At 60.6% G+C, this 55,357-nt stretch carries 55 protein-coding genes and 1 pseudogene; 37 read left to right on the top strand and 19 right to left on the bottom strand.

The features are described 5' to 3' along the window. Positions 1-29 precede the first annotated feature (29 nt). Positions 30-704, top strand: a complete 675-nt coding sequence (locus Q2M23_RS22375; RefSeq protein WP_316397078.1) for a thioesterase domain-containing protein — start codon at positions 30-32, stop codon at positions 702-704. 223 nt (positions 705-927) lie between these two features. After that, positions 928-1,569, top strand: a complete 642-nt coding sequence (locus Q2M23_RS22370) for a 4'-phosphopantetheinyl transferase (protein WP_316397077.1) — start codon at positions 928-930, stop codon at positions 1,567-1,569. Between the two features lie 1,448 nt (positions 1,570-3,017). On the opposite strand, the gene Q2M23_RS22365 is transcribed toward Q2M23_RS22370, so the two are convergent. From Q2M23_RS22365 to Q2M23_RS22325, 9 genes are all read right to left on the bottom strand, one after another. Further along, entirely contained in the window at positions 3,018-3,545 is a 528-nt protein-coding gene (locus Q2M23_RS22365) for a GNAT family N-acetyltransferase (protein ID WP_316397076.1), read from the bottom strand. 1,203 nt (positions 3,546-4,748) lie between these two features. Then, positions 4,749-5,204 carry a Fic family protein gene (locus tag Q2M23_RS22360; protein ID WP_316397075.1) on the bottom strand — a complete coding sequence of 152 codons (456 nt, stop codon included), beginning with the start codon at positions 5,202-5,204 and terminating at the stop codon, positions 4,749-4,751. A 727-nt stretch (positions 5,205-5,931) separates the two neighbouring features. Then, on the bottom strand, positions 5,932-6,174 hold the full coding sequence (locus Q2M23_RS22355) for a DUF6471 domain-containing protein (RefSeq protein WP_316397074.1): 243 nt from the start codon (positions 6,172-6,174) through the stop codon (positions 5,932-5,934). Positions 6,175-6,488: 314 nt separating this feature from the next. Then, positions 6,489-6,803 (bottom strand): transposase, encoded by a 315-nt coding sequence (locus Q2M23_RS22350; protein WP_316397073.1) that lies wholly within the window; start codon positions 6,801-6,803, stop codon positions 6,489-6,491. Between the two features lie 105 nt (positions 6,804-6,908). Then, on the bottom strand, positions 6,909-8,546 hold the full coding sequence (groL, locus tag Q2M23_RS22345) for a chaperonin GroEL (RefSeq protein ID WP_316397072.1): 1,638 nt from the start codon (positions 8,544-8,546) through the stop codon (positions 6,909-6,911). 244 nt (positions 8,547-8,790) lie between these two features. Further along, entirely contained in the window at positions 8,791-9,189 is a 399-nt protein-coding gene (locus tag Q2M23_RS22340; protein ID WP_316397071.1) for an Hsp20/alpha crystallin family protein, read from the bottom strand. A 53-nt stretch (positions 9,190-9,242) separates the two neighbouring features. After that, positions 9,243-9,668 carry an Hsp20/alpha crystallin family protein gene (locus Q2M23_RS22335; RefSeq protein ID WP_316397070.1) on the bottom strand — a complete coding sequence of 142 codons (426 nt, stop codon included), beginning with the start codon at positions 9,666-9,668 and terminating at the stop codon, positions 9,243-9,245. Positions 9,669-9,912: 244 nt separating this feature from the next. Next, entirely contained in the window at positions 9,913-10,551 is a 639-nt protein-coding gene (locus tag Q2M23_RS22330; protein WP_316397069.1) for a MarC family protein, read from the bottom strand. A gap of 726 nt (positions 10,552-11,277) precedes the next feature. Next, complete coding sequence (locus Q2M23_RS22325; protein WP_092090666.1) at positions 11,278-11,499, bottom strand: hypothetical protein; 222 nt, start codon at positions 11,497-11,499, stop codon at positions 11,278-11,280. 918 nt (positions 11,500-12,417) lie between these two features. On the opposite strand from Q2M23_RS22325, the gene Q2M23_RS22320 reads away from it, so the two are divergent. After that, the gene (locus Q2M23_RS22320) at positions 12,418-12,867 is read left to right on the top strand and encodes an Hsp20 family protein (RefSeq protein ID WP_316397068.1); all 450 of its coding nucleotides are present in this window, start codon (positions 12,418-12,420) and stop codon (positions 12,865-12,867) included. Between the two features lie 87 nt (positions 12,868-12,954). Continuing rightward, positions 12,955-13,419, top strand: a complete 465-nt coding sequence (locus tag Q2M23_RS22315; RefSeq protein ID WP_316397067.1) for a hypothetical protein — start codon at positions 12,955-12,957, stop codon at positions 13,417-13,419. A gap of 44 nt (positions 13,420-13,463) precedes the next feature. Here the strand turns inward: Q2M23_RS22315 and Q2M23_RS22310 are convergent, their stop codons facing one another. Further along, the gene (locus tag Q2M23_RS22310; RefSeq protein WP_316397066.1) at positions 13,464-13,625 is read right to left on the bottom strand and encodes a hypothetical protein; all 162 of its coding nucleotides are present in this window, start codon (positions 13,623-13,625) and stop codon (positions 13,464-13,466) included. A 556-nt stretch (positions 13,626-14,181) separates the two neighbouring features. Between Q2M23_RS22310 and Q2M23_RS22305 the strand changes: the two genes are divergently transcribed. Genes Q2M23_RS22305 through Q2M23_RS22295 form a run of 3 tightly spaced genes read left to right on the top strand, consistent with a single transcriptional unit; the run spans position 14,182 to position 17,271 of the window. Beyond that, positions 14,182-14,634, top strand: coding sequence for a (2Fe-2S)-binding protein (locus tag Q2M23_RS22305; RefSeq protein ID WP_316397065.1), 453 nt, complete (start codon positions 14,182-14,184; stop codon positions 14,632-14,634). A gap of 1 nt (position 14,635) precedes the next feature. Next, positions 14,636-16,954, top strand: coding sequence for a xanthine dehydrogenase family protein molybdopterin-binding subunit (locus tag Q2M23_RS22300; RefSeq protein ID WP_316397064.1), 2,319 nt, complete (start codon positions 14,636-14,638; stop codon positions 16,952-16,954). A gap of 56 nt (positions 16,955-17,010) precedes the next feature. After that, entirely contained in the window at positions 17,011-17,271 is a 261-nt protein-coding gene (locus tag Q2M23_RS22295; RefSeq protein WP_316397063.1) for a hypothetical protein, read from the top strand. 58 nt (positions 17,272-17,329) lie between these two features. On the opposite strand, the gene Q2M23_RS22290 is transcribed toward Q2M23_RS22295, so the two are convergent. From Q2M23_RS22290 to Q2M23_RS22275, 4 genes and pseudogenes are all read right to left on the bottom strand, one after another. After that, positions 17,330-19,057, bottom strand: a complete 1,728-nt coding sequence (locus tag Q2M23_RS22290) for a methanol/ethanol family PQQ-dependent dehydrogenase (RefSeq protein ID WP_316397062.1) — start codon at positions 19,055-19,057, stop codon at positions 17,330-17,332. A gap of 65 nt (positions 19,058-19,122) precedes the next feature. Beyond that, complete coding sequence (locus Q2M23_RS22285) at positions 19,123-19,713, bottom strand: ubiquinol-cytochrome c reductase iron-sulfur subunit (RefSeq protein WP_316397061.1); 591 nt, start codon at positions 19,711-19,713, stop codon at positions 19,123-19,125. A gap of 121 nt (positions 19,714-19,834) precedes the next feature. Next, positions 19,835-20,122, bottom strand: coding sequence for a hypothetical protein (locus Q2M23_RS22280; protein ID WP_316397060.1), 288 nt, complete (start codon positions 20,120-20,122; stop codon positions 19,835-19,837). A gap of 1,007 nt (positions 20,123-21,129) precedes the next feature. Continuing rightward, positions 21,130-21,302: pseudogene (locus Q2M23_RS22275) on the bottom strand (Ku protein); the annotation flags it as partial. 88 nt (positions 21,303-21,390) lie between these two features. Here Q2M23_RS22275 and Q2M23_RS22270 point away from each other — a divergent pair. The 10 genes from Q2M23_RS22270 to Q2M23_RS22225 all read left to right on the top strand — a co-directional run bounded on the left by Q2M23_RS22270 (position 21,391) and on the right by Q2M23_RS22225 (position 28,464). Then, positions 21,391-21,897, top strand: a complete 507-nt coding sequence (locus Q2M23_RS22270) for a hypothetical protein (protein ID WP_316397059.1) — start codon at positions 21,391-21,393, stop codon at positions 21,895-21,897. Positions 21,898-22,000: 103 nt separating this feature from the next. After that, positions 22,001-22,213: a hypothetical protein gene (locus Q2M23_RS22265; protein ID WP_316397058.1), complete on the top strand. Its 213-nt coding sequence runs from the start codon at positions 22,001-22,003 to the stop codon at positions 22,211-22,213. Between the two features lie 8 nt (positions 22,214-22,221). Then, a complete protein-coding gene (locus Q2M23_RS22260) occupies positions 22,222-22,416 on the top strand; it encodes a hypothetical protein (RefSeq protein ID WP_316397057.1) in 195 nt (64 codons plus the stop codon). 22 nt (positions 22,417-22,438) lie between these two features. Further along, a complete protein-coding gene (locus tag Q2M23_RS22255; protein ID WP_316397056.1) occupies positions 22,439-22,972 on the top strand; it encodes a hypothetical protein in 534 nt (177 codons plus the stop codon). Further along, positions 22,858-23,439 carry a Na+/H+ antiporter NhaA gene (locus Q2M23_RS22250; protein ID WP_316397055.1) on the top strand — a complete coding sequence of 194 codons (582 nt, stop codon included), beginning with the start codon at positions 22,858-22,860 and terminating at the stop codon, positions 23,437-23,439. The genes Q2M23_RS22255 and Q2M23_RS22250 overlap by 115 nt, the downstream gene beginning before the upstream one ends. Positions 23,440-23,755: 316 nt before the next feature. Continuing rightward, complete coding sequence (locus Q2M23_RS22245; protein WP_316397083.1) at positions 23,756-24,685, top strand: NADP-dependent oxidoreductase; 930 nt, start codon at positions 23,756-23,758, stop codon at positions 24,683-24,685. Between the two features lie 77 nt (positions 24,686-24,762). Further along, complete coding sequence (locus tag Q2M23_RS22240) at positions 24,763-25,440, top strand: HD domain-containing protein (protein ID WP_316397054.1); 678 nt, start codon at positions 24,763-24,765, stop codon at positions 25,438-25,440. Positions 25,441-25,443: 3 nt separating this feature from the next. Continuing rightward, the gene (locus Q2M23_RS22235; protein ID WP_316397053.1) at positions 25,444-26,655 is read left to right on the top strand and encodes an MFS transporter; all 1,212 of its coding nucleotides are present in this window, start codon (positions 25,444-25,446) and stop codon (positions 26,653-26,655) included. Between the two features lie 189 nt (positions 26,656-26,844). Then, positions 26,845-27,267 (top strand): cupin domain-containing protein, encoded by a 423-nt coding sequence (locus Q2M23_RS22230; protein ID WP_316397082.1) that lies wholly within the window; start codon positions 26,845-26,847, stop codon positions 27,265-27,267. Between the two features lie 222 nt (positions 27,268-27,489). Further along, complete coding sequence (locus Q2M23_RS22225) at positions 27,490-28,464, top strand: GlxA family transcriptional regulator (RefSeq protein ID WP_316397052.1); 975 nt, start codon at positions 27,490-27,492, stop codon at positions 28,462-28,464. Between the two features lie 533 nt (positions 28,465-28,997). On the opposite strand, the gene Q2M23_RS22220 is transcribed toward Q2M23_RS22225, so the two are convergent. Both Q2M23_RS22220 and Q2M23_RS22215 read right to left on the bottom strand, forming a co-directional pair. Next, positions 28,998-29,594, bottom strand: a complete 597-nt coding sequence (locus Q2M23_RS22220; RefSeq protein ID WP_092083485.1) for a redoxin domain-containing protein — start codon at positions 29,592-29,594, stop codon at positions 28,998-29,000. A gap of 39 nt (positions 29,595-29,633) precedes the next feature. Then, a complete protein-coding gene (locus Q2M23_RS22215; protein ID WP_316397051.1) occupies positions 29,634-31,394 on the bottom strand; it encodes an MOSC and FAD-binding oxidoreductase domain-containing protein in 1,761 nt (586 codons plus the stop codon). Positions 31,395-32,772: 1,378 nt separating this feature from the next. Between Q2M23_RS22215 and Q2M23_RS22205 the strand changes: the two genes are divergently transcribed. From Q2M23_RS22205 to Q2M23_RS22195, 3 genes are all read left to right on the top strand, one after another. Then, the gene (locus Q2M23_RS22205; RefSeq protein WP_316397050.1) at positions 32,773-33,891 is read left to right on the top strand and encodes an IS630 family transposase; all 1,119 of its coding nucleotides are present in this window, start codon (positions 32,773-32,775) and stop codon (positions 33,889-33,891) included. Positions 33,892-33,974: 83 nt separating this feature from the next. Then, positions 33,975-34,106 carry a hypothetical protein gene (locus Q2M23_RS22200; RefSeq protein ID WP_316397049.1) on the top strand — a complete coding sequence of 44 codons (132 nt, stop codon included), beginning with the start codon at positions 33,975-33,977 and terminating at the stop codon, positions 34,104-34,106. Positions 34,107-34,548: 442 nt separating this feature from the next. Beyond that, complete coding sequence (locus tag Q2M23_RS22195; RefSeq protein WP_316397048.1) at positions 34,549-34,761, top strand: hypothetical protein; 213 nt, start codon at positions 34,549-34,551, stop codon at positions 34,759-34,761. A gap of 168 nt (positions 34,762-34,929) precedes the next feature. Here Q2M23_RS22195 and Q2M23_RS22190 read toward each other — a convergent pair whose 3' ends face one another. Further along, a complete protein-coding gene (locus tag Q2M23_RS22190) occupies positions 34,930-35,517 on the bottom strand; it encodes a TetR/AcrR family transcriptional regulator (RefSeq protein ID WP_316397047.1) in 588 nt (195 codons plus the stop codon). A 64-nt stretch (positions 35,518-35,581) separates the two neighbouring features. After that, complete coding sequence (locus Q2M23_RS22185) at positions 35,582-37,033, bottom strand: amidase family protein (RefSeq protein WP_316397046.1); 1,452 nt, start codon at positions 37,031-37,033, stop codon at positions 35,582-35,584. Between the two features lie 376 nt (positions 37,034-37,409). Between Q2M23_RS22185 and Q2M23_RS22180 the strand changes: the two genes are divergently transcribed. From Q2M23_RS22180 to Q2M23_RS22170, 3 genes are all read left to right on the top strand, one after another. Beyond that, positions 37,410-37,865 (top strand): Hsp20 family protein, encoded by a 456-nt coding sequence (locus Q2M23_RS22180; protein ID WP_316397045.1) that lies wholly within the window; start codon positions 37,410-37,412, stop codon positions 37,863-37,865. 83 nt (positions 37,866-37,948) lie between these two features. After that, positions 37,949-38,263 (top strand): hypothetical protein, encoded by a 315-nt coding sequence (locus Q2M23_RS22175; RefSeq protein ID WP_316397081.1) that lies wholly within the window; start codon positions 37,949-37,951, stop codon positions 38,261-38,263. Positions 38,264-38,312: 49 nt separating this feature from the next. Beyond that, on the top strand, positions 38,313-38,534 hold the full coding sequence (locus tag Q2M23_RS22170; RefSeq protein WP_316397044.1) for a hypothetical protein: 222 nt from the start codon (positions 38,313-38,315) through the stop codon (positions 38,532-38,534). Between the two features lie 1,247 nt (positions 38,535-39,781). Here the strand turns inward: Q2M23_RS22170 and Q2M23_RS22165 are convergent. Further along, positions 39,782-40,960, bottom strand: coding sequence for a redoxin domain-containing protein (locus Q2M23_RS22165; protein ID WP_316397043.1), 1,179 nt, complete (start codon positions 40,958-40,960; stop codon positions 39,782-39,784). Between the two features lie 802 nt (positions 40,961-41,762). On the opposite strand from Q2M23_RS22165, the gene Q2M23_RS22160 reads away from it, so the two are divergent. From Q2M23_RS22160 to Q2M23_RS22095, 14 genes are all read left to right on the top strand, one after another. Then, on the top strand, positions 41,763-41,909 hold the full coding sequence (locus tag Q2M23_RS22160) for a hypothetical protein (protein ID WP_316397042.1): 147 nt from the start codon (positions 41,763-41,765) through the stop codon (positions 41,907-41,909). Further along, positions 41,906-42,283 (top strand): hypothetical protein, encoded by a 378-nt coding sequence (locus tag Q2M23_RS22155; RefSeq protein WP_316397041.1) that lies wholly within the window; start codon positions 41,906-41,908, stop codon positions 42,281-42,283. Before Q2M23_RS22160 ends, Q2M23_RS22155 begins: the two co-directional genes overlap by 4 nt. 5 nt (positions 42,284-42,288) lie before the next feature. After that, on the top strand, positions 42,289-42,468 hold the full coding sequence (locus tag Q2M23_RS22150; protein WP_316397040.1) for a hypothetical protein: 180 nt from the start codon (positions 42,289-42,291) through the stop codon (positions 42,466-42,468). A gap of 9 nt (positions 42,469-42,477) precedes the next feature. Further along, on the top strand, positions 42,478-42,771 hold the full coding sequence (locus tag Q2M23_RS22145; RefSeq protein WP_316397039.1) for a hypothetical protein: 294 nt from the start codon (positions 42,478-42,480) through the stop codon (positions 42,769-42,771). 1,414 nt (positions 42,772-44,185) lie between these two features. Beyond that, entirely contained in the window at positions 44,186-45,388 is a 1,203-nt protein-coding gene (locus tag Q2M23_RS22140) for a cytochrome P450 (RefSeq protein WP_316397038.1), read from the top strand. A 91-nt stretch (positions 45,389-45,479) separates the two neighbouring features. Then, complete coding sequence (locus Q2M23_RS22135; RefSeq protein WP_316397037.1) at positions 45,480-46,769, top strand: cytochrome P450; 1,290 nt, start codon at positions 45,480-45,482, stop codon at positions 46,767-46,769. A gap of 1 nt (position 46,770) precedes the next feature. Beyond that, positions 46,771-47,079: a ferredoxin gene (locus Q2M23_RS22130; protein ID WP_316397036.1), complete on the top strand. Its 309-nt coding sequence runs from the start codon at positions 46,771-46,773 to the stop codon at positions 47,077-47,079. Beyond that, the gene (locus tag Q2M23_RS22125; RefSeq protein ID WP_316397035.1) at positions 47,066-47,911 is read left to right on the top strand and encodes an SDR family oxidoreductase; all 846 of its coding nucleotides are present in this window, start codon (positions 47,066-47,068) and stop codon (positions 47,909-47,911) included. Before Q2M23_RS22130 ends, Q2M23_RS22125 begins: the two co-directional genes overlap by 14 nt. Continuing rightward, positions 47,911-49,254: a cytochrome P450 gene (locus Q2M23_RS22120; RefSeq protein WP_316397034.1), complete on the top strand. Its 1,344-nt coding sequence runs from the start codon at positions 47,911-47,913 to the stop codon at positions 49,252-49,254. The genes Q2M23_RS22125 and Q2M23_RS22120 overlap by 1 nt, the downstream gene beginning before the upstream one ends. Positions 49,255-49,376: 122 nt before the next feature. After that, positions 49,377-50,384 (top strand): polyprenyl synthetase family protein, encoded by a 1,008-nt coding sequence (locus tag Q2M23_RS22115; RefSeq protein ID WP_316397033.1) that lies wholly within the window; start codon positions 49,377-49,379, stop codon positions 50,382-50,384. A gap of 218 nt (positions 50,385-50,602) precedes the next feature. Then, on the top strand, positions 50,603-52,153 hold the full coding sequence (locus Q2M23_RS22110; protein WP_316397032.1) for a hypothetical protein: 1,551 nt from the start codon (positions 50,603-50,605) through the stop codon (positions 52,151-52,153). Continuing rightward, on the top strand, positions 52,150-53,052 hold the full coding sequence (locus tag Q2M23_RS22105) for a terpene synthase family protein (protein ID WP_316397031.1): 903 nt from the start codon (positions 52,150-52,152) through the stop codon (positions 53,050-53,052). The genes Q2M23_RS22110 and Q2M23_RS22105 overlap by 4 nt, the downstream gene beginning before the upstream one ends. A 374-nt stretch (positions 53,053-53,426) precedes the next feature. Further along, positions 53,427-53,720 (top strand): helix-turn-helix transcriptional regulator, encoded by a 294-nt coding sequence (locus Q2M23_RS22100; RefSeq protein WP_316397030.1) that lies wholly within the window; start codon positions 53,427-53,429, stop codon positions 53,718-53,720. Positions 53,721-53,740: 20 nt separating this feature from the next. Then, positions 53,741-55,027 carry a type II toxin-antitoxin system HipA family toxin gene (locus Q2M23_RS22095; RefSeq protein ID WP_316397029.1) on the top strand — a complete coding sequence of 429 codons (1,287 nt, stop codon included), beginning with the start codon at positions 53,741-53,743 and terminating at the stop codon, positions 55,025-55,027. Positions 55,028-55,357 lie beyond the last annotated feature (330 nt).

Here is a 55,357-nt window from a genome sequence, read left to right as displayed (position 1 = left end):
GTAGCCATGTCGTTCTGTGAGCCAAGGAGTTGAGTGTTATAGTTGTCTTCCTAAGACCGCTTGGCCTCCGACTTATTAAAGAGATCCAGCCACGGGGCCCATACCGCTTTGCTGGATACTCATCAGGTGCAGTCCTGGCTTATGCAATTGCCGAGCAATTACTGCGCATCGACGAAGTTGTATCATTCATGGCGTTCATCGACGTTAGTTCACCTGCAGATACTTCAAACGCATCACATATCAATTTGGCTCGAGAGTTTGTTTTGGAGCGTTGTGGAATCTCGCGCGATCAATACGGCGAGGTTATCGAACGATGGGAGCAATGTTCCATTTCTGAGTTGCTCGAAAAGGCGCAGCAAATAGGAGCGTTACCTCCAGATCACGATCTCCACAGCGACGTTTCGATGTATCAAAGGGCCGCGAGATTTCACCAGGCGCTACAATCGTACAGAGTTCCGTCGCTCCCGATTGAGATACATCAGTTTTATGCCAGTGAGCTTCTTGTCAGCCCTGGGCTATCACCTGATGAACAACTGCATCGCAAGGCAAACTCGCCAAACAAGGGTTGGGACTTGGTTTTGGATGCCGGGGCCATTCATGCGGTACCGATGCCGGGCAACCACACGACAATGGTCAGCAATCCAGAAAACCGGCAAATTCTGGCTCGGGCCATTTCAAGGGCGCTAAGCGGGACTGTTAAATAGGCAAGAACTTTGTCTCGAAAAACTTGGGTTCGAAGCTCAGTCTCGAGCCCCAAATACTCCACAAGTCGGAAAGCGGCTCGGTGCCAGACTTCGGTCTCTGCAAAACTCCCGAGACTCTAACTGCCCCCGGATCAAAGGCGCAGGTCAGAAGCGGTCGACGTGTGGGCGACCGTCGTCCCTCTGATCGACACTAAAATGTTCGAAAGGCTAGCGGGACCAAATAATGGAGATTGTTACAATTGATCAACAGAACATCATGGTCGGCATCCGTCCGATAGAACGCTGCGACGAATCCACCCTGTACGCTTCCGAAGTTATGTCTATGGGACGCGCCGTTCCCAAAGTCCGCCGCGAAAGCGCTGCCGCAAGAGTAGCTGCCCGAACACTTCTTGGGCAATTGGGATTCCCACCGAGAGCAATCTTGAAGACGCGCTCTGGTGTTCCGATCTGGCCAGCCGGCGTGGTCGGATCTTTGGCGCACCACGATACGGTAGCCGCCGCCGCTATTGCAGGAACGAAAAGCATTGCAGCTCTCGGCGTCGACATTGAGCCTAATGAACCTCTGCCGGAGAACCTGATCGAATTGATTGCCACTCCTCATGAGCAGCGAATGTACGATCTACACACGCTCAAGCGGCGGGATCTCTTCGTTTTGAAGGAGGCAGTGTATAAGGCGTGTTTTCCAATGGATCGCCAGTTTCTTGACTTCCAGGACGTGGAAATTGATATCTTTACGCGATCGGGACACGTGTCCAAGGCAAATCGCACGTTTTTGCTCGAGTTACTTATTTCTAAGAATGTAATCGGGGTGGCATATTCGCGGCCGAATGAAGTGGACGGGCCTCTCCTCAGCAGTCACCCCTAGCTCGTTCGCGCGTTCCTTGATCCGGTCGGAGAGAAAACCGTGCGGCTGATGGAGTGGAAGATAAGGCAGGCGACTAACCCTGGCTCCGCTGTGTAGCCCTTCGCGCCGGCTTATCTTGGAGGTGTTGCTGGCCGTTGGGCAAAGCGCGTCGCGCCCACGAGGTCCGTATAACAAAAGCCGCCCGTTCAGCACTCGAGCCGCCGCTTTCTTTCCCTTAACGGGCGTTTTTCTGCTCGCTCGTGCACTGCTGATAACCTGCGACCTGGCGAGAAGCGCGTTGAAGCTTAAATACCGAGCGTCGCTTTGAATTTGGTCATAACTCTGTTGCGACGCGCATATAGATTTGCGCAGCCTCATCAGTCAGGCCCAAGTTCTGATCAAGTCAGGGCAAGAAATTGCCGGCGCAAGCACTGTCTTCTCGATGAATTTGCAGTTCACAAGGTGTTCTTGCGGAACGCAACGACGATTGCCTCTTCCGCAATCGAGCGGACGGTCTTGCAGCCCATCGGTGCATCGTGCACGAGGCCGCCTTTACGCTGCTTGGTGATCGTCTTCTGATCGGGACCGTATTGGCTAGTCTTTAATTCTTTTGAACGAGCTTTCGATCGCTGTATCGCCGCTCGTGGCGTGCATGGCTTGCGCCGCCATAGAGTGGTTGGCCCATAGGTCCTCCCGCATGACGGATTAGAACAGCTGAATCTCCACGCTCCGGGATCAGACGTCGTCCACCCCGTTCTCCCTCTCTTCGAGGCATCTGACAGCCCATTGGTATTCGAACTCGCACCACGCCAGCTCAAATGGTTCCATCAGTATCTCCATCCACGTCTCGGCGAAGGCTGCCATTCCGACGAAAAATAGAATTCGCGACCTCCTGATTAGCTATCAGTTGACGAGGCCGGCGAAGACGAATGAGATGTCGCTGTGGCCAGCCGCACATGCAGCTAAGAGGATCGTGATCCGCGGCTCAATCGAACCTTGGTAAGGATTGGGCACATCAAGGGGGGCACGTAGCGATACGAAAGTTTATTGCGATCGTTCGCCTGGCTCGCACACTTCATGCAACGGCTGCTCGAGCAGCAAAATAGTCCGATGGCTTCTGAAGCTCGTTCCATGGTTGGCTTATCGCCTTCGCCTCCCATATTGAGGTTGCGGCGACATAACACCACCTTGAAACCTCAAGACGAGGTCGTTAGGAGCTGGTCAGTATGTCAAGCGCATTGGTAGGGATTGCTTCAACCTCCGCGGCCGCTGCGCTATGGAAGTAGAATGAGAACCAGAGCTGAAAATCGACGCTACTGTCCCGATCGTCGAGCCCAAGTCGTTGTTGTTCACAAAACCATAAAACAAAGCTGCAATGTCAGCGATGCTGCCCGACGATGATGATTTAACAGGACGATGCCCGACAGATCTTGTCTGTGAATAGCGAGCGCGAACCCAGCTACGCAGTGTCACAGATGCTTGTAGAAGAAGGTCGCCGAGCGATATGTTCCGTCAGGGGCGAGCACACACCCGGGTATGATACCCACCCGCTGCCATCCCTCGCTGGCGTAAAGACGCTCGGCAGCAGAACCTGTGGTAGTGCTGAGCGTCAACAACGTCTTTCCCTCCTTTCGTGCTAACTCGCTGACAGCCGAGAGCAGCCGGCGACCGATGCCGCGACGGCGTGCACTTCTTTCAACCAGGACTTTGACGACCCGAGCGCTATGCAATTGGTTCTCAGACGCTGCAGGTACCATCTGGATTGTGCCAACAATCTCACCTACGCCATCTTCCGCAGCTAATAACGCGCATCCATTGCAAACGACCGCGTCCGCGACGCTACGCCAATACACCAGCGCACGTCGTCGAGTTAGCGGTGGCAGAAAGCTGACCGAGTCGCCGTTGGCGACGCAGTCAATGAGGATGTCGGCGAAACGCTCCAAACGCTTATCCACTTCGTCGGCGCCGATGCGCCGTACCTGAATATCGTCCGTCATCTGATTTCGGACAGAGCGAGCCGATCGCCGCCGGCTAGGTCGGACGGTAGGTTAATTGCCAACGCCACGGCAATAGCGAGTTTCGATCAGAGCGACATGCTCTTGAATGCAATAGGTGGTCACGTGCTGTGCCGCCCAGCCCGAGCGAAGTCGTGCAAATGACTATAGAAGTCAACTCCGCCAAGGCTGCAATGCTCAGCTGCCCGCCCGAAGCGCCTGGACCGAAAGGCGCGCTCCGCATCACGAACCAAATTTAGCGCAGAGCTCTGCAGCACGAAACGAATTTAACGCGGAGATGAGATTCTTGTCGCGCGGGAACAGCCTCCTCGCGGACCTGACCCGCGAGTCGTGGTCCAGTCCAGATATCGTCTGGCCCTCTAGAATAAGCGCCTCGGAGAATCTGCGAAGAGCAGGGCAATGCTGGTCAAGGGCGGTCTCGCTGCGCCTATTGGCACGAGTCATCATTTCAATGAAACTCTCGTCGTCCTCTAAGGGGCCCTGGGCGGAATCGACGCGAGCAGCCGGCTCGCAGCAAACGCGAAGATTAATCAACGGCGCCTTCGTCATTCGGTTATTAGAATCGTTGACGTGAGCGATAGGATTGATGATTGCGCAGATCGAACGCTTGACGTCGAAAGCGGAGAACATGCCCGCGATCGGTGAAGTTCGGTGGTATACGGCTTTAATGTGCCCCTTTTAATGATTCCGAGCCGCAGCATTATAGTCGCGTCATCAATTCGGTGCCGATCTTCTTAAGACTGAGGACAGGTACCGGTGCTGGCTGGGAGGCCGTCGCCAAGAACGGCTCAAACGCCTTTTGCCTCGCCGACCCCTCTTGCTGCTCTTCCGAGGTGGCATGCTGCGCCTGCGACCAAACTGTTACATTTGATGGGTCACAATTGTGCGGGTCCACGTAGCCTCGCGTCCTAGCTCACCTGAACAGACGTCCTACCAAAGCAAGCTTTCGAAAAGCTGACGAAGACGCAGCGTAGCTGCTGGCGCTCGGACGGGACGACATTGCCTCCGGGCCTACGTCATCGACCTCCCGTCGGGCATGCTGTCGAGCCGAGAGCGCCGAAGTGACTTTGGATCACCGACATTCTGAAGGTGAGCCGCACGACGTCCTATCGGATGGTCAGCAGTGGCAGCCTTGCGGCCGGTAGCCTATGCGGCGGGGCGCCTTAGCTTATCCTGCTCGCAGACCTACGGCGAGGCGCTGCGTGGCGCGAAGCCGATGCCAGACGATCGCGTAGTCCGACTCGATATCCGCCGCGAGCGGTCGGCACGGGTTTCTTCTTCGGCCCAGATCAGGATGCGGTTGCGGAGCTGATCGGGTTGCGCGAGTCCTTGCATGATCGCGACCTGATCGATGCAGGTCTGCAGAAAGAAGATTGCAAATTCCGCCAATGCTTCTTCACTTAGCGTACCGCGACCGTTGGGATCGTTGCGGCGCTGCATGTCACAGGCAGTAAGGTGTTGCTTGTAGGCGGTCTCTCTGCGGGCAAGGGCGCGCGGGAAGGACCAAAGGCCGCCGGTGTCGAGCGTTTCCCCATACATAACATAGGGCATGAGCCGCGCAACGCGGCCATTTCCATCCACAAACGGGTGAATCGAAAGCAGGCGACTGAAAGCGGCCGACTTTGCCGCCGGTTCGGCCAAGAGTCGGCGAGCTGGGTTCGGCGTCCCGAGCTTTCGGAGACGAGCATCGGTTCCATCAGGCCGGTGCTTTCGCCTCGGTCTGGGACCGCTGATTTTGCCGGTTCCTTGTCCGGTTTGTGAGCGCTCATTTTTGTAGCGAGAGCAGCGATTTAGCTCTCGTTTCGTCCTCTTTCTGGTCGGATAACTGCAGTTGCTCTCCAACGCTGCGGCTTCGGCGATTCAGCTCTGCATCCGTCGCCTTCATGAAGATGCGGCATCGGCAGGAAACGCTCGGCGCGTTACCATTGCACGTGGCATAAATTCGCTAATCATCGATGGAATGCGCTCGGAGACCCGACTTCAGATCCAGAGTCACCAAAGTGCCGCCCATCAGAGAAGTCGAGTCCGGGTGAAGCAAACTCGTACTTCTCCGGTATTATGGCGTAAACGCCACGAGGGTAATGAGGACGAGCATGGCAGTACTGAAAGCCGCAATGCCAAGGCAAATGCGTGCCGGGACCGAATGGGATTCGAAACGTGGCAGTTCAGGCATTGCGCACTCCACTTGCTTTACTTGGGCGAGGCGGGAGCGCGGTGACTGACAGCGATCTCGTCACTGATAGATGCCGAAAGGCCGTCCGGGAGGCAAACCTGCGCTCTATTCCGTGCGAGCACCAGCAATATGTTTCGTCTCGATCGCGGAACGATCTGAAAACGCCTCAAGGCGCTAAGGTGCCGGTTTTTGCGGTCAAATCTCCTCTAGCACCACTTGCTCAAGCTCTAGCGCTGCAACGCACGCAAGGAAGAAGATGGCAGTAAACGATCCCCGTTTGAGTTTCATGGTGATCCCGGCCTCGGTCTCATCCTTCAGACCATACTTTTTCAGCCGCTTGGCCAAGTCCGCATAGGTCACGTCGGCCTTCTTCATTTCCGCTTTGAGGAAGGCACTGGCTCGTTGCCCCCATTCCTCTTCCGCCTTGGGCAGGACCATGGCACCTCCTATCGATTCCGTGAGCTAACAAATATGATAGGCCGGCCTTGACTTCGGGTCATATCCGTTAGCTATCCTATTCGATAGGATGCGGCAATGCGCGGCAGACCGACGAAAGACCCTCACACCCGACCGGCCATCAATACCCTTGAACGGCTCCATATCGAGCTAGGCGGGCAGATATCGGAACAGGTACGCGCCAGCAATATAATGGTGGATACCCAATCTCAGCACGACGCGGACCGCTGAAATACTCCTCAGCCCGATTGGCGCATGCGCCGTCCAAGGAGTAGGCTCTTGGTGGTTGATTCGTTTCATTTCAAAACGTTCGTGTAATCATCCCAAGAAGCGGCTTCGTCGGCATGAACGACAGTCCCCTTCGCAATGCGGGCCCGCATGAAAGCGGCGGCTTGGCTTTCAGAGCCAAACACTGCTGGCACAGAATTGCCGCCGCGCTCACGGACGACGACGACAACCTTCCGTTTCCCATTCTGATTGCGGGCATATCGGCGGTCGCGGCGATATTCTTTCTGGTTTGCTGGTTTTACATAACCTCCAAAATAGCCGCCATCTACTTGAGCCGTTTTGCCCTCGTCACCGATGACGCCCCCCTTCAATTCCTCAGCCATTGCTTCGCACAGCTTGTGTAGGAGGTCGAATGCGGACTTGTATGACCCTCGCCTTTCTCGGTGAGATTGCGGTGTTCGCCCTTCTCGGAATCTTCTGATGTGCCCTCAGAAGTCCATTGCGCCGGGACCCGCAGGGATGGTTTGGCCGCCTCCATTCTTCTTCTGGGGCGTTTCGGCGACCATGGCCTCTGTCGTGATTAAGAGCCCGGCGATTGAAGCTGCGTCCTGCAGCGCCGACCTTACGACCTTGGTCGGGTCGATGATGCCTTTCGCGAACAGATTGCCGTATTCTGACGTCTGCGCATCGAAACCCCAGGCATAGTCCTTGGTCTCGAGCACCTTTCCGACCACGATTGATCCATCTTCTCCCGCATTTTCCGCGATCTGCCGCGCTGGCCAGGTGAGCGCCCGCTTGACGCTTTCCAGGCCGTGTCGCTGATCGTCGTTTGCGGGCTTGAGTTTCGCAAGCGCCGCTGTGGCCCGCAGCAGCGCCACTCCGCCGCCAGGAAGGATACCTTCTTCGACGGCGGCGCGCGTCGCATGCATGGCGTCGTCGACACGGTCTTTCCGCTCCTTGACCTCGACTTCGGTCGCACCCCCGACCCGGATGACGGCAACGCCGCCGGAAAGCTTCGCCAGCCGTTCCTGCAGCTTTTCCCGATCATAGTCCGAAGTGGTCTCTTCGATTTCGGTTCTGATCTGTTTAATGCGCGCCTCGATCTCCGACTTCTTGCCAGCGCCGCTGACGATGGTCGTGCTGTCCTTGTCGATGGTGACCTTCTTGGCGCGTCCCAGCATGGGGAGCGTGACATTTTCCAGCTTCATGCCAAGTTCCTCGGATATGAAATTGCCGCCAGTGAGGATCGCGATGTCCTGCAACATGGCTTTGCGCCGGTCACCGAATCCTGGTGCCTTGACAGCCGCGACCTTCAATCCGGCCCGCAGCCTGTTCACGACAAGCGTGGCAAGCGCCTCACCTTCCACGTCTTCGGCGATCATAAGCAAGGGCTTGCCGCTCTGCACGACCGCTTCCAGCAACGGCAGCATCGGTTGCAACGCCGAGAGCTTCTTTTCATGGATGAAGATGTATGGATCGTCCAGTTCAACCCGCATCTTCTCCGCATTGGTGACAAAATAGGGCGAGATGTAGCCGCGGTCGAACTGCATGCCTTCGACGACTTCGAGCTCGGTGTTGAGGCTCTTGGCTTCCTCGATCGTGATCACCCCCTCGTTGCCAACCTTCTTCATTGCATCGGCGAGGAAGCGTCCGATCTCCTTGTCACCATTGGCAGAGATCGTAGCGATCTGCGCAATTTCGTCATTTGAAGTTAGCTTCTTTGTATTCTTCTTGAGTTCATCGACGACCGCATCGACCGCCAGATCAATACCCCGCTTAAGATCCATAGGATTCATGCCCGCTGCGACCGCCTTGGCGCCTTCACGGACAATTGCATGTGCAAGAACGGTAGCCGTAGTCGTGCCATCGCCTGCCTGATCGGAGGTCTTCGAGGCGACCTCGCGGACCATTTGCGCTCCCATGTTCTCGAACTTGTCCTCGAGTTCGATTTCCTTCGCTACCGTTACGCCGTCCTTGGTAATGCGAGGCGCACCAAAGCTCTTTTCAAGCACGACATTGCGACCTTTCGGTCCCAGAGTTACTTTGACGGCGTTGGCTAGAATGTCGACGCCACGGAGCATTTTGTCTCGGGCATCAGTCGAAAATCGTACCTCCTTTGCACTCATGATCATTCCTCCCGAAAACCCTGCGCGACCTCAGAGGGCACGCCCGTGACCAGTCACCTCTTTGTTTCGACCGAACCTTAGGTCAGCACGGGTCACCACGCCGACGACCTCTGCCTCCTTCATGACCCGGTATCGGACGCCATCGAATTCGATCTCGGTTTCCGAGCCTTCGCCGGAACCACGCACGATCGCCGAACGTCGACGGGTCGTGAGCCGTCCGAGCTTAGCCCGCTCACCCGCCGCTTCAGCTGACCTGAATGGCTCGCGGCTTCGCTTTCTCTGCCAACGGGAGCATGAGCGACAGCACGCCGTCCTTGAGCTCGGCTGCGATCTTGCTCTGATCGATCTTGCCGAAAAGCCGGAAACTTCGCGAAAAGTGGCCGACATTGTACTCAGTGTACAGCGGCTGTAGGCCCCGGTACTTGGAGAAATCAAGCTTTCCGTCGACCTTGAGCACGTCGTCCTCCACTCGGACGTCGACGCTATTCTTGTCGACACCCGGCATCTCGAGAAGCACGTTGAGCCCATCCTTGGTCTCATAGATGTCCGCGTTCGGCACGAATATCCGCGCCGGTACGGTGGTCTCCTCCTTGTTCTCCAACTCCCGCTTTTGGGTGACCTGCAGTTCCTTCTTAGAAGCCATGATTGTGTCTCCTCAAAGCTGCTGCACTGCCGACCAGTGGCGACAGATTGCCGTCAGGTTATCTTGATGGTGCGTGGCTTGTCGCTTTCCGCGCGCGGCAGGAATAGCGCCAGGATGCCGTCCCGATATTCCGCCTTGATGCCATCCGGCTCGATCTGCACGGGCACGGACAGCGTTCGATCGAACTCGCCCGAGACGCGCTCGCGTCGATGCAGGCTCGCCTCCTCGGGATAGTCGACTTTCTTCTTGCCGAGGATACGGATGGCGTTTTCCTTAGCCTCGATCTGTAAATTGTTCTTGCTGACACCCGGCAGCTCAACGATGGCCAGGATGTCGTCGCCTTGCTGGAAAACGTTGATCGGCGGGAACGGTCCGCGGCTGGTGGTGAGATCTTGCAGCCAGTCGCTGGCCAACGTCGCCTCAAGAGAACGTTGCAGGTCGAGCAGTGTGTCGAACGGATCAGCAAATCCCATGATCATGTTTGCAACCCCATGTATTTGTGGACGGGGCGAGAAAGGCATCATGGTCGCCCCTCGAAGCTTTGATTTGGGACGACGAGTGGCACTGTCAAGAGGCGAGTGCTAATCAACTTAAGCGCTTACTGAATGCTACATAAGATATTGATTTTGCAATAAAATTTAATTTGGCGTGCGGCCGCCGGCAAGCCCGCTTAGGGCCCGACGTCGTCAGACTTCTGAGTGCGGATTTGCTCGAGGGCTCTCTTTAATAGCCCGCCAATCCCGGGAAATCACTCTTGATGCCTGTCATGATGAAATTCACGCCGATCGCGGCGACGATAAGCGCCATCAGGCGGGTCACAACGTTGATGCCGGTTCTACCTAGGAAGCGCTCGATTGCTGTGGCCATCCAAAGCGTCAGTCCAATCAGGAAGGCTGCGAGCACCGAGGCAAATGAAAGCAGTGCTTTGGGAAGCCATCCGGGATTGTCGTTGGAAAGAGTGATCATGATGCTCAGCTCGGCCGGCCCCACGAGCAGCGGAAAAGCAAAGGGCGTGATCGCCAGCCCATGGATATCCACTTCGTCGCGAGCCGTCTCATCAGCCACCTGTATGAATCTTCCATACTGGGCCTGAAACATCTCGAACGCGATCATCAGCGCCAGCAGGCCGCCTGCGATGCGGAAGTCATCGAGGCCGACATTGAAGAAATTTAAGATCTGCTTGCCGAGCAGCGCCGAGCCCACGAAGAAAACTGCGACGGCGACGGAGGCCAGAATGATGATGCGATGTATCTTTAGGCGTTCCACTTTGCGCGTCATCGCCAGAAAAATCGGGATCGCTCCGACCGGGTTCGTCAGCGCATAGAGCAGCATAGTAATGCCGACAAACTGATTCCAAGCCATGTTCTAACTGCTGAGACGTTTCGAACAGATGCGCTCTCCGCCAGCTGGGCAAGATCAGGTATGTGAGAGAGCGACCTCGCCGTAAACGTTCAAGCAAGCAATTTGCTCCAAGTGGAACGTGAACGCCGCCAAAGAGCTCTCTCCTTCAAAGTCCAGTTTTCCCTTCTCCGGCGCTGACCATCGTTCTAACTGCGAGTTGACAGACGGGGGAATTCCTACCGAAAGGCTTCCGCCGATCGGACGGAGCCAAACCCGCGTGCGACCGTGCGTGCCCGCTTAACTGGTTCCGAAATGGGGCACGTGCCGGAGCAACAGAGGTCATACTCGTGGTTGATCACGGTACCAGCGTGCTGGAGACCACGCGTGGCTCGCTTGATGACCTCGGATGTAGGCCCATTATGGCTTGAGGACGCTCAGAGCGCTCACGGCAATCGCTAGGAGCGGATCTGGCAATCGTTGACGGGGCGATGCCGGCCGCATCCGGGCCCCACATTGGATTGCAACTGCAGCAACGCCGGCCTGGATTGCAATTCTCTTTTGCAGTAGTTATCTAGACTTCATAGACACGGCCAGCAAGCGTGGGAGCAGCGAACTCCTGTTTAGTAAGGCGTACTCGTCCAGAGAACTTTCGGCCGAGATCGACTGGATGCTTCGCGCAAAACGGATGCCTTCTCCTGTAATGATTGCAGCGACTGGAAAAGCGGCGGGAAGCAAAGATAGTCCATCTTAATTTTTCTCGATGGTAACCTGCGATTCTGCTGCAAGGCCGGCAAGGGATTCCGCAAGCGAGCGCCGCAGCTCTTCATCTGTAGCGTCGGTCCCTTTCCAGACAATGATGCGCGGCGCCTCGCTCCGGCCACTCCAGACGAGACTATACTTGCGGATAAGACCGCCTTCCTTCACGCAATCTAGAGCCTCCGTCAGTGCATCGTGGACTTTCGCGGTCATCATTGCCTCATCGTGAGTTGCCGCATATTGGTCTGTCACTCACCTCCGGTCCGTAACATGGCTCGCGCGACTTCGAGCTCGCTGATCGCTCGACGGAGCGCTGATTGCGCAGCGGCCTTGTCACCATTCGCGCAAGCTGAACACAGGTCTTTGAGATGGTGGGTCGCCACCTCAGCATGCGCGATAAGGTCTGCCGCACCCGCAAAGCTAGATCGGCGCTTCGTGTCATTCATTCAAAGCTCTCCCGAACTTCGCCCGCATCTTCGACGCCTGGACAAACGGGGCCCTCGCAACCGTAAGCAGAGCTCTCCGTCTCGCCGTACCAGACTGTTTTACTCCTTCGGTCCGCAGAACAAGCTTGCAGTGTGTGACGGCTTTTCCGCACCTCCACGCAATCAACAGTAAGAATCATAGGAGGGCGTCACGACTTTTCAAGGACGGCCCTGACGAGCACCACACCGCAGCAAATCCGATGAGATTGCAGGCCGGCTCCGATCAGCGGCCGGTGCAGATGTCTGGGATCAGTTGTTCAACGGTGCGCGGCCCCTTCCTTTCGATGGGGGCGGCACGTTAAGGATCGATCAGCCGAAACGATGAAACTGCCGGTGCGGCCGTACGGAGCTGGTAGATTTGACCGCACGCTGCGCCGGCTGATGCTCCTGCTTGGCGACGCGGAAGCCAAGCTGCAGGATCTCGCTGCAGGGCCTCGCTGCATGGGCTGCAACCGAGAATTGGCCGTGGGAAAATCGAGCTAAAAATTTTTGGACATGCTCTTGAAATCCAATCCGGCTCTTCTAATTCGACCTTTGCCGCCTGCGGCGGTGCCGGGCGCCAGCTTCGGGTCCGGCGGACTGAACAGGGCGCCAGACAGGTGTCTTGCGCTCCTTCGTACCCATCTTGCTCTTACGGAGGACCTGGATGAGGACTTATGATTTCGCTCCCCTGTGGCGCTCGACCATCGGCTTCGACCGTCTTTTCGATCTCCTCGACGAAACCCAGCACCGGACCGAGGACAACTACCCGCCCTACAATATCGAGCGACTTGGTGAAGATCGGTATCAGATCTCGCTGGCGCTGGCTGGCTTCAACCCGGATGAGATCGCGGTGACTGCCGAGCAGAATGTGCTGACCGTGGAGAGCCGCAAGGGCGATAAGGACCAACACCAATATCTCTACCAAGGCATCTCGGCTCGGCCCTTCAAGCGGCAGTTTAATCTTGCCGACTACGTCCAGGTGAAGACTGCGACCTTCGACAACGGTTTGCTTCGGATCGAGCTTGTTCGCGAAATCCCCGAGACCATGAAGCCCCGGCGCATCGCAATCGGCGCTGGCGCTTCTAGCTCGCAAATCATGCAGAAGGCGGCCTAAGCCTCGAAGGCGGCTACGTCATTGTCGCCGCCTTTGTCCCCAGACTCAACCCGTCTCTCCAAGAGAGGAGCAACAAGGAGACAAGAGATGAGCCAGGTCGATCGCACCATCAAGGATGTTGAGCCCGTCTTCCATTCGGTATCGCACTACGCGTCACCGCACGATGTGTTGAGCGATGCCAAACTCTCGACAGATGAGAAGCGAGCAATCCTCCCGTCGTGGGCGTCGGATATGTATGTTGTCGAATCCCATCCGGCCTTGCGCGAAGTCCCGGGTATTCCACACAGGTTTCATCTGGACGATATTCTGGGGGCGCTGAAGCAGCCGGACGACGAGAATGACCCGCCGCCACGTGGGGGATTGGCGATGCGGCTGCCTCGTTTCAGCAGGCTCGATTGCATTACGCTCGACGAGTCGCAGCGTTTGATCGGCAGGCAAGCGACGACGAGACGGCATAGGTCGATGCAAGCCTCACGCGCGCAGAGTCATTCGCGATGGACTCGCGAGGCAAATGTGAGGCGATATCGCAAGTTCCTCAATAAGCATCCGTAATGTGTGATTGCGTCTTCCTGAGCTGATGTCGGTCAGATGACAAGTTAATCATAGCCCGCGGCCAAGGCGCCGCGGCGCTCTGTGTGGCGCGCAAACCAGGCCAGGCTATACAGCACCGATGTGCCGGGAAAAAAGCGATCGGCATAACGTTGATGGATCGTCAGGAAGCCGATCTCATCACGCACGCCCATGGTTTCTTCGTCCATCTGCGCCTTGCCGCGGGCGAGCGCCTCTCCGCGACAGATAGGTTCATCCCAAAGCAGGCTCGATCGGCGAGCCGCTTCTCGTGCGGGATGATCTTGTGAGGTTATCGTTGCAGGCATATCCGAAGCGTCGCTCGAACGGGCAATGGTAGACGCCCAATGCGCCTATCGCAGAGTTACACCTATTGCCAACTCCTCCAGCAGCGAAGCCAACTCTTTGAAAAAATCTCGGCTCGTGTGGGCTACTGCGTAAGGGATCTTGACCAAAAGCGCGCCGTTCGAAGAAGCCAGCCTCGCTAAATACAAGAGCAAACAAGGCGTTGTGAACTCTATTGGCCCCGATTTGTGGTATCTTCTCACGCGTCCATACCTTGAACAAAACGAAAGCAAAACAGGAGGATGGGCCCACACAGAAATCAATCAGATCCTACGGTGCAGTCTGCAGTTTCTCAGCGAGGTCAGCTTTGCCTGAGACCGTACAAGGGGGTGCCCCAGGATAGATGTTCTCGCTCACCTCGAAGAGACGCGCATGACGGCTCTGTCTGAGGGAGAGGCGATCATGATCAAGGTGAAGGTTAATGGCCAGGAATTGAGCTGGGATGGCGATCCTGATCTTCCGTTACTGTGGTTTATCCGTGATGAGGTAGGCCTGACGGGCACCAAGTTCGGCTGCGGCCAGGCCCTCTGCGGCTCATGCACCGTCATCGTCGACAAACAGGCCGTCCTCGCCTGCATCACCTCGGTTTCCGACGTGGTCGGCCGGGAGGTCACGACGATCGAAGGCCTTCATCCGACAGGAGATCACCCGGTGCAAAAGGCCTGGCGGCAGCTCAACGTGCCGCAATGCGGCTTTTGCCAGGCCGGCCAGATCATGCAGGCGGCGGCGCTGTTGATGGATAATCCAAAACCGTCTCACGACCAGATCCGCGAATCCCTGTCCGGGAACATCTGCCGCTGCGGCTGCTACCAGCGCATCGAAAACGCGGTCCATCTCGCATCGACGGGGGTCTGATATGAACATCCTCACCAATCCCAAGAAGCTCCGTGGCTTTGAGCGATACATCAAAGTCGACAACGTTTCACGCCGCAGTATCCTGAAGGGCCTCGGGCTAGCGGGCGGCTTCGTTCTGGCCGCCCCCGTGATGTCGCGCCCCGCCTTTGCCGCGTACCAGACCGGCGCCGGCAAGATGCCGCACGGCACCGTGGTCGACCCGCGCGTGTTCGTCGCGATCGCACCCGATGGCATTGTCACGATCGTCGCGCACCGCGCCGAAATGGGAACCGGCGTCCGCACCAGCCTGCCGATGATCGTTGCCGAAGAGATGGAAGCTGACTGGTCGCGCGTTCACGTCCAGCAGGCGGATGGCGACGAGGTCAAATTCGGCAACCAGGATACCGATGGATCGCGCAGCACGCGTCACTACCTGATGCCGATGCGTCAGATCGGCGCTTCAGCCCGCACGATGCTTGAAGCCGCCGCCGCAAAACGCTGGGATGTGCCGGCAACCGAAGTGAAGGCGGTCAATCACGAGGTCGTCCACAGTGCGAGTGGACGCCGCATTGGCTTTGGCGACCTGGCCGCCGATGCCGCCAAGCAGCCGGTTCCGAGTATCGAGGGGCTGAAGCTGAAGGACCCGAAGGACTTCCGCTATCTGGGCAAAGGCCAGATCGGGATCGTGGACCTCCACGACATCACGACGGGCGCGGCTCGTTACGGCGCCGACGTGCGCCTACCTGGCATGAAATACGCCGTCATTGCTCGCCCGCCGGTGACCGGGGGCAAGGTCGCCTCGTTCGACGGGGCAGGGGCGATGAAGGTTTCCGGCGTCGAGAAGGTCATGGAAGTCAAGGGCTGGCCGTGGCCCTCAAAATTCCAGCCGCTCGGCGGGGTCGCGGTAATCGCGCGCAACACCGGCGCGGCGATCAAGGGCCGCGACGCCCTGAAGATCGTCTGGGACGACGGCGCCAACGGCAAATACGAGTCGGTCAGCTACCGCGCCGAACTTGAGGAAGCCGCCCGAAAGCCTGGCCTCGTGGTGCGCAAGGAGGGGGACGTCGAAGCCGCCCTGAAGGGCGCCGACAAGGTGATCGTAGGTGAATACTATCTGCCGCATCTCGCCCATGTCGCCATGGAGCCGCCGGTTGCGGTCGCCGACGTCAAGGGCGACAAAGCCGAGATCTGGGGACCGATGCAGAGCGCGGGCGGAACGCGCGAGGACGTCGCCAAGACGCTCGGCATTCCCCAGGAGAACGTCACCGTCAACGTCACGCTGCTGGGTGGTGGTTTCGGACGGAAGTCGAAGTGCGATTACGCCATCGAAGCGGCGCTGCTTTCGAAGGAGCTCGGCACGCCTGTCATGGTGCAATGGACGCGCGAAGACGACGTTCGCAACGGCTTCCTGCACACCGTCTCGGTTGAACGCATCGAGGCCGGCCTCGACAAGAATGGCAAGGTCACGGCCTGGCGGCATCGCAGCGTCGCGCCGAGCATCGCCTCGACCTTTGCTCCCGATACAGTGCACCAGGCGCCGTTCGAACTTGGCATGGGGCTCGTCGACATGCCCTTCGAGATCGCCAACGTCCAATGCGAGAATCCGGAGGCGGTCGCCCATACACGCATCGGCTGGTTCCGCTCGGTATCGAACATTCCGCGCGCCTTCGCGGTGCAGTCCATGGTCGCCGAAATCGCCCATGCCACCAACCGCGATCCAAAGGACACGTTGCTCGACCTGATCGGCTCTCCGCGGATTCTCAAACTCGATTCTGTGAAAGACCTCTGGAACTATGGCGAGCCCTATGAGAGCTACCCGATCGATACCGCGCGTCTGCGCAAGGTCGTCGAACTGGTCGCAGACAAGGGCGGTTGGGAACGACCCGTCCCCAAGGGACACGGGCTCGGCATTGCCGCGCATCGCAGCTTCGTCAGCTATATCGCGACGATCGTCGAGGTGGCCGTCGACGACAAGGGCGGGCTCACCGTGCCGCGGGTCGATACCGCGATCGATTGCGGAACCTACGTCAACCCCGAGCGGATCCAGTCGCAGATCGAGGGTGCCGCGATCATGGGCCTGAGCCTCGCCAAACATGGCGCGATCACCTTCAAGGACGGCAAGGTGCAGCAGGGTAATTATGACGACTTCCCGGTCATCCGGATCGACGAGTCCCCGGCGGTCACGAACGTCTACATCGTACCTCCCGGCGCCGACACGCCGCCCAGCGGCGTCGGCGAGCCGGGCGTGCCACCCTTTGCGCCAGCGCTGATCAACGCGATCTTCGCAGCGACCGGCAAGCGCATCCGCGCGTTGCCGATCGGCAAGCAGCTTGAGACGTGAGGCGGAACGGGGGATCGTCAAGATCGTTTCATTGATCTGGAACAGGAGACGGATCAATGAAACCCAACGCGACGGCGCTCGCGGTATCGCTATTGGCGGGCGCCCTTCTTTTGAATGCACAGGCGGCGAGCGCGCAGACAAACCCGCCGCCTGCCACCGCCACACGGCCGGCCAAGAATCCGCCTGAGCAAAGCTCTATGCCCAGTAACGCTCCGTCGGCCACGACGACCCAGACCACGGGTGAAGCTAGCCGCGATCCGACGGTGAAGAAGATGAACGAGGACGAAAAAGCGAAGGTCGAGACCAAGGGCAAATAGAGACACAAGCGGCGGACCTTTCAGTCCGCCGCTTCTCGCCTCGAGGCTCCACCCGCGGCTATTTCTTGACGGCGAACACCCAAATCACGCCGCCCTGCGGCACGTTGTTTTCCACCCCAACGTTCTGGGTGGCAAGCGCATCCTGGATGCGTTGCGCGTCGACGCCCCAGCCGGACTGGATCGCAACGTATTGCGTGCCGTCGACCTCATAGGAAACCGGCATGCCCATGATGCCGGAGTTGGTCTTTTGCTCCCATAATAGTTCGCCGCTCTTCGCGTCGAAGGCGCGGAAGTAGCGATCATTGGTCCCACCGGCAAAGACAAGATCGCCCGCGGTTGCCAGTACCGAACCGAACAATTGTGATTTCGGGAAGCTGTACGACCAGACTTTCTTCCCGGTTGCGGGATCCCAGGCCTGCAATTCGCCGATGTGTTTGGTGTCGGGACGGAGCGTCAGACCGATATCCTCAGGCTTGGTGCCAAGCCAGAGCTGGCCTGGAACCAGCGCCACCTTCTCGCCAGAGAAGCCGCCGCAGGTGTTTTCGTTGGCCGGAACGTAGACATATTGCGTCTTCTGGCTGTAGGCCGCCGACGGCCAGTCCTTGCCGCCCCACAGCGACGGGCAAAACTCGACTCGCTTGCCAACCACCGGCTTATGCGCCGGGTCGACAATCGGCTTGCCAGTCTCAGGCTCAATGCCTTTCCAGACATCGGTGTAAACGTAGGGCCAGCCGGCGACATAGCTGATCTTGTCCGGCTTGCGTTCCAGCACCCAGAAGATCGCGTTGCGTCCCGGATGGATCAGGCTCTTGATGGACCGACCATCCCTTTGCAGGTCGACCAGCATCGGCGCCTCCACCTCGTCCCAATCCCAGGAGTCGTTCGGATGGTATTGGAAATGCGTCTTGATCTTGCCGCTCTCGGGATCGAGGCCGACTACGGACGTTGTAAAGAGATTGTCCCCGGGGTGAGCGTCCCCGGGCCACGGCGCAGCATTACCAACACCCCAATAAATGGTCTTGGTGTCCTTGTCGTAGTTGCCGGTCATCCAGGCCGACCCGCCGCCGGTCTTCCAGTCGTCGCCCGTCCAGGTCTCGCTGCCGGGTTCACCTGGCGCTGGGATGGTGAAGGTGCGCCACAATTCCTTGCCGCTGTTGGCGTCATAGGCCACCACGTAGCCACGGACACCGAACTCGCCGCCGGAGCCGCCGACGATGACCTTACCGTCGACGACCAGGGGCATCAGAGTGAGATACTGACCCTTCTTGTAGTCCTGGACTTTGGTATCCCAGACCACCTTGCCCGTCTTCGCGTCGAGCGCAACCAGATGATCATCGGTCGTGGCCAGATAGAGCTTGTCCTGCCACAGGCCGACGCCGCGGTTGGTCGGATGCAGCTGGAACAAATCGTCCGGTAGCTGCCGCTTGTAGCGCCAATATTCTTCGCCGGTCTTGGCATTGAGCGCGATCACCTGGCCCATCGGTGTGGTGATGAACATCGCACCGTTATTGACGATCGGCGGCGCCTCATGGCCCTCGATCACGCCGGTGGAGAAGGTCCACACGGGGGTGAGATTCTTGACGTTGGAGGTGTTGATCTGCTCGAGCGGACTGTAGCCCTGCCCGTCATAGGTCCGCCGATACAGCATCCAGTTGCCGGGTTCGGGATTTTCCAGACGGGTTTGCGTCACCGGGCTGTAATTTTCGATCGGACCGGCGACAGCAGCGGTCGAGATAAGGGTTGTGAACGCAACACAACCCGATAATAGCCATTGCTTTCTGGTCATGGACGTCATCTCCCTAGCTTTCTCTCTCTCTGCCCTCCTTGCCAATCCGATGCGACCGCGCCCGATTACCCTGGTTGTTGAGCACCTACTTTTCCAACGAATGTTGCAGCTATGGTGAGCGCGCCGTCGGCTATTGCCAGCGGGAGTGCCGGCAGACGCCGGGGCGCCGGCCCAAACACGACTTGCGCGCCTTCCCGCGGATTGAATTCGGAATTGTGACAAAAGCACTTGAGGACGTCTTCGTTGCCCGTCTCGGACTTCAGCCAGCCGGTGACAGAACATCCGGCGTGAGTACAGATGGCCGAATAGGCTGCGATGCCATCAGCAGAGCGTGAGCGGGTCTCCTCATCCATTTCGCCGGGATTAAGCCTTACGACCAGGATCTCGTTCAACCGCGAGCCGTTGCGGACAACCGACGTCTTGGGGTCCTTTGGCCAGGCGTGCAGCGGCGGTTCGCCGAGCTTCACGTCATCGGGCGCGATGACGGCGCCAACAAGTTCGCCTTCCGAGACAACAAGAAGATCGCCTTTCTTTGGCCGGTCACTGCTGCCGGGCTGATCTTCCTGTGCCGCAGCGAACCTTCCCCCCGTCAGAAACGCTCCAGCGGCGAGCGTCGTCAAAAGAAGCGAGCGTCGCGTCTGCTTCGGACACCGCATTTGTCTTCTCCAGCTCCGCTATGAGCCTGGATCTCAGTCGCGTGTAACCTCGCCTGACGGCAAGGCTAATGAACTCCGCGTCAGGAAGAGTACACTCCGTCGTGCCACAGCTCCAGAAGGCTCAGCGCGGCTTTTCTTCGCTGCCTGTCGCCCCGGGCGAGGTACTCGTGGCTGAGCCCGTTGTCGGCGGAGCAGAGTCAGTCTTTCCAGGGGGGCGGGCGGCAGCACCGGGCTTTTCCTGCTCGCCCACATACCCCGACTCACCGGACTGGCGAGTCTTGGCGCCCTTGTCAGCCTCCTCCTGCATTTGTTGCATTTGTGGGTTCGGTGTCGGCTGCTGCTGCGCCAGCGCCGGCAGGGCGATCATGGTTCCGCTCGCGACAAGCATTGCAACCAGTGTGGTTCGCATGGAAGTCCTCCCCATCGTAGCGTCACTTATAAGATACCAATAAAATACCAACGCGCCGGCTCGTGATGGTTTCCTAGTTCACCCTCGTATTTTCAAGACAAGGGATGCGACAAGTCGCGCAGCTGCCCCGCTAGCGAGATACGCAATATAGAAGGCATCAGGCGCCCGTTCGCGTAAACACGATACCCACGCCGAATGGCCTTATGATCGCGCCTATGCCGCTGGCCACTACTGCGGTCTCTTGCCCGGGGCGTGCTCCGGTCATTAGATCAATATGGACGCGGTTTTCGGCATACAGGCGTCGGCCGCGCGCTCAAGGACACGAAATGAGCAACGGCTGCACATTTTCGCCGCCTGCCATTAGGGAATTCGACGGCTCGAAGCGCTCGCGCACTTCGCGCTTTTTGACGAGCGAGCGCGCAACAACAAAGGTGTCCTTCAGGCTTTTAGCTTGCCGGGGTGCTATTTTAAAAAAGGCGTTGCTGAAATAGGTCCATTTGGCTTTGTCCCGGCAGCCGAAAGATGCCAGACGAGGGATAAAGACCAGGAATAGCAGGCCAGAATGACCACTACCTTGTATCGCATGCCGGTCCGCGCCAGCATGTTGGCGAAATTAGACGGCGTGAGAAGTCGGAGGCCAAGCGGTCTTAGGAAGACAACTATAACACTCAACTCCTTGGCTCACAGAACGACATGGCTACGATCCGACTTGTGGGAGGGAGAAAGCTCTTCGGAAGGAATTCCAGCGCCAACTCGGCAAAACCGCTGATCGCTATTGTTCTCACTGCGCTCTCTTGGGTGATCCGGAGCTTTAGACTGTATCATGCCTCGTGCGAGTACCGACTAGACTGACCGCCAAGACCTCACGCAATCGCGGTAACGCCAGCGACGAAGCTGTCGGCCCAGACGCCGTTGTCAGGGGCGCCACGTGCGCATCATCAGGCAGTGGGGCCGCAACTTCTTCACGCTACGGCACTGCACTATTGATTTGTCCTGCGATCGCTCACCTTGCCGGCGCGGTTCTGGTTGATGAGGTCGATCAGCGCGGTTTCGTAGTATCTTCGAACCTTTCGGGCTCGAACTGCCCGGACTGCTGGTTGACGATGTGCTTCACGAGATCGAGCATGTCGTTGGTGACTTTGACGTCTTGGATCTCGTCGAAATACTCCTTCGGATCCCGTCGGGGCCCTGCTGTCCGGCGGAGGCCTCACCCGCCCTGCGGCACCGAGCCGGAAGAGTCGCTGTTCAGGGCAGGCATCAGACTGGTCATGCCGCCTCAAGCGAAGGTCGCCTTTTCCGCGCCGACCGCCAATTCCGTGCCTGCCGGCACATCCGTCAAGAGCAAATTGAGTAAGCCACTCAGAAAGCAAAGGCGACATGGCTTGAGCCTATTTTTAAAGCGGAAGCCGAGTATCGCGACATCACCTCCGAAGGCTTGCTGCGCGCGAGTTCGTTCAAGGGATTATCTCTCAAATAAACTTAGGTTGTCGCCGCAAATCTCGCCGCCAATTATGCTGCTCGAAAATGTGGAGAGCAACGACGCTCCCGCTTCAGACAAGGAGCGCGCCATGACGAAAAATCGAAATCGAGCGAAGCAAACAACATCACTGCAAGACCGCTTGGGTGCGTTTGCCAGTGAGCTGGCTCGAAGAGCGGCCACCATGCCGGCAGGTATTGAGCGGGACAGTCTGCTCAAGCGAGCCCGCACAGCGGAGATTGCCGCAGACATTGACGATTGGGTCTGCTCGGCGGGGCTTCAACCGCCGACCCCATAGGACTTGGAGCGTCTCCTCCTCCAAGTTCTCGAAGGGCCCCCGTATCCGGCGGGGGCCCTTCTACGTTCAGGAACGAAGGCATGTGGCACGGCATTTAGGAAGCATGAGTGAGAGTGTCCCTGTCCTTGTTGAAAACGCGGTCCAGATAGCCTGGGAATTCCTTGAGCGCAGTGGTGAGATCACCGACGGCTACGACACGAGCCAATTCCTCGTGAGGACAATAGGCAAAATGGCTCTAGCCGGCGAACGTCGCAAGCTCATGCTCGCCAACCGAGCGATTGACGCCTACCGGAAAAGCAGACCTGAGGTCGCATGATGAAGCCGATGAGCACGTTCGACCCCGAAGTACCCTGTCGCGTGCACGATGGTCTCAACGATGAGTTTATCGAGTGGGAGCCGCAATGGGCGCCGTTGTATCATGAGTATGGCGTCAAGCAGGAGGAGGGGGTCGTCGCCTGGGATGGGCTTCTCTTGGATGGGTGGATCCCGACCTCTCACCAGCATCAAAGCGGTCACTGAGTGGGCTCGAAATCTCAATGTGATGGATACGGCCGTCAAGGCCCTGCCAGACGGCCTGAACTTCTCTCGCGACGTGCCTGTTGGGGAACGGGGGTCACACTACCTGCCCGACAATCTGAGAGGGGCGGCAGCCTCCTGTCGGTTCGCGCATCATGAAAATCTGACGGTCAGCGGAAGGCTCTACCTGCGCGACGCGGCGATCGCCACGCTGCCTGGTAACCTCAAGCTCGGCGGAGACCTGTGGATTACTGACACCTCGATAACCGCAATCACCGCATCCGCGCAAATTGGCGGCAGGGTTTGCGGGCTTAAACCCGGTTTAGCGGATGCAAAGGATGCCTCCAGGCGTCCTTCGTCGTTCGGTCTTGCGCCATCGGTCAACAGCTTCATCGACGCCGCCTCTGGCCTTGGTTTAGGTTGCTCGGAATCGGGCTTGCTTTTGTGGTTGGAAAACCGCGCGGCATCGTCGGCGCGACCTGGGTTGCGGTCGGGTTTGGCTGGTGCCGCCTTGCCGAAGGCGTTTCTTGGGGAGGCGTTTGGCTTGTCGGTCTTTTAACCGGAATTGGTTTCACCATGTCCATCTTCATCGCCATGCTCGCACGCGGACGAAGATTTGTTGAAGGCGGCAAAGCTGAGCGTGCTGTTGGGCTCGTTTGTCGCCGCCACTGTCGGCCTTGCTTGGGGTACAATTTATGTCCGGCGTCAGTGAAGGTCAGTCCAATGCCGTGCAAAGCTTCAGATCCCGGATCAACTGCGGAGACGATTGACCGGCGCGGCTGCGGCGCGTCGGCGGGCGAGAATGTGCCCTCCCTGCCGCCGCATGGAGCGGGCTTCGTAACGGCTGTAGAAGCGGTAGCCCAGCCGCCAGGGTTTGGAAGCGGCAAAGACGCGGAGAGAATCCGGCAAGGAGCCGGTGAGGTGATCGTCCGCCGCAATAGCGAGCGGCGGCACTATTGTCCGCAGGCACGAACGCTCCCACGTGCCTTTTGTCAGGAAACGACGCACGTCTGTCCTGATCCGTAGGATCGTGTTTGTTGTCCGGGGCAGGCTCCATTGCGACATACAGACAAGCAAGTCTGATAAACTGCCTTTGGAGAACGATCCATGCCACGGCCACTGGCGCCTCTCGCTGAGACGAGCACCATCCGAAAAGCCCGCTTCTCAGAGGACGCCTCGAGCAGTCTGACATGGTCGTCGGCGAGCGCCGCATTGCCACGAGGGCAACTAAGGCGTCACGAGCAGTCCACGGTGGTCATGACAAGCTGAGCGCAAGGAGCATGAGATGACAACCCCCAGCAACATTGTTCCTCGGGTTAGTGAAGAGCGAACGCATTCAACAATGATGGCTTGGCGCGTACACGAGTTTGGGTCGCCAGAGATCATGAAATTCGAGCGCGTGCCACGGCCCGAGCCGGGTCCTGGCGAGGTCCTGGTCAAAGTTGCGGCCGCTGGAGTCGGCCCCTGGGATGGCTGGATCAGGGCTGGAAAGAGCGCTCTGCCGCAACCCCTCCCTCTCACTCTCGGCTCAGATCTTTCCGGTGAAATCGTCGCGATGGGGCCCGGGGTGTCCGGACTGCGTGTGGGAGATCAGGTTTATGGTGTTACGAATCCGCAGTTCGTCGGGGCCTATGCGGAGTACGCTCTAGCTTCCGCGGATATGGTCTCGGACAAACCAACCGCTCTAACCCACGTTGAAGCCGCTTCCGTTCCTGTTGTTGCCGTCACCGCATGGCAGGCGTTGTTTGATCAGGCCCAACTCAAAGCGGGTCAAACAGTGGTCATTCACGGAGCAGCCGGTAACGTCGGATCCTATGCGGTTCAACTGGCTCGTCAGGCGGGTGTGCAAACCATCGCAATCGCATCGATGGGGGACATTTCCGCCGTGCGCGACCTCGGCGCAAACACCGTGATCGATTACCGGACCCAGCACTTTGAGGAACAAGTACGGGGTGCGGATGCTGTCATCGATCTGGTTGGCGGCGAAACACAAACCCGCTCGTTCCAGGTCCTTCGTCGCGGCGGCAAGCTGATCTCGGCAGTGTCCCGTCCGGATCAGGATCTTGCAAAGCGCTACGGTGTTGAAGCCACCTTCTTTTTGGTCGACGTCACGAGCCAATATCTGACGAAGATCGCTCGCTTCATCGATGGCGGAAAGCTGCGAACAAACGTCGGGACAGTCTTACCCCTCGCGGATGCGCGCGAGGCTCATTTGATGCTTGAACGCGTGCGGCCTCAGCCGAAAGGAAAGATCGTGCTCGCCGTCGGCTGATGGATTGAGCTTCCTCATTTCGCTCGCGCGGCTAGACCCGCCGCCAAGCCCTACAATTACTCTTGAAGGATCCAACAATGACAACGCCAAATCTCGCACGAGCCCTCACCATTCCCGATTCCTTGCTCGCGAAAGAGGCGACCGACATCCTGCGTGACCATTCCACCGATCTGCTGTTTAATCACTCGATCCGCGTCTACCTGTTCGCTGCTGAGCAGGGTCGTCAGAGGAATCTGCGCTTCGACCGTGAGCTCCTTTATGTCGCCGCGGCATTTCACGATCTCGGCCTGATCAAGAAGTTCTCGAGCCCAGACGAGCGCTTCGAGGTCGATGGCGCAAATGCCGCCAGACAGTTTCTTAGCACCCACAACATCGCTGAAGACCAGGTGCAGACCGTCTGGGAAGCAATTGCGCTGCATACCACTCCCGGCATCCCGAAGCATATGGGGCCCGAAGTGGCGCTCCTGAACTCCGGTGTGCTTCTCGATGTCATCGGGGTGGGGTTCGATCAGTTCCCAGCGGAGCTGCGCGAGGAAATCGTCGCCAAGTACCCGCGCACAAATTTCAAAGAAGGCTTCATTCAGGAGTATTTCGCCGGTTTTGCGCACAAGCCAGCGACGACGTATGGCACTGTCAACGCCGCCGTCTGCGAACGTTTCATCCCGGGGTTCAAGAGTCCCAACGCCTGCGACCTGATCGCTGCTTCTCCCTTCCCGGATTGCCAGCACAAGGCTCACCATATGACTAGGACCTAGCCTGTGCTCCAGGAGCTCAATCCCGATCGCGCGCAAGCTACCAGCACCGACTCGCTGGCCTCCCTCATCTGGCTAACCCTCGGCGCTTTTGCCATCGGCACCGAGGGGTTCATGATCGCCGGGCTGCTCCCGGCCCTGGCGCGAGACCTGAACGTCGGTCTGCCAGCCGCCGGTCATCTGGTCACCGCCTTCTCCCTCGCTTATGCCATCGGCGCGCCGGTCATGGCCGTGTTGACGGCTGGGCTGGAGCGGCATCGCCTGCTGGTCGTCGCCATGGGCGGCTTCGCCCTGGGCAACCTGCTCGCCGCGCTGGCGCCAGGCTATGCCGGGCTGTTGGCCGCGCGGCTGCTGTTGGCCCTGTCCGCAGCAAGCTTCATGCCGGCGGCCAGCGGATACGCCGCCGCGCTGGGCGGTCCGGAGCGGCGTGGCCGCGCCCTGTCTACCATCACCACCGGGTTGACCCTGGCCATCATCGCCGGCGTGCCGCTGGGCGTACTGGTGGGGCAGGGCTTCGGCTGGCGCGCTACCTTCTTCGGTGTGGCGGGGCTGGCAGTGTTCTCGCTGTTAGGGATTCTCATCCGACTGCCGAGCCAACGGCCTGGCGTCACGGCCGGCCTGGCTGAGCGTCTGGCGCTGGCCAAGCGCCGCGATATCCTCGGGGTGCTGGTGACGAGCGTGCTGACCGTGGCCGGCACTTTTACAGTCTACACTTATCTCAGTGTGTTCATAGCCGGCATCGGCGGCCTTGGCCCGCAAGCGCTGGCACCAGTGCTGCTGGGCTTTGGCCTGGCCAGTGCGGTCGGCACCCAGCTCAGCGGCAGCGCGGCGGACCGTTGGGGCGCGCGCAGTGTCGTGATCGTTGGTGGGGGGCTCGCCCTGCTGGCCTATCTTGCCTTCTCGCTCAGCGCGGCCCTTGAGCCGGCGCGGGCAATGCCTGTCCTGCTGCCGGCCATCCTGATTTGGGGGTTCGCCAGTTGGGGGCTGATAACGGCGCAGCAAGCGCGGCTGGTGGCGTTGGCTCCGGCACTGGCGCCGATCAGTCTCTCGATGAATTCCTCCGCGATCTACCTCGGCAGCGCGATGGGTGCCGCGGCGGGCGCTGTGGTCGTTGCCATTGGCGCGATGGACCGGCTCGGCTGGGTAGCTGCGGGATTCGCTCTGGCCGCGCTGTTATCGGTGCTGCTAAGCGGCGGCAGCACATCAGGCCGAAGGTGATGGCGGCGGCGATGGCTTCTCATCGGAAGCTTCACCATGACCATCGGTTCGGCTCTGCGTCCAGGTTTCAAGCAGTTGTGTGAACTCGTTAGAACAGGAGGTGCGATGATGCCGATCAGTGGATTTGCCTGGCGGATTGGTGCTGTATCAAACCCTCAAGGTATGTCGGCAAAAGCAGCGAGAACAGCAATGCGAACGGCCGCCGTTCCGCTGATAGCAGCAGCGATAGCCCTGGGAGCCTCGCCGGCGATCGCGCTGGACCGGGAGCAGGTGAAAGTCGCCTTCGAGCACGCGCTGCCGAATGTCGAAGGAAAGAGGCTGGTTGCTGTGACGGTGACTTATCTTCCCGGAGCCAAATCGCTCGCTCATCACCACGCAGCGTCAGCTTTTATCTACGCCTATGTGCTGTCCGGGGCCATCCGCAGTCAAGTCGGCGACGAAACCGCGAAAATCTATCACGCAGGCGAAATCTTTTATGAAATGCCCGGTTCACATCACAGGGTCAGTGAGAACGCGAGTGACAACGAGCCCGCCAGCTTACTGGCGGTCTTCATTGTGAATTCCAAGGACGAACCCTTGACCGCGCCAGACAAGGCGCCGGGATCACAATAATGGCGCGACAAATTCGCCTGTTGCCGTGACGATCTTTTTTGGACCTGCATGGGCCGCTTGGTTGGCGGCTGGGAGAGCAAAATCGACCAATAGAAGTCCATAGCCCCTGGGTGATGCCAGATGCACGGATGTTCGTTCTGTTGCCTCCCGGATCACGCCAGGCCTTTTGCAGGGTCCGGACTACCTGCATAATAAGGCTCCAGAGTGGAGAGGCAGTGGCAGGTGCCGGTACAAGCTGTCGCGATCGTCGTCTGTGAGGGGGTCCAGGCCCTGGACGTGGCGGGGCCGATGGATGTGTTCAGCGAGGCGAACACGTTTCTCGGTAGCGCGGATCGCTACGAAACCGCTTTGGTTGCTGCTCACCGCAATCCGCTGCGCGCGTCGAACGGTATACGCATGGTCGCCGACCTGACCTTCGATGAGGCGGCGGGCGGCTTCGATATCGTTCTGGTGGCAGGCACTCCGACGCCGCCGGAAGCGGAGCCCGAACCCTGCCTGCTTCAGTGGGTCAAGGACCTGCCGTGGCGCTCGAGCGTTTATGGGTCGATCTGCACAGGGGCGTTCGTCCTTGGCTATGCCGGTCTCCTCGACGATCGGCGTGTCACGACCCATTGGCAGGATGCACAGGCGCTGGCGGCCCGATTTCCGAAAGCAAAAGTCGAGCCGGATCAGATCTATGTCCGCGATGGACGGTTGATCACCGCGGCCGGTGTGACTGCGGGGATAGATCTGGGCCTGGCGCTGGTCGGGCAGCGGCACGGCGCCGAAACGGCGCTCAAGGTCGCCAAGCGGCTGGTTGTAGTTGCCCAGCGCCAGGGCGGACAGTCGCAGTTCAGTCCGTATCTCACGGCACCTGCCGATCCGGAATCGCCAATCGCACGCATCCAGGACCATGTCATGGCCAAGATCGCGGATCGCCACACGCTGGAGTCGCTCGCCGCTGTCGCCGGCATGAGCCCCCGGAATCTCGCCCGCCACTTCGTGCAAGCGACCGGGATCACACCGCATGAGTTCATCGAGCGCGCCCGCGTCGATGCGGCGCGCATGATGTTGGAAGCAAGCGACCGGCCGCTGAAGACCATTGCCTTCGATTGCGGCTTTGGATCGGGGGACCGGATGAGGATCGTCTTCAGCACCCGTCTTGGCGTGACACCTGTCCAATATCGCGCCAGCTTCCGGCGGGCGGAATCGGAATAGATTGCGAGCGAAGCGACGACAAGACCGTCGTCTCTCCTACTGCCACGAGGCTTTGACAAGGCCTATTTTGTCAGGAGACGACATACGGCCGTCCTGATCCATAGCATCCTGTTGGGTGCTCGGAGCAGGGCTCTATTGCCTAGTACGGACGAGCAACCACCCCAACTTCGGGACGTGTTTACTGTCGCTGATCAGGCAAAACCGATCTTGTAAAGACCGACGGCGTTCTTTGTCTCGCGCCGAAATCTGCGGCTCGAAGCAAGACCATGGCTGGTCGGAGCATATGTCGAGAAATGGCGAATCAACGCGGCAAACCAGCACGGCCGGCAAGTACCGGATCTGTCTTGAGCGCTCTCGCTGGTCGAGCCGGACAAAATCCACATCGCAATCATGATCGTCCAAATGCCAAGAGGCAGGCGCGCAGATGTCGTGTCCCACTCTGCGAGGGCCCTTCCCGCCGATGGCTCTCGGGCCGCTTCGGTCTCCAGGCACGAGGTTGCTCCCACCCACAGCGGCTGTTTCGGCGTCTGCTACTAATCCTCATGTCCGAGAGTTTGGAGATAGCCTTTGCCGTACGGATAGAAGAGCTCCTTGCGTCCCTGCTGCCAGGCAGCTCTAAGTTCGGGTGCTGTAATATCCCAGTCCGGTCGGCATTTACTGCACACAGCGCGCAGATCCTGGCGAAGTTCCTCCATCGTGGGACGTCCAAAGAACCAGTAGCCGCTATAGATCTTGTGAACGATCAGACCCGGCTCCAGCACGATCACGTGCGGAATCATCGGGTTGTGGGCTGGGTCGGTATATTCCGCGATGTCGAGGTCCTTCTGAAGGATGCGTCGTGGATCGGAGAGAAAGGGCCAGTGCGCCCCCACAGCGCTCCGATATTCGTTGGTCTGGCTGAGATTGTCGGTCGTGATCGTGACCAGCCGGCAATAGCCAACCTCCATCTCTCGGTGCAATTCCAGCAAGCCTTCGGCCTGACGGCGATCCTTTGGACAATAGCCGCCGCGGCCAAGTACGACCACCATCGGGTCCTGTCCCTGCAGCTCGGACAATTTTCGATGTTTTCCGGTGTGATCGCTCAACTCGTAGTCCGGGAAAGCGGCTCCCTGCGTGATGTCGGGTCGCATCTGAATTCTCCATCATTGGACGCAGTTAGGCCACTGCCGTCATAAGTCGATCACGACGTCGCCCTCGGGCCGTGAGCAGCAAATCAGCAAATTACCGTCACCCGGTGCATCGATTGGTTCCGGGCGGTAGCTGACATTTCCTGCTACCAGGCCGGTCTCGCAGTTGTGGCACACTCCCGTTCGACACGACCACCGCACTGGAACGTCACAAGCTTCGGCCAACTCGAGCAGGCTCTGGAATGATGATGCCCAGCGGACATTGAGACCGGAACGCGCGAATGAAACCATCGGTCCCGATCCGGCAGGTCCAGCCGGCACATGCGGCGGCTGGCGCGGCGAAGCGGCAATGCCTGGCGTCATGGAGGGACCGGCGCCGAATATCTCGGTGTGAATGCGATCGCCGGCGACGCCTAAGGACGCAAGGCCTGCACACAGGTCGCTCATGAAGCTGGTTGGTCCGCAGATATAGAAGTCAGCATCTCGCGGCAGGTTGAGCTGTTCGATTGCTCGCACATCCAGATGGCCACGAGCGTCGAAATCAACATGCAGTCGGTCCTCAGGGCTGGGCGCACTGTAGCAAATCTGGCTGTGATGGCGGGGAAGCGCGCCCAACAGCTCGCGCGTCTCGCCGGCAAACGGATGTTCGCTGCCATTACGGGCCCCGTACAGCCACCAAATCTCCCGCCGCGATTCTTCGGCCGCCAACGCGTGAAGCATCGCGAGCACGGGCGTTACTCCGATCCCGGCACTTAACAACACGACAGGCGTATGGCCGGGCTGCAGCGTGAAGCCGCCCCTTGCCGCGCTCACCTGCACAGTGTCGCCAACCCTCAGTTCGTCGTTGATATAGGAGCTGGCCGCGCCATGGGCTTCCCGCTTGACGCTCACGCGAAAGAACGAGGAGCCGGGCTCGCCGGACAGCGAATAGCTTCGCATCAGGGCAAGTGCAGGTGTCGCCCCGAGCCGCAACACGACAAACTGTCCGGGAAGTGCCGCGGTGATCGGCTGCCCGTCTGTCGGTTCGAGCATGAGCGAGGTGACATTGCTGCTCTCGCGCACCTTACCTGAGACCCGAAACGATCGAAATCCTTGCCATGCCGGTGCCGGGCCGGGCGCGCCGGTGAGCCCGGCATTCCCTGTCAGTGCACCATCCTTGCGCTCCTGTTTCAACAGCGCCTCGAAGGATTGGCGCCATCCGGCGCTCAGCGCCGGGATGCGTAGCGCGCTTTGCAGTCGATCGCGGCGGTGACCGGGCATGTATAGCAGGGCATCGATTTCAGACACGCTCATGCGCTCGGGTCCGGCGACGACGAGCACGATCTCGTCGCCGGCCTCGACCGCGCCTTCCTCCAGCACACGCAAATAGAAGCCGGGTCTTCCGTGCTTGACCAGCAGTGCGGGCATGTCGGGCACGTTCATCCGGATGCCCAGCCGGTAACAGGTGACCCGAGGCTGCGTCACTTCGAACAAGGCTTGCCCGATCCGGTAACGGTCTCCGATACACACCTCCGCGTCCGACAGACCGTCAACTGTGAAGTTCTCGCCGAACTGACCGCAAGCGAAATCGGATCGGCCCAGTTGATTCTGCCAGTATCGATAGGAATCGGTCTGATAGACCAATACAGCGCGGTGTTCGCCGCCGTGGCCCGCCAAATCTCCTTGTCCGTCGCCCTCGATGTTGAGTCGGCGCACCGTCCGCGGACCTTTGACCGGCGTCTTCCAAATGCCGGTATACACCGTTCTGCCTTGCCAAGTCGTATCGCGCGGCAGACCTACGTTGACTGAAAGCAGGCGTCCCATCACGTTTTCTCCAAAGATCGTAGCCAGGGTCCCTGAACAGGCGACTCGCCATCAACTCGGGGCAGTTTTTTGTCTCCGGGCGAGCAGAAAGGCGATACCCAAGAATGCGACGGCCGTGCTCCCGCGAGCAAGCGTTCTGCGAAAGGCTGGAGGTGAAATCCGGCCTACTCGCCCCTCGCGAGCAGCGGCGAGGAGGGCCCGCTTTGGCTCTCTTCGGCGACCAGTAATGGCGGTGTTGGCTGATCCATAGTGTGCGAACACGAAGTTACTCAACGTCGCGATGTTGCGATCGCTGAGTGGATTGGCGTCGCTCAGATGGTCGCACATAAAGGCCTATCCTTCCGATGTCGTGCAATTCACGCCGTACAAGATGGTCGCAACGAGGTCGTTCCGGGCGCCAGTGGCCGAGTTCGAGAGCAGACTTGGATAGTAGCCGTCCTTGCTGCCTTTGGCCTTCAGCCGAATGGCAAGAGGGCGCAATTGCCTTGAAACAGCTCCGCCCGCTGGTTGGCGCGAGACGCCCGGTTTGCTCTTCGCAGGTTGCCCCTCGGTTGTGCCATCCAATGCGAGTTGCGAGGCTGCGTAATGGCGGCGGTGCCGGAGAGCCGGCGGAGCGGGTCGATCTGGTCTGTCATGGTGATCTCTCCCCGGGGCGAGTCAACCCCCAACGGCTCGGTCGGACCCCACGCGCCGCTCTCAGCGAGCGCGCGGGCCAGTTTTGATCCACGGAATGAACGCGGTTCTAAGCGGTCTTTCGCGAGGCGTTGCTCACACGTACGTTGCCCATCGCCAGCAAGGTGTTCGCGGCTGGGCCCGAGGAATGTGGGTTTTGTCCTGTAATCAATTGACCGTCGCTGACGACGTGAGGTGTCCAGTTCGCCTTCTTGGAGAAGACGGCGCCCAGCTTCAGCATCTCGTCCCGATGAGGAAGGGCACGATCTTGATCAGCCCGACCTCCTCTTCCTCGCCGTTAATGAGGCCCATCACTTCCTTGCCGTGACCTAGAAGGCCGCCATCGGGCATCTCGACGTGACGCAGCGCGCCCGTTGAACGGTAAACAATGCCGATCGGGTTCTGGAGCTTTTTGCGCTCTTGTTGGAGCGCTTCGGTCTCTCGCGGGACCTCGGCGTTCTTGCTCGCGAGTTGTTTCTGAACCGTCGCCGGGTCTCCGCGAGAAGGGGAGCCGCGAGCGATTCGGTGAGTCGGGTCTCGTGGTTGCAATTAGGACAGTGAAGGGTGGGTTCATGCAGGTTCATGTGCGGCCCCGGACGCGGTCGCCTCCGAGCTAGTGTCCCGAGTCACAAGTTCGCAATCATAGATTCGCAGTAGATTCGTGTCGCTGTGCCAAGGATGGAGGCAAACAGCGACGGAGTCTCCAATGGCGGTCCGGCAACTTGCCCCCCTGATACTGAGCGATGATGAGCGTGCCGAACTAACATCGCTGACGATGCGGCGGAAGACGGCGCAGGCGCTGGCTCTGAGAGCCCGGATCGTGCTGACCTGTGCGGAGGGTGGTCAGAACACCGAAGTGGCGGCCGAGCTGGGGCTGGACCGGCAGACCGTAGGCAAGTGGCGGCGTCGTTTTATGGAGCAGCGCGTGGCCGGGCTGCACGACGAGCCGCGCTCCGGCGCGCCGCGCACGATTGACGATGCCCGCATCGAAGCCGTGATCGTGAGGACGTTGGAGAGTTGCCCTGAGAACGCTACTCATTGGAGCTCCCGCGATATGGCGAAGACCAGCGGCCTATCGGTCTCGACGGTACAACGCATCTGGCGGGCCTTCGGGCTCCAGCCGCACCGGATGGAGACGTTCAAGCTCTCGACCGATCCGAACTTCGTGGCCAAAGTGCGCGATGTCGTGGGCCTCTATGTCTCACCGCCCGAGCACGCCATCGTTCTATGTGTGGATGAGAAGTCCCAAATCCAGGCGTTGGACCGCAGCCAGCCGATGCTGCCGATGCGTCCCGGCCAGGCGGCCCGAAGGAGCCATGACTACAAAAGGCATGGCACCACATCGCTGTTCGCCGCCCTCGATATTGCGACCGGGCGGGTCATCGGCAAGTGCTACGGGCGCCACCGCACCGCCGAGTTCCGCAAGTTCCTTGATGAGATCGAGGCTGCCGTACCGCGCGAACTCGACGTCCATCTCGTCATGGACAATTACGTCACGCACAAGACCCCAATGATCCGGAGATGGCTGGCCAAAAGGCCGCGTTGGCACGTGCACCTGACTCCGACCAGTTCGTCATGGCTCAATCAAGTCGAGCGCTTCTTCGCGCTCCTCACCGACAAGAAGATCAGGCGCGGTGTCTATCGCAGCGTAGCCGCCCTCCGGGCGGACATCGCCTCGTTCATCGAACGACACAACGCCGATCCGAAACCGTTCCGATGGACCAAATCCGCCGATGACATCCTTGCTTCCATCGAGCGCTTCTGCCGTTACAATGCCCCGGCAAAACAGGACCCGATGTTGCGAACTTCTGGTTCAGGACACTAGCAGCCTTACGTCAGCTAAGCTTGCTGACGTCCTGATAGAGGGCGCGGAGATGATCGTCGGACATCTTCAGGATGGGCTCGTACATGAGCGAATCCAAATGGATGTTTTCCGGGGTCATCAATTACGATCCGTTGAATGACCCGCACAGCGCCGTCATCGCAATCCTTGCAGGGTTTGATAAAGCGACAGGAGCTTCGTGGTCTGGAGCGCCTTGATGGCGTCGACCTTCTTTTGGTCATTGATCTTCTTGACCATAGAGCTTTCTGCAGATAGACGCGCGGCTCGGCCGACCTGGCCATGCCCCGTGCGTATCGCCACGAGCTATGTTATGATTTGGCCATGGCACCAAAGAAACCATCCTCGAAGAAAGGCAAAGCCTCCGGCTTTGTGATCGGCAGTGGGCGCTTCAGGAAGATCAGTTCCGTGGAGGGTTGCCTACTCGACAACGATGAAGGGCAGTACGAGCAAGGCCCGTATCCCCGAGGAACGCCGGAAAGCGATCATCAAAGCCTACCGCAAGGCATAAGCGGGAATGTACGATGCCGTCGCCGATGACTCCTGCTATCCCGGCACGACCTCACCGAGGCAGACGAACTCGCCGCGTTTGAAGCGGAAGTAAGCGACGTCAGGGCTGATAAGAAGCCACCGGCCGGCGACGTGGATTTCAAGGCCATTCACGGGGCACCTCTTCCAGGACGTCTACGACTGGGCGGGGAGTATCCGGACTGTCCGGATGGCGAAAAGCGGCAACATGTTCTGCTTCCCAACATCCAGGACCAAGCGCAGAAACTGCTCGGAGAGTTGAAGAAGGACAAGTTTCTGGTCGGCCTTAAACCCAAGGAGTTTGCCAGAGGGCGCAGGCGGCGCTGAACAAGGCCGAGCGCGAGCATGCAAAGAGGGCGGCGGACTTCCTAGCCGAAGCCGACGCCGACGCTATCGAGAAAACGCGCGCGGGCTGAGGACGACAGCTCGGAAAGCAAAGAGAGCGGCTGCAAGCCGTGCTGCGGCGGGCGCGCGCGTAGTCAGCCAAGGAGGCGCTCAATCATCGGAGCGTGGAGCCCGCGCGAGGTGCAGAGCGGCCTCAATGCCGCCTTCCAGGATCAACTCCGCATAGGCTGCATCTGGCACGGCCCGTGCGAACTGGAGGGTTCCGACCATGAGCCCGAAGATTGCCGTCGCGCGGCGGCGGCTCGCCTCGGCATCCATTGTCGGAAGCAGCGCCGCCAGCGCCGAGACGTAGCTCCGCAGGCCCTTCTCATAGGCCTTCCGAGTGAGTAGGGGCTGCCGGGCGATTTCCGGGAGCAATGCAGCCGATGGGCACCCGTCCGCCGGGCATTTGACGTGGGCGTGCTTGAGATAGCTCCGGATCACAACCTCAAGGGCCACGCCGCGCTGCCGATCTTTATCGAGATGATCCTGCCGGTTGGCGAGGGCGCTCGTCACTGCTTCGCGAACGAGCTCCTCCTTGGACTCGAAGTGTGCAGAGAACGCCCCTTTTGTCAGGCCAGCCTCGCTCATGATTCCGCCGATCCCGGCCGCAGAGACGCCGTCTCGGCGAAGGCACTTCGACGCCACCTCGACAATATGCCGTCGCGTCGCCGCCTTGTGACCTTTCTCGAAACGCATCGTTTGTTCCCATTTATTGCGCCGCTCTGCTCTTTCGCGTCGGGCCACTCGACTTGCCGGAGCGCTAAGCTCCCCAAACGCCTTCGACCCGGCGCGCGAGATCCAAAAGCGCACGGTCGCTCCCTAACGGGGCGTCCAGCTCAAGGCCGATCGGGAGCCCGTCGCGAGACAAGCCAACAGGAAGGCTGATGCCTGGCAGACCCACGCTACTCGCCGAAACTGTATGGTTCGCCAAAGCGAGATAGCTGACTTCCTGTCCCGCAATATGGATGGTCGCCTGCTCCTCGGTCAAAGGTGCCTTGCACGGTGTTGTCGGCTGTAGGATCGCCTGCGCCCCTTGGGCGACGAACGCCTTATTGAGGCGCCGCTGGATTTCCGGGCGGCTCACGGTGAGCGCTTCCTTGTAGGCTTCAATGGATGTAGCGCCTGCACCGCCCGGCAATACGATATGCCCCCATGCTTGGTGAAGTTGCGGCTTTAGATTTAAGTAAATCGCCTCGAAGGTGGTCGGAATATCGTGGTGGCGGAGGAATTCCGAAATCGAACCCATCGTCTCGTGAGCGAAGATGCTCCATGTCGCGGTTTGGACGAGGGCATTGTAGTCGTTGCCGAGATCGACCTCGACCACCTCGGCGCCGGCGTCGTGCAGCCGGCGAGCCACCTCGCGGAAGCGGGCATCGACTTCCGCATCCACCAGATCCAGGAACTGTCGTGGCGCAAAGGCGAGCCGGACTCCCTTGAGGTCGTGGCCGAGTACGGTGTGCTCCGCGGCCTTTTCGCCGGTCACGATCTGATCGACGAGAGCGCAGTCCTCGACGCTGCGCGCGAACACGCCCGTGCTGTCTAGCGTATGGGAGATCGGCGCGACGCCGTTGCGCAGCCATCTCCCGGTCGTAGGCTTGAAGCCGACTACGCCGCAGAACGATGCCGGCACTCGGATTGATCCGACGGTGTCGCCCCCCAGGGATGCGGGCACGATCTTGGCGGCAACGGATGCGGCCGAGCCACTCGATGAACCTCCCGACACGCGATCGCGGGCGTGCGGGTTCTTCACCTGGCCGAAGTGCTCGTTATGACCGGTCAAGCCGTAGGACATCTCCACCAGATTGTTCTTACCGAAGACCGTGGCTCCGGCGTCCTTGATGGCGCGGACGGCATCCGCGTCGTCGTTTGGGACAAACTGGGCGAGCCCCTCCAGACCAAGGCTCGTTGCAAGCCCTTTAGTCAGATAGCTGTCCTTTACGCCGATCGGCACGCCCAGAAGCGGGGAAGTCGAGCCGGCGGCACGCGCCTTATCCGCTGCCCGTGCAGACGCGAGCACGGCAGCCTCGTCGATGGTGATGAAGGCATTTAAGTCGGCAAGAGTGCGGACGCGCTGAAGAAGTGCAGCGGTATAGTCCTCCGACGTGATGTCGCCGTTGCGGACCGCAGCTGCTGCGGCCGTTACACCCAGCGACGTCAAGTCGTCGGCTTCGCGGAGAGCCGTCCTGCTTGGAGCTACGGTCGTGTCGTTCATGGAATCCTCGCAAAGAGCTAAAACGGGGGCATCTCGCCGCCGCCGAACAGCGATAATGTTATTACAGTCATAATATTAAATTACGATCGTACTGCAATGAGGCGCCACACACATGACCGTGAACGAGCCGGAAAAGGGAAGAGAGCGACCTTAACCGTCCCTTCGGGGGCACGGTGGTAGCTGGGCAAGGCAGCCCTTCACCCATCCGGATTCGCAAAAAAATGGCGCCTGGGTCTTGAAACTTTTTCCGACCTTCCAAATTTCTTCGGCGTCGTCTTACGACGATCGGGATGCCGTCAGGGTCCCGCCACTCGAGTCGGGCACCGGTCGTGTCCGGTGCCGCTCGTAACCATTTTGCTCCCAGGAGGATCTGGCTATGCGCACCGTTGATTTTTCGCCCCTGTTCCGGTCGGCTATCGGGTTCGACCGCCTGTTCGACCTCGCCGAAGCTGCCCAGCGCGTGGGCGAGGAGAGCTATCCCCCTTACAACATCGAACGCCTCGACGAGAACAACTTCCAGATCTCGGTCGCGCTCGCCGGCTTCAAGCCGGACGAAGTTGAACTTACCGTCGAGCAAAATGTTCTGACCTTGGAGGGGCGCAAGAGCGATAAGGAAGAGCGCGCCTTCCTGTATCGTGGCATCTCGGCCCGCAACTTCAAGCGCCAGTTCACCCTGGCAGATCATGTCGAGGTCCGAGGCGCTCGCTTCGAGAACGGCCTCCTCGTGATCGACCTGCAGCGCGAAATCCCCGAGACGAAGAAGCCGCGCCGGATCGCCATCGGCGGTGCTGCCCCGAGCAACGTTACCCAGATCGAATCCAAAGCCGCCTAATCGGACACGGCGACTTGGACGACAAGCGCCGCGCGGGCGTCCCGCGCGGCGATCCTCCACTCGTCTTGAATCAGGAGGCAACCATGCGGCCGACGACCGCCTTTGACGACAGCGTTCTCGACTTTGATTATCTCCTTCATCCCGGCACTGAGTTCGAGCACCCGAGGGATGTGCCCTCTCATTCAGGCCCCACCTTCGCCGAGAAGCGCGCCATCCTCGCTTCATGGGCCTCGGACGCCTCGGCAATCGCTTCCTGCCCGTCGCTGCGTGCACCCGAAGGATTGAAGGCACCGGTCACCTTCGACGAAATCCTGGAGGCGCTTTGCGCGTTGGATGGCGGCCCGCGGCCTCGCGGAAAGCCTACGCGGCTGCGATCGAGCGAACGGCCTGCGGCCTGAAGCGGCGACCATGCTCGGAAAGAATAGGAAGACAATCAGGATTAAAACGATGTTCGAAGCGAACCTGGCTCCATTCGCACCCATCGCAACAACATCCATCGATATCGAAAGCTGCTCGGAACGGAGTTGTCCGACCTCGAGCGAGATCATCGAAAAGCGAATGGCCAATGAGCAGACCGCGCTCGATGCCCTGGTTGCCGAGACCTTCCCGGCGGCATTTCCTTTTCCGAACGATCCGTCTGCCCCATCAAGCATGGGAGCCTTGTCATGAAGCGGGATTCGAGACTCGCTGATCCGGGGCAGCCAGAAGGCCATCGGCCACGATCGCCTGCCGTTGGTGAGGACGAAGGCCGAAACGGGAGGCGTACTTTACGGAAGTCAGATCGAACGCGAGCCGCGGCTGCTGGGCAAGCTTCGCGACGGCTTCCCGGAAAGGTCTGCGGCGTAACCCGCCGGGCGGGTGAAGACTGCTTTGCAGCGTTTGACATCGCTGTGAAACGGCGCGGGCGCAGCAGGTGGAAGTGGTCCGTTTACACGACAGATGGGCATACGCTCATGTGCGGATCGGAATGCAGTCGGGCTGGAGCGAGATACAAGGCCGAGCGCGCGCTATTTCTCCTGCTCTGCGCTAGTGCCTCTCGCCTTGGCCAGTTGCCGCCCGAAGAGCTTGTTCGGCGGAGTTCTCGTCGGTCCAAGAGCGTGCGCGCGTCGAGGCCTTAAGATCATCGAAGCTGCCGAGGCTTGGTTATGAACCCTTCGGCTCCGCCTGACAGGCTTGAACTGGGACAACAATTGCGGTGGGCGTAATTTCATGTGTTTTCCGGTCCGGCGATCTGTTTTTGTGTGGCACCGTTGAGCGGCGCTGCGCCACGAGAATTGCCACATTTGGCGCGCGGTCGTCACGTTGGCCTTCCCGTCTTAAAGGCGGTTCGTCAGCAGGCGGGCTCTGGACTAAACAGAACGCACGCGCGCTGATATCCATTATGGCCCGGAGCACAAGCGCTTCAGGCCCGATACATTGATGCAAGACCGCCGCCGCCAATTCGAACGAATCTTCTCGCAACGCACGGCCGGACATACATTAGGGGCATTCCATTTCGCGAATTACCGCGCGCCACGCAAGACGGCGCCCGCCGGATGCGTACGCAACGTCTTAGCGAAGCTGGTCTCCATCTTAAGGCTGGCGCCGTTCTCCATCCCGAATGCTTTGATCGTAAAAACAGCTCCAAGCTATTCCACCAAACGCGCCTCTAGAACGGCGGCACTCTCCACGATTGCGCGTTGGCGCCTCCCATTCAGCAGGTTAATCGTCCAATGTACTATCAGGCAAAGTGGAAACTATGTCGCCATGACCGGATCGATCTTCCACGAGTAACGGCGCAACCGATCGCACCAGGTCCCACACAGATTTCCTATTTGAACGGACAGTTTGCGGCCTCGGCCCTAGGCCGAAAGACCGACCGAGATTCTTATTCCTGTGTGATCATATTCCCACTTCAGCGCGGTCAATCGCAGGTCCTACCCCTTCCGGTTACTCTCTGGACTCGCTTGATTTGGATCCGCGCAAAAGCGGCCATAGCAAACATTCTCGCCTTTGTAGCGGGCAATCGTGCGAACCAATCTCGAGGCCGCTGCTTCCTTCCAGTCCACTTCAATGGCATCCGGACTGCCCAATGACCTCAGTGTTAGGTCGACCAACTCGATAGCGCGCTCCTTGTTGCCGATTGCGTGATAGTACTCAGCGACAGCTTCATACGATCTGACTTTCAAACCGCCACTGGTGGGAGGGTTGAGCTTGAGGATGCGTTCCGACAAGTCCTTCCCCATAGCGAGGCGCTCGGCCGAGGGAAAGTCGGAGTTATCCTTCGATTGACCGAAGAGTTCGTCGATTGCGAACATCATCCAAAGTTCTGAATTTTGGTCCACCGCATCACGAACCAGTCGCCGCATGACCTCAGGCCCTTTAACATCATGCATTTTATGAAGCAGAAGATCCGCCTGTTGTGCGCGCAAGAAGATGTCGTCAGGCTCCGCAGCAAGAGCCTGCTCGATTATGGAGAGCGCGGCAGTCCAATTTTCGGATTTTTCGGCTGATCTGAGCTCGCGTAGCATCGCAAATTTGTGCTCAAATCGGTCATTTCGAACGATCCGCTCCGCTTCTGCGGCCTTGGCTTCGTCGCTGTCTCGCCATTTGCCTTCGAGAATCGTCGGCAACAGAGTATCTAGGCGCCGCGGATGATCGATAAGGGCAATTCGTCCGTCACGGTCTATCACGAAGGATGTAGGTATCGCACGAGAGCTACTTGGCTTCATCCAGAGTTTGTCGTTCATTTCACCAGTATAGTTGAAGGCGATCCTATAATTCAGATTGGGGGCTTTGGTGTTCAACCAGCTGTCAAACCTAGCTTTTGCCACATCAATGGTTGAGCCAGGTTCTCCCGTTGATACCCCGATAACCTCAACGCCACGATCTCGGTACTCATTTTGTATTTGCACCAAATGCGACATCTCCTTGCCACATGGGCCGCACCGGCTTGAGAAGAATTCGACGACGTAGACTTTGCCGTTCTCAAAATTCGTTAGCGGCTGTCCGCGCACCCAACTCTCAACTGCGAGCGGGGGAGCCGGGTCCCCGATTGTAAGCGCGGCGATCGCTTGCGCCAGAACTGCCAAAGCTTGTACGACTCCGTACACCATAGTTTTTCTCCCTTAGACGAGACAGCCAGATTATCCACGTCAACGGACGACAACACCAAGTACGGACACACAGCACATTCGCTTCGTTGTCGTCGGGGTTGCGTCAGCAAAGACTATGCCAGCACGGCCTGTATGATCAGGCGTGGAAATGGCAGGCGTTTGTTTTGAAATTGCTTCGCGCGCATCTTCCGAGATCAGATGCTAATGTTTGAAGCCATCTAAACGAAGCAATTGCGCAATCGATCACCCTCAACTTCCGCGGCTGCGGCATTCCGTAATGATAAAACGTGTTACATTTGCTGGAGTGGCCGCTGTTGTTGCCGCAACTCTGGTTGGCTCGCCTGGGGCGGCAAACGCGAGATGGACTCGCTGCGCCACAGAGGGCGGTTTTTGTCGCGCTCCCGGTGGCGCCTGGATCCACTATGGCGGGCACAGCGTGTTTGTTCATCGTCGAAGCTTTCCTGGCGAGCTCGCCTGCACAAACGAAGAGTTCGGTGATCCTATCTGGGACGTGTGGAAGAACTGCTTCGTGACTATGGACTGAAAATACTCCCCGTCTGAGGGGCCTCGAGACGAGAGCCGTTTGAGCGAGGGGGAGCGTCAAAGAGTGGCGATCTCGCGCGGTGCGCACGGGCTGCGCACCGCGTTCATGCCCGGCTGTCGATGAACAAGCTAGCATCGCGAACGCGATGTCGACTCCATATAAGGCGGCGACAAAGCGGCGCGACATCAAGCTTCCCGAACGTAGAAGGGAATAGTCCGTTGCAAATACAACTATTAACCACCAAGCGAAATCGTCCCGATGAACGGCTGCGCGAGCCGCCGCGGCGCGCTCGGCGTGATCGCCGTCGGCGTCTCGCTCATGGCCGCGCGAGCCGCACGCGCCGAGCACTACGATGTTTTGGCCGAGAACGAGGAGAAAATCTCTTCCTATGGAGATATCCTGTGATCGGCAATCCCGAGAGCGACGTTACCATCATCGAGTGGTTCGACTACGAAGGCCGCGTTCCCGCCGTTACGCTGGCGCTGCGTCGGTGGTCGGAACGATGGCTACATCCGCCTGGTGCTGAAGAGCTGGCCGTTCATCGAAGAGAGCTCCAAAGCTGCGGCGCGGATGGTGGTGGCTGCGAAATATCAGGCGTATATGAAGCCGCACATGACGCGATGATCTCGTCCAATATGCCTCTCACAGAGCGACGCATCAGGAAGCTGCTGTCGCGCGCCGGTCTCGACATGGACCCGATAAGTATTATTATCGAAATGCCTTCGATGATAATAATAGTATATCATCCGGTTGAAATCCCAGTGAAGTCAGGGGCCTGAGGCAAATGGCTACGCTGGCCGAACCATTGCTGACCTGGCTCCATCATCCGCACAACACACAGCCCATCGGAGACACGTCCTTCCAGCTGACCGTCCTGAAAGTGCTGGCCCGCCAGTCCGGGCGGGCTTCGATTGCCGAAGTCCGACGGGCCGTGGAGATCCTGATGAACAGAGGCTGTGACTAGATCGATCGCATGAAGCGGTTGGCCGAACAGGCGCCGGATCTGAATATCTTTTCGGCGAAGCTTATCATTCGCGATGCTCTCGGATGGGAAATCACGAAAGAAAGGCGGCGATTCCTCTCTGCGCTCGAAAAGGCCGTCGCCGATCAAAGCGGGCTGCCTCGATCGACCATCGATCCCTCATCCAACGAAGTCGCTGCGCAAACGGTCACGGATGCGACAAAATCACTTATTCCTGCCCGCACGCGCCGTCAGAGCACACGGCGGCGCCGAAGGAAAGGTGGATCCAATCGACATACAGCATGAAGTGGCTTGCTTGGACGTGAATCCCATGCGAGGCGCGCGCGGCGGTGCGCCGAACAGGACCTGTCGTGCAAAGTCGTCGGCCGAAAGGGACAACGCCAAGTATTGCGACGCTCGTGCTGAACGACGCGAGGGCAAGCTTCCAAGGCCGAACAGCTGCGGAAAATATCTTGCAGTGTAATTTGGGTCATATGCAGCCCACCTTCTCAACTGCATTATCCGGGAGGCAGTTTTTGGTGGGACGCCATGGACGACGAGTTTTGTAGAGAGAGGGCGCGGACCGTGCGGGAACTTGCAGAGCAAGCTGACCCGTTCATCAAGAAGCGCTTGTTGCAGCTGGCCGCCAATTACGAACGGCGCGTTAATCGGCCAGAAAGAGCAGAGCGAAATCGCCCTGACCTGCCGGCATGCAGGCCGCCCATCCGCCCGTCCTAATTTCACAGACGGCGCTTATCAGTACAATCATCGGGTCTGGAATCGTTGCGGACCAGCGACCGCATTGCTCGCTCGGCTGCATGCCATCCAACCCAGGGATGTGTCGAAATGGCGGTTTCGTCTTCCGGGTAGCTACCGCCGGCATCAGAGTGGTTTCCGGCAAGCCAGACCTGCCGCAGCCAATCCGGATGCTTCAAATCTCGCGCAAGGGCTGCCCGCACAGTAAGCGCGAGAGCAGGCCATTGTCGGGACCTTGCTGCGCGGTTGTCGGCATTGAGACTCAATGCCAGAAACCTGACACGAGCGCCGCTACGAAGTGGCTGCTGAGCCTAACGAATTCACTTCGGCACGCGATTTGCTCTGTTCAAGGCATCACCAACCGCAGTGTGGTGGTCTTCGTGACGGACCCCCGCGCGTCGCTGTTCGCGTCCGGTCCATTCCGATGGGCTTGCTGTGGCAATGACTTGTGGCAATGACTTGGCGCTCGGTTCCGGACCGAGAATAGCAGGGAAGAGTTGGATGCGATCTAGAGTTCATCTTTTGGCAGCCACAACAATTGCGCTCGTCGCGAACGATGCAACCAAAGCGTCAGACCTTGAGCTGAGCCACGAGTGACACGGCCGCCGGCGTTGTGAGACTGGACCGAAGGACATATTGGCGGACACGTCGGTTGTGGTTGCGGTCGAGCACCCCTCATCACATCCCTGCGGTCAATCGATCCGTGGCGATGCGGACAGGTTCGATGTCGCCGCCCGGCACAATCCGCGCCCTGTCGTTCGGCAGGGGCCGCATGTCTGTTTGGGCGCTGCGCTGGCGCGCCCGCAATTGCGATGCGGCTTACCGCGCTGTTCGTGCGTCTGGAGGATCTGGCGCTGACCATCGCCGCGGAGGACGTCGTCTACATGCCGTCTCAGGTCATCCGCTGCCCGCAGCGGGTGCCGGTCACCTTCCGCTTCCATCGCTTAGAGAGTGAAGTGCCACCATGTCCGAAGAACATTTGCCGACGCTGCCGATGTGGCGCGTCGATCACATCGAGCCCTCGCCCGAGATGTTGGCGCTACGCGCCAATGGTCCGATCCACCGCGTGCGCTTCCCGTCCGGGGACGAAGGCTTGTGGGTGACAGGCTACGACGAGGCCAGGGCGGTGCTGTCCGACGCGGCGTTCCGGCCCGCGGGAATGCCGCCGCAGGCATTCACCCCGGATTCGGTGATGCTCGGTTCGCCGGGGTGGCTGGTCTCGCACGAGGGCGACGAGCATGCCCGGTTACGCCGGATCGTGGCCCCGGCCTTCAGCAACCGCAGGCTGACGCTGCTCGCGCAGCAGGTCGAGGCGATCGCCGCGCAATTGTTCGAGACGCTGGCGGCGCAGCCCCAGCCCGCCGACCTGCGACGCCACCTCTCCTTTCCGCTTCCGGCCATGGTCATCAGCGCCCTGATTGGCGTGCTTTACGAGGATCACGCCTTTTTCGCCAACCTGTCCGACGAGGTGATGACGCACCAGCATGAAAGCGGCCCGCGCAGCGCGTCGCGCCTGGCTTGGGAAGAACTGCGCGCCTACATTCGCGGCAAGATGCGGGACAAGCGCCAGAATCCGGGCGACAACCTGCTGACGGATCTGCTCGCGGCGGTCGACCAGGGCAAGGCGAGCGAGGAAGAGGCTCTCGGCCTCGCGGCCGGCATGCTGGTGGCGGGACACGAGAGCACCGCTGCGCAGATCGAATTCGGCCTGCTGGCCATGTTCCGCCACCCGCAACAGCGCGAAAGCCTGGTCGGCGATCCATCCCTGGTGGACAAGGCAGTGGAGGAAATCCTGCGCATGTACCCGCCAGGTGCCGGCTGGGACGGCATCATGCGCTATCCGAGGACCGACGTGACCATCGCGGGCGTGCATATTCCCGCGGAGAGCAAGGTGCTGGTCGGCCTGCCGTCGACGTCGTTCGATCTGCGCCATTTCGACGACCCGGAAATCTTCGACATCGGACGCGACGAGCAGCCGCACCTGGCGTTCTCCTGCGGGCCGCACGCCTGCATCGGCGCGGCGCTGGCCAGGCTGGAACTCAAGGTCGTGTTCGGTTCGATCTTCCAGCGCTTTCCCGCGCTGCGCCTGGCCGTAGCGCCCGAAGAACTGCGGTTGCGCAAGGAGATCATCACTGGCGGGTTCGAGGAGTTGCCGGTGCTCTGGTGATGCAGGGAGGCCGCCGGGATTGCGATCTTTCGCAATTTGCCGGTGCGCCTGGCACGCGCCGGTCAGGTCAGCCAGCTAACAGGTAATCAAGATGGACGTGCAAGAAACCACGGCAGCATGCCGCGACGCCTTTGCCGAACTGGCCTCGCCAGCGTGCATCCACGACCCGTATCCGTTCATGCGATGGTTGCGCGAGCACGATCCGGTGCATCGCGCGGCGTCGGGCCTCTTTCTGTTGAGCTGCCATGCCGACATCTGCTGGGCGCTCGAGGCCACGGGCGATGCGTTTCGGGGACCTGCGCCGGGCGAACTGGCGCGCTATTTCCCGCGTGCGGCGACCAGCCTGTCGCTCAATCTGCTGGCGTCCACGCTGGCGATGCAGGACCCACCGACGCATACGCGTCTGCGCAGGTTGATCTCGCGCGACTTCACCATGGGCCAGATCGACAAGCTGCGGCCGAGCATCGCGCGCATCGTCGCAGCGCGCCTGCACGGCATGGCGCCCGCGCTGGAGCGCGGGGAGGGGGTGGACCTGCATCGGGAATTCGCGCTGGCCTTGCCCATGTTGGTCTTCGCCGAACTGTTCGGCATGCCCCAGGACGACATGTTCGCCCTCTCCGCCAGCATCGGCGCCATTCTGGAAGGCCTGAGCCCGCACGCCAGCGATCCCCAGCTGACCGCGGCGGACGCGGCCAGCGCCAGGGTGCAGGCCTACTTCGGTGATCTCATACAGCGCAAGCGCACCGATCCCCGCCGCGACATCGTGTCGATGCTGGTCGGCGCACACGACGACGATGCCGACACATTGTCGGATGCGGAGTTGATCAGCATGCTGTGGGGCATGCTGCTGGGCGGGTTCGCCACCACTGCTGCGACCATCGACCATGCGATCCTGGCGATGCTGGCGTATCCCGAACAGCGGCACTGGCTGCAGAAAGACGCCGTGGGGGTGAAGGCCTTCGTCGAGGAAGTCCTGCGCTGCGATGCGCCCGCCATGTTCAGCTCCATTCCGCGTATCGCCCAGCACGACATCGAATTGCGCGGCGTGGTGATCCCGAAGAACGCGGATGTGCGCGTGCTGATCGCAGCCGGCAATCGCGACCCCGACGCCTTCCCCGATCCCGACCGCTTCGATCCGGCGCGGTTCTACGGCACTAGTCCTGGTATGTCGACCGACGGGAAGATCATGCTGAGCTTCGGTCACGGCATTCACTTCTGTCTCGGTGCGCAATTGGCCCGGGTGCAGTTGGCCGAGAGCCTGCCGCGGATCCAGGCGCGCTTCCCCACGCTGGCATTGGCCGGGCAGCCGACCCGGGAGCCCTCCGCGTTCCTCAGGACGTTCCGCGCGCTGCCGGTGCGGCTGCATGCGCAGGCGGACTGAGATGCGCGTCGTGGTCGACCAGGATCTATGCGGAACCACCGGGCAGTGCGCACTGACGCTGCCGGGGATTTTTCGCCAGCGCGAACCGGACGGCGTGGCCGAAGTGTGCGTGACGACCGTCCCGCAGGCGCTGCACGCCGCCGTGCGGCTCGCGGCCAGCCAGTGCCCGGTCGCCGCCATTCGGCTCATCGAACGCGACGCTGGTGACGACGAGAGCGCCAACGCCGACCCTGCGCCTTCACAGGCGAAGGCCGAGCGGCATGCCGCGAAAGACCAACGCAATCCAGGGAGACACGATGGGACGGTTTGAAGGCAAGGTGGCCGTAGTGACCGGCGCCGGCGCCGGTATCGGCAAGGCATGCGCCATCGCTATCGCGCGCGAGGGCGGCAGCGTGGTGGTGGCCGACATTGATGGCTCGGCGGCCATCGCCTGCACCGCAAAGATCGCGGCCGAAGCGGGCCACGCGCTGGCCTTCGCCATGGACATCGCCGATGCGCAGGCGGTGGCAGCGCTGTTCGCGACGGCGGAGCGGCGCTTCGGTGGGGTCGACCTGCTGGTGAACAACGCGAGCGCCATGGATCTGACCCCGCGCGACCGCGCGATCCTCGACTTGGACCTAGCGGTCTGGGATCAGACCATGGCGACCAATCTTCGCGGCACGCTGCTCTGCTGCCGGCAGGCCATCCCGCGGATGATCGCCCGTGGCGGTGGCGCGATCATCAACATGTCGTCGTGCCAGGGGCTCAGCGGTGACACCGCACTGACAGCCTACGCCGCGTCGAAAGCGGCGATGAACATGCTGTCGGCCTCGCTTGCTACCCAGTACGGTCATGCGCAGATCCGCTGCAACGCAGTTGCTCCGGGTCTCATCATGACCGAGCGTCTCCATGCCAAGCTGGACGATCGCTTGCAGCGGCATCTGCGCCGGCACCAGCTCCTGCCGCGCGTCGGCCGCCCCGAGGACGTGGCCGCGCTGGTGACGTTCCTGCTCTCCGACGATGCTGCGTTCATCACCGGCCAGGTCGTGTGCATCGACGGCGGCATGCTGGCGCATGTGCCGACTTACGCCGACGGTGGCAACAGCCGCGCCGCGCGGCCTGCCGGCGAGACCACCGAAGCGGCCGTGGCGCCGCGCGGTTGATGGACATGCTGCTCAATCCGCTAAATCGTCGGCACCGGCTGCGGAACGACATCCCCATCTTGTCCGGCGCTTTCCCCATGGTCGGGCATCTTCCCGCCATCGTCTGCAACCTGCCGCGCCTGCTGCGGCACGCGGAACGGACGCTGGGCAACCACTTCTGGTTGGATTTCGGCCCTGTCGGACAGATGATGACCTGGTTGGATCCGGGTGCGTTCGCACTGCTCCGGCACAAGGACGTGACCTCGGCGCTGATTGAAGAGATCGCGCCTGAATTGTTCCGCGGAACGTTGGTCGCACAGGATGGCGGCGCGCACCGCAAGGCGCGCGATGCGATCCAGGCGGCGTTCCTGCCAACGGGGCTGACCGAGGCCAGCATCGGCGACCTGTTAGCGCCCATCATCGAGGCGCGGGTGCAGGCGTGGCGCGACCGCGGCGAGGTAGCCATCCTGCGCGAAACCGGCGACCTGATGCTCAAGCTCATCTTCAGCCTTGTGGGGATCCCCACGCAGGAGCTGCCGGAATGGCATCGCAAGTACCGGCAACTGCTGCAGTTGATCATAGCGCCGCCGGTCGACCTGCCCGGACTGCCCTTGCGGCGCGGCCGCGCCGCCCGCGACTGGATCGACGCGCGGTTGCGCGAGTTCGTCCGCGCCGCGCGCGAACATGCCTCGCGCACCGGGTTGATCAACGACATGGTGAGTGCCTTCGATCGCAGCGACGATGCGCTCTCCGATGACGTCCTGGTCGCCAATATCCGTTTGCTGCTGCTTGGTGGTCACGACACCACCGCCTCGACGATGGCATGGATGGTGATCGAGCTGGCGCGGCAGCCTCTCGTGTGGGACGCCTTGGTCGAGGAGGCGCAACGTGTGGGCGCGGTACCGACCCGGCACGCGGACCTGGCTCAGTGTCCGGTCGCCGAGGCGCTGTTCCGCGAGACGCTGCGCCTGCATCCGCCGACGCCGCTCCTGGTGCGTCGCGCACTGCGTGAGTTGCGGCTCGGCCAACGGCGCATTCCCGCGGGCAGCGATCTGTGCATCCCGCTACTGCATTTCTCGACCTCGGCGCTGCTGCACGAGGCGCCTGATCAGTTCCGCCTGGCGCGGTGGCTGCAACGCTCCGACCCGATCCGGCCGATAGACATGCTGCAGTTCGGTACCGGCCCACACGTCTGCATGGGCTACCATTTGGCATGGCTGGAACTGGTGCAGTTCTCCATTGCCTTGGCACTGACCATGCACAAGGCCGGAGTGCGGCCGCGGTTGCTGAGCGACGCCGAAAAAGGCCGGCGCTATTACCCGACCGCACATCCGTCCATGACGAGCCGCATCGCATTCTCATGAGCTGGCATTGACCCGGGAGCAGCGCCAGCGACGCGCGGCATTGTTGCACCAGCGCGCGCTCGGTGCGACGCCGGCAATACCGCCGCGGCTTGGCGTGGCCCTCTCCTGTCAGGTACGAGGACATGAACAACAAGCAGACCGATTCCACGTTACAGCATCGCGGAGCTCGCGTTTCCGCCCTCGGCGCGTTGGACGCGCAGGCGCCCGGTGCATCCGGCAAACTGCTGCCGGAGATCTGGATGCAGGACGGCGCAAAGCGGGTCGAACAGGCGCTGGCCCGTCTTCTCTGCGCCGAAGACGGCGGTGAGACCGAGCTGATGGCGGCGATGCGCTACGCCACCTTGCAAGGCGGCAAGCGCATCCGCGCCTTGCTCTGTCTGGCTGCCGGCGCACTGGCCGACACGCCGGCGCACGCGCTGGACGACGTCGGTGCCGCCATCGAGATGATGCACGCCTGTACCTTGGTCCACGATGACCTGCCCGCGATGGACGATGACGTGCTTCGCCGCGGCCTTCCGACCGTGCACGTCAAGTACGGCGAAGCCACTGCGATCCTGGTCGGTGATGCGCTGCAGGCGCACGCCTTCCTGACCCTGGCGAGCCTGGATGCGCCGCCCGACAAGCGCATCGCGCTCGTGCGCGAACTGGCGCAGGCCGTGTCCGCCGAGGGGGCGGCAGGGGGGCAGGCCATGGATCTGTCGCTGGTTGGAAAGCATGTCGAGCTGGACACGATCCTGGCGATGCACCGGATGAAGAGCGGAGCGCTGGTGCGCGCCTCGGTTCGCATGGGGGCACTATGCGTCGTAGCGGAGGATGCTGCGCACGCTGCGCTGTACCATGCGCTCGATCGCTACAGCGCCTGTTTCGGACTGGCCTTGCAGGTGATCGACGACATTCTCGATGCGACAGCGGATATCGCGACGCTGGGCAAGACCCCTGGCAAGGATGCGGCGGCGCAGAAGCCGACCTGCGCGTCGATCATGGGGCTGGAGGCAGCGCGCCAGTTCGTACCGGATCTGTTGCGCGATGCGAGGGAGGCCATCGCCCCACTGGGGCCGCGTTCGGAACGGCTGGCGCAGATGCTGCACCGGGCCGACGCGTATCTGTTCAAGCACGCGCCATGCGCATAAGCGCCCGCTCCCATGGAGCAGCACCTTTGCTGCTGCGATCGGCCGGCGGCAACGGTGCATGCTGCACCGTGTCCCAAGTCCGGGATCGCTGTTGTTCGCCCAGTACGGCCGCGCCCACGGGGCGCTGCGCGCGAGCCTATGCGGCGGACCTGCGGCGGCGGGCGCCGCATCTGCCCGACCTTGGCTCTCCTCGACCGTCTGCAGAAGGAACATCCTGCGTGAACGCGCTGTCCGAACAGATCCTTTCCGAATTGCGCCACCTGCTGAGCGAAATGAGCGATGGCGGCAGCGTTGGTCCGTCCGTCTACGACACGGCGCGAACTCAGCAGTTCCACGGCAACGTCGCCCATCACCAGCACGCATACGCGTGGCTCATCGCGCAGCAACAGGGCGATGGCGGATGGGGAAGCGTGGACTTCCCGCTGTTCCGCCATGCGCCCACCTGGGCGGCTTTGCTGGCATTGCAGCGTGCCGATCATCTTCCCGGCGCTGCCGACGCAGTCAAGGCCGCAACCCGCTTCCTTCAGCGCCAGCCCGATCCTTACGCGCATGCGGTGCCGGAAGATGCGCCGATCGGCGCGGAGCTGATCCTGCCGCAGTTATGCAACGAGGCCTCATTCTGGCCGGGCGGCGTGGCGTTTCCCCGCCACCCGGCGCTGTTGCCGTTGCGGCAAGCGCGCCTGGACAAGCTCGGGGCAATGGCGAAGTTGCCGAGCGGCCATCCGTTGCTGCACTCCTGGGAAGCCTGGGGAACGTCGCCGATCAGCGCATGCCCGGATGTCGACGGCAGCATCGGCATCAGTCCGGCAGCGACCGCCGCGTGGCGTGCTTACGCCGTGAAACAGGGGAGCACGCCGCAGCTCGGGCGCGCCGACGCGTATCTGCAGGCGGCGTCGCGGGCGACGCGCAGCGGCATCGAAGGTGTCGTTCCCAACGTCTGGCCGATCAATGTTTTCGAGCCATGCTGGTCGCTGTACACCCTGCATCTGGCCGGGCTGTTCGCGCATCCCGCGCTCGCCGAGGCGGTGCGCGTGATCGTCGCGCAGCTCGACGCCCGCCTGGGCGCGCGCGGTCTGGGCCCGGCCCTGCACTTCGCGGCCGATGCGGACGACACCGCCATTGCGTTGTGCGTCCTGCGCCTTGCAGGCCGCGACCCGGCCGTCGATCCGTTGCGCCATTTCGAAACCGGCGAGCTGTTCGTCACCTTCCCCGGCGAGCGCAATGCCTCCGTGTCGACCAACATCCATGCCCTGCACGCGTTGCGACTGTCGGGAAAGCCCGCCGTCGGCACCAGCGCCTACGTTGAAGCCAATCGCAACCGGCACGGTCTATGGGACAACGAAAAATGGCACGTTTCGTGGCTGTATCCCACCGCGCATGCAGTCGCCGCGCTGGCGCAAGGCAAGTCCCGGTGGCGCGACGAGCGCGCGCTGACGGCGCTGCTGCAGGCGCAGAGTAACGACGGCGGCTGGGGCGCCGGTCGCGCCTCCACATTTGAGGAAACCGCCTACGCGTTGTTCGCGTTGTCCGTGATCGACGGGAGCGAAGAGCCGACAGGGCGCCGCCGCATCGCGCAGGCGGTGGCGGGCGCGCTGGAGTGGATGCTCGCCCGCTATGCGGCGCATGCATTGCCGCAGACGCCGCTTTGGATCGGCAAGGAACTGTATTGCCCCACCCGGGTCGTGCGCGTGGCCGAACTCGCCGGCTTGTTGCTGGCGCTTCGTTGGGGGCAGCGCGTCCTGGCCGAGGAAGCAGGAGCAGCGCCATGATGAAGACCGAAAGCGCGCTGCAGCAAGTGCTGGAGTGGGGGCGTTCCCTGACCGCCTTCGCCGATGAGCATGCCGTGGAAGCGGTCAGGGGTGGCCAGTACATCCTGCAGCGTATCCAGGCGAGCCTGCGCGACACCAGCGCCCGCACCGGCCGCGATCCGCACGACGAAACGCTGATCGTGGCGTTCTATCGCGAACTGGCGCTGCTGTTCTGGCTCGACGATTGCAACGACCTTGGCCTGATCGCGCCTGAGCAGCTCGCCGCGGTAGAGCAGGCGCTGGGGCAGGGCGTGCCGTGCGCGCTCCCCGGATTCGAGGGCTGCGCCGTGCTGCGCGCTTCGCTGGGCGCGCTCGCCTACGATCCTCGCGACTATGCTCAGCTTCTCGACGATACCCGCCGCTACTGCGCGGCGCTGCGCGCCGGACACGCGCAGGCGGCAGGGGCGGAACGCTGGTCCTACGCCGAGTATCTGCACAACGGCATCGATTCGATCGCCTACGCGAACGTGTTCTGTTGCCTGTCGCTGCTGTGGGGGCTGGACATGGCGACCTTGCGCGCGCGTCCGGCGTTTCGCGAAGTCCTGCGGCTCATCTCCGCGATAGGGCGCCTGCAGAACGATCTGCATGGACGCGACAAGGACAGGTCGTGCGGCGAGACCGATAATGCGGCGATCCTGCTGCTGCAGCGCTATCCGGTTATGCCTGTGATGGAGTTCCTCAACGACGAGCTGGCCGGCCATGCGCGCATGCTGCACCGGGTGATGGCGGAAGAACGCTTTCCCCCGCCGTGGGGACCGTTGATCGAGGCCATGGCGGCCATCAGCGCGCAGTACTACCAGACCTCGACCGGCCGCTATCGCATCGACACTGCAGGGAGAGGCCAGCGTGCGCCGGCCTGAACGCGCCTGGCCTCACGGAATATCTTGCCTTCTGCGACATCGGCATATCGGTGCGACACTTGGCCGGTCGCGGCTGCGATCGCGTATTCCGCAATGTGTCCGCGGCCGGTCATCGCGCTTAGGATCGAGGATGTATTCGCCGGCAAGGTCGTCGGTGCGCAGCGTTTGTCGGCGGCTGGGGAATATGGCTGAGGTCACAACCCAATATCTCCCTCCAGGCCGGTCTCCAGCTTTTCAATATGCCGGTAAGAAACGCTTTCGATATTAGTTTTAAGGCATATTTTGGGATTATGAGATAAAGCTAATACTCGCGCGATATTGCGTATAGCTCATATCTCGCATATATTAGCTAAAACGCATAATGGGGCCATCCCATGATTTTGAAAACCATCAATGATTTCGGACTGGCCATGAGACAGGCCCGCCAGGAGCGGAACCTGACCCAGAAGCAGCTCGCCGCCAAGCTCGGAACCAACCAGGAATGGATCTCCCAGTTCGAGACAGGCCGCCTCGAGAATCCAAGCCTCGGGACGGTGCTCAAGGCGATGGCCATTCTGGGGGTGAATCTGAGCATCGACAACTTTCCAAAGTCCGTTCGGGATGAGGCCTTGGACAGTGGTGACCTTGCGCTCGACGAGCCAAGCTTCATTAAAGGTCCGGGCCGATGAGCAAATTCCTGAATGTCTTGATGGGCGGCGTCCTGATCGGTCGCCTCGAGCAGATGGATAGTGGCATACTCGGCCTCCAATATGCCGACCGCTGGCTCGCGGCGGACAGGATCCAGATTCCGCTCTCTATGTCTCTGCCTCTCGCCGCGAGGAAGCAGTCAGGCGCCAAGGTGGCCAACTATCTCTGGAATCTGCTTCCGGACAATGACCAGACTCTGCAGAGGTGGGGGCAGATCTACGGCGTATCGCCGAACAGTGCGTTCGCTCTGCTGTCGAAGGTCGGAGAGGACTGCGCGGGCGCGATCCAGATCGTTACCGACGAATGGATGGCCGCCAGTGCCGGCTCGCCCGGTGAGGTCCAGTGGATCGACGACGCGGAGGTCGGAAGTCGCCTCAAGCGCCTGCGCGAGGAGAGGACGTGGACGGGGCGTCGCGACAGCGACCGGGGGCATTTCAGTCTCGCCGGCGCGCAGCCAAAGATGGCCTTGCTGTTCGACGGAAAGAGATGGGGCGTACCAAGCGGCCGCCGCGCGACCACGCACATCCTCAAGCCGCCCATGCCTCATCTCCGGGGCACGATCGAGAACGAATACGCATGCCTGCGTCTGGCGAGCCGCGTAGGAATCACGTCAGCCGAAGTGAAGGTCGGAAAGTTCGGTGAAGAGATCGCGATCGTCGTCACCAGATACGACCGCGAGATCGGGGCCGACGGAGTCGTCCGACGCTTTCATCAGGAGGACATGTGCCAGGCGCTAGGGGTGCATCCCGCCACTAAGTATCAAAGCGAAGGCGGTCCCTCGATCGAGCAGATCTCCAACGAAGTGCTGCGTTATGCCACCGACCCTGAGGCGGACAAGGCGAAGTTCGCCGAGATGGTCGCGTTCAACTTCCTCGTGCTCGGCACCGACGCGCACGCGAAGAACTTTTCGGTCGTCCATCTTCCGGGACGGAGGATGTATCTAGCGCCGCTGTACGACGTCCTGAGCTTCGTACCCTATGACGACGACGAACATGAGCGGCGCAGGCTGCGGATGGCGATGAAGATCGGTGGCTACTACAAGTTTTCCGAAATCCAGCCGCGGCATTGGGAGCGCCAGGCCAAGCTTATGCAGATGGATCCCGACGAGATGATCGCGCGGTTGGTCGCGCTCGCCGGAAAGATACCGGACGCGCTGAGCAGCGTCGTGAAGGAAGCGCGGAGCGGCGGACTGAAGGAACCGGTGCTTGATGCGATGCTGGACGGCATTTCGGCACGCTGCGAGGCAATCGCAAAACAATACGGAGCGACCGCTGCGCCGGCGCCGTGACATGTAATGCTTTTTGCGGTCACCGCCCGAAGTCCGTGATCCGTAACGGGCGAGGCGCAATCTCGAGGCCGTTGTCGTCGTTATCCAGTAAGGATATCGGCCGCAGCCGCCTGCACACGTATCAAGTGGATCACTTCGGCAACGGTGGATTGAACCTGCTCGCCGCTCCGCCTCTGAGTTTTGAAGTCACTGGTGGGCCTTCTTGGATAGGTATCGAAAGTTATGGTGTACCCAGCCGGGAAGTTCGGGAAATTTCGAACAGATTCGGAGAGAAGGCAAATTTGTTGGCTACGGCTGCGAAGAAAATCGGTCTCGCCAAGTAGGACAATC

It is taken from the genome of Bradyrhizobium sp. 33ap4 (genome assembly GCF_032654765.1).
GTDB classification, from domain to species: Bacteria; Pseudomonadota; Alphaproteobacteria; order Rhizobiales; family Xanthobacteraceae; genus Bradyrhizobium; species Bradyrhizobium australafricanum.
This window is presented reverse-complemented; position numbering and strand designations above follow the sequence as displayed.

Excerpts from the sequence above, each read along its gene's own strand:
- Q2M23_RS22150 (WP_316397040.1), top strand. The coding sequence starts at position 42,289 with ATGGCTACGCTGGCCGAACCATTGCTGACCTGGCTCCATCATCCGCAC.
- Q2M23_RS22190 (WP_316397047.1), bottom strand. The coding sequence starts at position 35,517 with ATGCGTTTCGAGAAAGGTCACAAGGCGGCGACGCGACGGCATATTGTC.
- Q2M23_RS22135 (WP_316397037.1), top strand. The coding sequence starts at position 45,480 with ATGGACGTGCAAGAAACCACGGCAGCATGCCGCGACGCCTTTGCCGAA.
- Q2M23_RS22365 (WP_316397076.1), bottom strand. The coding sequence starts at position 3,545 with ATGACGGACGATATTCAGGTACGGCGCATCGGCGCCGACGAAGTGGAT.
- Q2M23_RS22255 (WP_316397056.1), top strand. The coding sequence starts at position 22,439 with ATGGATACGGCCGTCAAGGCCCTGCCAGACGGCCTGAACTTCTCTCGC.
- Q2M23_RS22125 (WP_316397035.1), top strand. The coding sequence starts at position 47,066 with ATGGGACGGTTTGAAGGCAAGGTGGCCGTAGTGACCGGCGCCGGCGCC.
- Q2M23_RS22260 (WP_316397057.1), top strand. The coding sequence starts at position 22,222 with ATGAGCACGTTCGACCCCGAAGTACCCTGTCGCGTGCACGATGGTCTC.
- Q2M23_RS22285 (WP_316397061.1), bottom strand. The coding sequence starts at position 19,713 with ATGCGGTGTCCGAAGCAGACGCGACGCTCGCTTCTTTTGACGACGCTC.
- Q2M23_RS22350 (WP_316397073.1), bottom strand. The coding sequence starts at position 6,803 with ATGGCTGAGGAATTGAAGGGGGGCGTCATCGGTGACGAGGGCAAAACG.
- Q2M23_RS22205 (WP_316397050.1), top strand. The coding sequence starts at position 32,773 with ATGGCGGTCCGGCAACTTGCCCCCCTGATACTGAGCGATGATGAGCGT.
- Q2M23_RS22095 (WP_316397029.1), top strand. The coding sequence starts at position 53,741 with ATGGGCGGCGTCCTGATCGGTCGCCTCGAGCAGATGGATAGTGGCATA.
- Q2M23_RS22215 (WP_316397051.1), bottom strand. The coding sequence starts at position 31,394 with ATGGGACGCCTGCTTTCAGTCAACGTAGGTCTGCCGCGCGATACGACT.
- Q2M23_RS22200 (WP_316397049.1), top strand. The coding sequence starts at position 33,975 with ATGAGCGAATCCAAATGGATGTTTTCCGGGGTCATCAATTACGATCCG.
- Q2M23_RS22265 (WP_316397058.1), top strand. The coding sequence starts at position 22,001 with ATGAGTGAGAGTGTCCCTGTCCTTGTTGAAAACGCGGTCCAGATAGCC.
- Q2M23_RS22340 (WP_316397071.1), bottom strand. The coding sequence starts at position 9,189 with ATGGCTTCTAAGAAGGAACTGCAGGTCACCCAAAAGCGGGAGTTGGAG.
- Q2M23_RS22310 (WP_316397066.1), bottom strand. The coding sequence starts at position 13,625 with ATGGACGAAGAAACCATGGGCGTGCGTGATGAGATCGGCTTCCTGACG.
- Q2M23_RS22130 (WP_316397036.1), top strand. The coding sequence starts at position 46,771 with ATGCGCGTCGTGGTCGACCAGGATCTATGCGGAACCACCGGGCAGTGC.
- Q2M23_RS22330 (WP_316397069.1), bottom strand. The coding sequence starts at position 10,551 with ATGGCTTGGAATCAGTTTGTCGGCATTACTATGCTGCTCTATGCGCTG.
- Q2M23_RS22160 (WP_316397042.1), top strand. The coding sequence starts at position 41,763 with ATGAACGGCTGCGCGAGCCGCCGCGGCGCGCTCGGCGTGATCGCCGTC.
- Q2M23_RS22240 (WP_316397054.1), top strand. The coding sequence starts at position 24,763 with ATGACAACGCCAAATCTCGCACGAGCCCTCACCATTCCCGATTCCTTG.
- Q2M23_RS22115 (WP_316397033.1), top strand. The coding sequence starts at position 49,377 with ATGAACAACAAGCAGACCGATTCCACGTTACAGCATCGCGGAGCTCGC.
- Q2M23_RS22290 (WP_316397062.1), bottom strand. The coding sequence starts at position 19,057 with ATGACCAGAAAGCAATGGCTATTATCGGGTTGTGTTGCGTTCACAACC.
- Q2M23_RS22300 (WP_316397064.1), top strand. The coding sequence starts at position 14,636 with ATGAACATCCTCACCAATCCCAAGAAGCTCCGTGGCTTTGAGCGATAC.
- Q2M23_RS22305 (WP_316397065.1), top strand. The coding sequence starts at position 14,182 with ATGATCAAGGTGAAGGTTAATGGCCAGGAATTGAGCTGGGATGGCGAT.
- Q2M23_RS22280 (WP_316397060.1), bottom strand. The coding sequence starts at position 20,122 with ATGCGAACCACACTGGTTGCAATGCTTGTCGCGAGCGGAACCATGATC.
- Q2M23_RS22175 (WP_316397081.1), top strand. The coding sequence starts at position 37,949 with ATGCGGCCGACGACCGCCTTTGACGACAGCGTTCTCGACTTTGATTAT.
- Q2M23_RS22230 (WP_316397082.1), top strand. The coding sequence starts at position 26,845 with ATGCGAACGGCCGCCGTTCCGCTGATAGCAGCAGCGATAGCCCTGGGA.
- Q2M23_RS22180 (WP_316397045.1), top strand. The coding sequence starts at position 37,410 with ATGCGCACCGTTGATTTTTCGCCCCTGTTCCGGTCGGCTATCGGGTTC.
- Q2M23_RS22320 (WP_316397068.1), top strand. The coding sequence starts at position 12,418 with ATGAGGACTTATGATTTCGCTCCCCTGTGGCGCTCGACCATCGGCTTC.
- Q2M23_RS22145 (WP_316397039.1), top strand. The coding sequence starts at position 42,478 with ATGAAGCGGTTGGCCGAACAGGCGCCGGATCTGAATATCTTTTCGGCG.
- Q2M23_RS22140 (WP_316397038.1), top strand. The coding sequence starts at position 44,186 with ATGTCCGAAGAACATTTGCCGACGCTGCCGATGTGGCGCGTCGATCAC.
- Q2M23_RS22220 (WP_092083485.1), bottom strand. The coding sequence starts at position 29,594 with ATGCGACCCGACATCACGCAGGGAGCCGCTTTCCCGGACTACGAGTTG.
- Q2M23_RS22270 (WP_316397059.1), top strand. The coding sequence starts at position 21,391 with ATGCCGCCTCAAGCGAAGGTCGCCTTTTCCGCGCCGACCGCCAATTCC.
- Q2M23_RS22315 (WP_316397067.1), top strand. The coding sequence starts at position 12,955 with ATGAGCCAGGTCGATCGCACCATCAAGGATGTTGAGCCCGTCTTCCAT.
- Q2M23_RS22100 (WP_316397030.1), top strand. The coding sequence starts at position 53,427 with ATGATTTTGAAAACCATCAATGATTTCGGACTGGCCATGAGACAGGCC.
- Q2M23_RS22245 (WP_316397083.1), top strand. The coding sequence starts at position 23,756 with ATGATGGCTTGGCGCGTACACGAGTTTGGGTCGCCAGAGATCATGAAA.
- Q2M23_RS22165 (WP_316397043.1), bottom strand. The coding sequence starts at position 40,960 with ATGGTGTACGGAGTCGTACAAGCTTTGGCAGTTCTGGCGCAAGCGATC.
- Q2M23_RS22105 (WP_316397031.1), top strand. The coding sequence starts at position 52,150 with ATGATGAAGACCGAAAGCGCGCTGCAGCAAGTGCTGGAGTGGGGGCGT.
- groL (WP_316397072.1), bottom strand. The coding sequence starts at position 8,546 with ATGAGTGCAAAGGAGGTACGATTTTCGACTGATGCCCGAGACAAAATG.
- Q2M23_RS22295 (WP_316397063.1), top strand. The coding sequence starts at position 17,011 with ATGAAACCCAACGCGACGGCGCTCGCGGTATCGCTATTGGCGGGCGCC.
- Q2M23_RS22170 (WP_316397044.1), top strand. The coding sequence starts at position 38,313 with ATGTTCGAAGCGAACCTGGCTCCATTCGCACCCATCGCAACAACATCC.
- Q2M23_RS22325 (WP_092090666.1), bottom strand. The coding sequence starts at position 11,499 with ATGACCGCGAAAGTCCACGATGCACTGACGGAGGCTCTAGATTGCGTG.
- Q2M23_RS22120 (WP_316397034.1), top strand. The coding sequence starts at position 47,911 with ATGGACATGCTGCTCAATCCGCTAAATCGTCGGCACCGGCTGCGGAAC.
- Q2M23_RS22185 (WP_316397046.1), bottom strand. The coding sequence starts at position 37,033 with ATGAACGACACGACCGTAGCTCCAAGCAGGACGGCTCTCCGCGAAGCC.
- Q2M23_RS22355 (WP_316397074.1), bottom strand. The coding sequence starts at position 6,174 with ATGGTCCTGCCCAAGGCGGAAGAGGAATGGGGGCAACGAGCCAGTGCC.
- Q2M23_RS22335 (WP_316397070.1), bottom strand. The coding sequence starts at position 9,668 with ATGATCATGGGATTTGCTGATCCGTTCGACACACTGCTCGACCTGCAA.
- Q2M23_RS22370 (WP_316397077.1), top strand. The coding sequence starts at position 928 with ATGGAGATTGTTACAATTGATCAACAGAACATCATGGTCGGCATCCGT.